The organism is Chloroflexota bacterium (assembly GCA_016235055.1).
Lineage (GTDB): Bacteria > Chloroflexota > Anaerolineae > JACRMK01 > JACRMK01 > JACRMK01.
Genome location: JACRMK010000052.1, coordinates 1 through 47785, shown reverse-complemented (window position 1 = coordinate 47785; position 47785 = coordinate 1). Strand labels below are relative to the sequence as shown.

General features: G+C 64.7%; 41 protein-coding genes. 22 read left to right on the top strand and 19 right to left on the bottom strand.

Annotated features, from left to right (window positions below; all coding sequences use genetic code 11):
• Positions 1-531: 531 nt before the first annotated feature.
• The 19 genes from HZB53_13800 (at position 532) to HZB53_13710 (ending at position 25272) form a co-directional block, all read left to right on the top strand.
• Entirely contained in the window at positions 532-1926 is a 1395-nt protein-coding gene (locus HZB53_13800) for a sugar transferase (protein MBI5878719.1), read from the top strand.
• A gap of 1 nt (position 1927) precedes the next feature.
• The gene (locus HZB53_13795) at positions 1928-3061 is read left to right on the top strand and encodes a nucleotidyltransferase family protein (protein ID MBI5878718.1); all 1134 of its coding nucleotides are present in this window, start codon (positions 1928-1930) and stop codon (positions 3059-3061) included.
• A gap of 104 nt (positions 3062-3165) precedes the next feature.
• Complete coding sequence (locus HZB53_13790; GenBank protein MBI5878717.1) at positions 3166-4827, top strand: polysaccharide biosynthesis tyrosine autokinase; 1662 nt, start codon at positions 3166-3168, stop codon at positions 4825-4827.
• Between the two features lie 174 nt (positions 4828-5001).
• The gene (locus HZB53_13785) at positions 5002-6939 is read left to right on the top strand and encodes a PD40 domain-containing protein (GenBank protein ID MBI5878716.1); all 1938 of its coding nucleotides are present in this window, start codon (positions 5002-5004) and stop codon (positions 6937-6939) included.
• A 9-nt stretch (positions 6940-6948) separates the two neighbouring features.
• On the top strand, positions 6949-7776 hold the full coding sequence (locus tag HZB53_13780) for a hypothetical protein (GenBank protein MBI5878715.1): 828 nt from the start codon (positions 6949-6951) through the stop codon (positions 7774-7776).
• A complete protein-coding gene (locus HZB53_13775; GenBank protein ID MBI5878714.1) occupies positions 7742-8032 on the top strand; it encodes a PqqD family protein in 291 nt (96 codons plus the stop codon). Before HZB53_13780 ends, HZB53_13775 begins: the two co-directional genes overlap by 35 nt.
• A 181-nt stretch (positions 8033-8213) precedes the next feature.
• The gene (locus HZB53_13770) at positions 8214-9470 is read left to right on the top strand and encodes a radical SAM protein (GenBank protein ID MBI5878713.1); all 1257 of its coding nucleotides are present in this window, start codon (positions 8214-8216) and stop codon (positions 9468-9470) included.
• 62 nt (positions 9471-9532) lie between these two features.
• On the top strand, positions 9533-9703 hold the full coding sequence (locus HZB53_13765; protein ID MBI5878712.1) for a hypothetical protein: 171 nt from the start codon (positions 9533-9535) through the stop codon (positions 9701-9703).
• A 149-nt stretch (positions 9704-9852) separates the two neighbouring features.
• Positions 9853-11634 carry a HAMP domain-containing histidine kinase gene (locus HZB53_13760; GenBank protein MBI5878711.1) on the top strand — a complete coding sequence of 594 codons (1782 nt, stop codon included), beginning with the start codon at positions 9853-9855 and terminating at the stop codon, positions 11632-11634.
• Positions 11635-11662: 28 nt separating this feature from the next.
• Positions 11663-12346 carry a response regulator transcription factor gene (locus tag HZB53_13755; protein MBI5878710.1) on the top strand — a complete coding sequence of 228 codons (684 nt, stop codon included), beginning with the start codon at positions 11663-11665 and terminating at the stop codon, positions 12344-12346.
• Between the two features lie 10 nt (positions 12347-12356).
• On the top strand, positions 12357-12878 hold the full coding sequence (locus tag HZB53_13750) for a hypothetical protein (protein MBI5878709.1): 522 nt from the start codon (positions 12357-12359) through the stop codon (positions 12876-12878).
• A complete protein-coding gene (locus tag HZB53_13745) occupies positions 12857-16675 on the top strand; it encodes a DUF11 domain-containing protein (GenBank protein ID MBI5878708.1) in 3819 nt (1272 codons plus the stop codon). The genes HZB53_13750 and HZB53_13745 overlap by 22 nt, the downstream gene beginning before the upstream one ends.
• A 439-nt stretch (positions 16676-17114) precedes the next feature.
• The gene (locus HZB53_13740; GenBank protein MBI5878707.1) at positions 17115-18065 is read left to right on the top strand and encodes a hypothetical protein; all 951 of its coding nucleotides are present in this window, start codon (positions 17115-17117) and stop codon (positions 18063-18065) included.
• Positions 18065-20176 carry a hypothetical protein gene (locus HZB53_13735; protein MBI5878706.1) on the top strand — a complete coding sequence of 704 codons (2112 nt, stop codon included), beginning with the start codon at positions 18065-18067 and terminating at the stop codon, positions 20174-20176. Before HZB53_13740 ends, HZB53_13735 begins: the two co-directional genes overlap by 1 nt.
• Positions 20177-20316: 140 nt before the next feature.
• Positions 20317-20961: a TetR/AcrR family transcriptional regulator gene (locus HZB53_13730; GenBank protein MBI5878705.1), complete on the top strand. Its 645-nt coding sequence runs from the start codon at positions 20317-20319 to the stop codon at positions 20959-20961.
• Positions 20958-22079 (top strand): ABC transporter permease, encoded by a 1122-nt coding sequence (locus HZB53_13725; protein ID MBI5878704.1) that lies wholly within the window; start codon positions 20958-20960, stop codon positions 22077-22079. The genes HZB53_13730 and HZB53_13725 overlap by 4 nt, the downstream gene beginning before the upstream one ends.
• Before the next feature lie 10 nt (positions 22080-22089).
• Entirely contained in the window at positions 22090-23016 is a 927-nt protein-coding gene (locus tag HZB53_13720; GenBank protein ID MBI5878703.1) for an ABC transporter ATP-binding protein, read from the top strand.
• The gene (locus tag HZB53_13715) at positions 23016-23969 is read left to right on the top strand and encodes an ABC transporter ATP-binding protein (GenBank protein MBI5878702.1); all 954 of its coding nucleotides are present in this window, start codon (positions 23016-23018) and stop codon (positions 23967-23969) included. Before HZB53_13720 ends, HZB53_13715 begins: the two co-directional genes overlap by 1 nt.
• A gap of 1 nt (position 23970) precedes the next feature.
• Positions 23971-25272 carry an efflux RND transporter periplasmic adaptor subunit gene (locus HZB53_13710; GenBank protein MBI5878701.1) on the top strand — a complete coding sequence of 434 codons (1302 nt, stop codon included), beginning with the start codon at positions 23971-23973 and terminating at the stop codon, positions 25270-25272.
• 41 nt (positions 25273-25313) lie between these two features.
• Here the strand turns inward: HZB53_13710 and HZB53_13705 are convergent, their stop codons facing one another.
• The 10 genes from HZB53_13705 to HZB53_13660 form a co-directional block, all read right to left on the bottom strand.
• The gene (locus HZB53_13705; protein ID MBI5878700.1) at positions 25314-26027 is read right to left on the bottom strand and encodes a glycosyltransferase family 2 protein; all 714 of its coding nucleotides are present in this window, start codon (positions 26025-26027) and stop codon (positions 25314-25316) included.
• 12 nt (positions 26028-26039) lie between these two features.
• Positions 26040-27038 carry a Gfo/Idh/MocA family oxidoreductase gene (locus HZB53_13700; protein ID MBI5878699.1) on the bottom strand — a complete coding sequence of 333 codons (999 nt, stop codon included), beginning with the start codon at positions 27036-27038 and terminating at the stop codon, positions 26040-26042.
• Entirely contained in the window at positions 27035-28108 is a 1074-nt protein-coding gene (locus HZB53_13695; GenBank protein MBI5878698.1) for a DegT/DnrJ/EryC1/StrS aminotransferase family protein, read from the bottom strand. Before HZB53_13695 ends, HZB53_13700 begins: the two co-directional genes overlap by 4 nt.
• Positions 28105-28737 carry an N-acetyltransferase gene (locus HZB53_13690; GenBank protein ID MBI5878697.1) on the bottom strand — a complete coding sequence of 211 codons (633 nt, stop codon included), beginning with the start codon at positions 28735-28737 and terminating at the stop codon, positions 28105-28107. Before HZB53_13690 ends, HZB53_13695 begins: the two co-directional genes overlap by 4 nt.
• 392 nt (positions 28738-29129) lie before the next feature.
• Positions 29130-29498: a hypothetical protein gene (locus tag HZB53_13685; protein MBI5878696.1), complete on the bottom strand. Its 369-nt coding sequence runs from the start codon at positions 29496-29498 to the stop codon at positions 29130-29132.
• Between the two features lie 59 nt (positions 29499-29557).
• Complete coding sequence (locus HZB53_13680; protein MBI5878695.1) at positions 29558-30016, bottom strand: RidA family protein; 459 nt, start codon at positions 30014-30016, stop codon at positions 29558-29560.
• Positions 30017-30049: 33 nt separating this feature from the next.
• Positions 30050-31549, bottom strand: coding sequence for a peptidase S10 (locus HZB53_13675; GenBank protein MBI5878694.1), 1500 nt, complete (start codon positions 31547-31549; stop codon positions 30050-30052).
• Between the two features lie 29 nt (positions 31550-31578).
• Entirely contained in the window at positions 31579-32556 is a 978-nt protein-coding gene (locus tag HZB53_13670) for a threonine/serine dehydratase (protein ID MBI5878693.1), read from the bottom strand.
• A complete protein-coding gene (locus tag HZB53_13665) occupies positions 32553-33512 on the bottom strand; it encodes an ornithine cyclodeaminase family protein (protein MBI5878692.1) in 960 nt (319 codons plus the stop codon). The genes HZB53_13670 and HZB53_13665 overlap by 4 nt, the downstream gene beginning before the upstream one ends.
• Positions 33509-34168, bottom strand: a complete 660-nt coding sequence (locus HZB53_13660; GenBank protein ID MBI5878691.1) for a hypothetical protein — start codon at positions 34166-34168, stop codon at positions 33509-33511. Before HZB53_13660 ends, HZB53_13665 begins: the two co-directional genes overlap by 4 nt.
• Positions 34169-34554: 386 nt before the next feature.
• On the opposite strand from HZB53_13660, the gene HZB53_13655 reads away from it, so the two are divergent.
• A complete protein-coding gene (locus HZB53_13655; GenBank protein ID MBI5878690.1) occupies positions 34555-35790 on the top strand; it encodes a metallophosphoesterase in 1236 nt (411 codons plus the stop codon).
• A 10-nt stretch (positions 35791-35800) separates the two neighbouring features.
• Here HZB53_13655 and HZB53_13650 read toward each other — a convergent pair whose 3' ends face one another.
• The 9 genes from HZB53_13650 to HZB53_13610 form a co-directional block, all read right to left on the bottom strand.
• A complete protein-coding gene (locus tag HZB53_13650; GenBank protein MBI5878689.1) occupies positions 35801-36559 on the bottom strand; it encodes a hypothetical protein in 759 nt (252 codons plus the stop codon).
• 33 nt (positions 36560-36592) lie between these two features.
• Complete coding sequence (locus HZB53_13645) at positions 36593-37351, bottom strand: triose-phosphate isomerase (protein MBI5878688.1); 759 nt, start codon at positions 37349-37351, stop codon at positions 36593-36595.
• A 57-nt stretch (positions 37352-37408) separates the two neighbouring features.
• Complete coding sequence (locus tag HZB53_13640; protein MBI5878687.1) at positions 37409-39040, bottom strand: hypothetical protein; 1632 nt, start codon at positions 39038-39040, stop codon at positions 37409-37411.
• 39 nt (positions 39041-39079) lie between these two features.
• Entirely contained in the window at positions 39080-40249 is a 1170-nt protein-coding gene (locus tag HZB53_13635) for a phosphoglycerate kinase (GenBank protein ID MBI5878686.1), read from the bottom strand.
• A gap of 25 nt (positions 40250-40274) precedes the next feature.
• Positions 40275-41291, bottom strand: a complete 1017-nt coding sequence (gap, locus tag HZB53_13630) for a type I glyceraldehyde-3-phosphate dehydrogenase (protein MBI5878685.1) — start codon at positions 41289-41291, stop codon at positions 40275-40277.
• 12 nt (positions 41292-41303) lie between these two features.
• The gene (locus HZB53_13625; protein MBI5878684.1) at positions 41304-42353 is read right to left on the bottom strand and encodes a type I glyceraldehyde-3-phosphate dehydrogenase; all 1050 of its coding nucleotides are present in this window, start codon (positions 42351-42353) and stop codon (positions 41304-41306) included.
• 68 nt (positions 42354-42421) lie between these two features.
• Positions 42422-43435 (bottom strand): type I glyceraldehyde-3-phosphate dehydrogenase, encoded by a 1014-nt coding sequence (gene gap / locus HZB53_13620; GenBank protein MBI5878683.1) that lies wholly within the window; start codon positions 43433-43435, stop codon positions 42422-42424.
• Between the two features lie 77 nt (positions 43436-43512).
• Positions 43513-43887, bottom strand: a complete 375-nt coding sequence (locus HZB53_13615) for a CBS domain-containing protein (protein MBI5878682.1) — start codon at positions 43885-43887, stop codon at positions 43513-43515.
• Positions 43884-45137 carry a YvcK family protein gene (locus HZB53_13610; GenBank protein MBI5878681.1) on the bottom strand — a complete coding sequence of 418 codons (1254 nt, stop codon included), beginning with the start codon at positions 45135-45137 and terminating at the stop codon, positions 43884-43886. The genes HZB53_13615 and HZB53_13610 overlap by 4 nt, the downstream gene beginning before the upstream one ends.
• 644 nt (positions 45138-45781) lie before the next feature.
• Here HZB53_13610 and rseP point away from each other — a divergent pair.
• Together rseP and HZB53_13600 are read left to right on the top strand one after the other, a co-directional pair.
• Positions 45782-46852, top strand: coding sequence for an RIP metalloprotease RseP (rseP, locus tag HZB53_13605; GenBank protein MBI5878680.1), 1071 nt, complete (start codon positions 45782-45784; stop codon positions 46850-46852).
• 4 nt (positions 46853-46856) lie between these two features.
• Positions 46857-47582, top strand: a complete 726-nt coding sequence (locus HZB53_13600; GenBank protein MBI5878679.1) for a hypothetical protein — start codon at positions 46857-46859, stop codon at positions 47580-47582.
• Positions 47583-47785: the final 203 nt, after the last annotated feature.

The window sequence follows — 47785 nt, the reverse complement described above, 5'->3', positions numbered from 1 at the left end:
AAAGCTAACGGGGAGGTGCGCGGCGGCGCAGCCGCCGCGCACCTCCCCTTAGAATCTCGCCCCCTCCCAACTTTGTTGGGAGGGGGTCGGGGGGAGGGCAACGCCGCTTTCTTGTCGAGCCAGCTTGCGTGATAAGCACCAAGGGGCCAGTTCATAGCAAGCCGGCATTGGAAAGTACCCGTCCAAAGCCAAAATGGGAAGTGCTGGTCCGCGTGCCTTGAATTGGCGTCACAAAGGCCTTGGGTTATACTTCACAAAGGTCATGGTCGTTGTCATGACCCAATCGGATTGACTGGACACGCGCTCGTGTGCGACGAGGTGAACACCTCGCCACCGCGCGCGCCCGTGTTTTGACGCCCATGCGGCGCGCCGTGTCGCAGCGCATCGAGGGGCCTGCGGCGCGCGAACCACCATACCATGGAACTGACACCACAGGACATTGCTCACAGTCGGACAGGCGCTCGCGACACTTCGCGTCTGAAAATACGGTCTGGTCCTCGCGGCCACAAACTGCTGCTGTGGGGCTTGCTGGTGGCGACTGACTGCCTCGCGCTGTTGTGCGCCTTTTCCGCGTCATATCTGCTGCGCTTCGAAAATCCCCAGCTTCCATACTTCTCCGAGTACTCGAGCTACTTCTATTCGTGGCTGGCCTTCTGGTCGATTCCGATCTGGATCGGTGTGTTTGCCTTGTACCGGCTCTACGACCTTGAACAGTTGTTCGGCGGCGTTGACGAGTATTCCCGCGTGACCCATGCGTGCAGTATTGGCGTTATCGTCCTGATCTTCTACAGCTTTCTGGATCGCGATTCTGGAACCGGCGGCGTGTCGCGCCTGTGGCTGGTCTTTGTCTGGCTGCTCAGTATCGCTCTGGTAGGCAGCGGGCGTTTTGCCGCGCGCCGTCTGGTCTATGCGTTGCGCAGGCAAGGCCACCTGCGCCGGCGCGCGCTGGTGGTGGGCGCCAACTCCGAGGCTGTCGCGATTGGCGAGCAACTCCTGCAGGCCGAGAGCGCCGGCATCGAGGTCGTCGGGTACGTCGACAACGCCGTGCCCGATTTGACCAGTGCGACCATTCCCGTGCTTGGCTCGCTGTCGGAGTTGACGGAGATCGTCGCCCGGCGTGATGTCGATGAATTGATCATCGCGGCCACAGCCGTCACGCGCGAGCAACTGCTGGAGATCTACAACACGTTTGGATTCTCGCCGCACGTCGAAATCCGCGTCTCGCCGGGCCTGTACGAAATATTGACCACGGGCGCGCGCATCCGCGAAACGGGTTACATGCCGTTGGTGAGCCTCAATCGCATGCGCATTACCGGCGTAGATGCGGCGCTCAAGCGCACCATGGATATCGGCCTGATCATGCTGGCATCCCCGCTGCTGGCGGTCGTGCTGCCGCTGCTGGCGCTGCTTGTGCGGCTGGATTCGCCCGGGCCGATCATCCATCGCCGGCGGGTGATGGGCGTCGGCGGCCGCGCGTTTAATGCCCTCAAGTTCCGTACGATGGTAACGGATGCCGAAGAGCGGCTGGCGGCGCTGCTGGCAGCGGATCCGGCCGCGCGTGCGGAATTTGAGCGCGAACGAAAGTTGAAGGTCGACCCGCGCATTACGAGCCTGGGCCGTATTCTGCGCCGCACGTCGCTGGACGAACTGCCGCAACTGGCGAATGTCCTGCGCGGGCAGATGAGCCTCGTCGGCCCGCGCATGATCGCGCCCGACGAAATCAAGTTGTACGGCCACTGGTGGATGAACCTGCTGACGGTCAAGCCCGGCATCACCGGCCCGTGGCAAGTGATGGGTCGCAACGAACTGCCGTATGCCGAGCGCGTGCGATTGAGCATGAAATACATCCGCAATCACACGGCATGGCTGGATGTGCAGATCCTGGTCCAGACGATCTTCGTCGTCTTGCGCGGAACGGGCATGTAGCATGGACGCCGCGGCGCTCGCGCGCTGGCTGCTATTCCCGGAACGCAACGGCGCGCCCGAATCGGTTCGCGCATCGCCTGCCGATGCGTTGACGGCGGCCGACGAACATGGGCTGCTGCCGCTCTGGCACTACCGCGCCAGGCAGGGCGTCGCGTCCATGCCCTCGGAAGGGGCGCAAGCGGCATCGGATGCCTATTATGTGAGCCTTGCGCGCGCCGGCCACTACTATCGCGAGCTGGCCCTGGTGCAGGCGTCGGCGCGCGCCATCGGCGTGCCGCTTCTCGCGCTCAAAGGCGCGCATGTGGCGGCGGCGCTCTACCCGCAGATTGCGACGCGACCGATGGTTGACCTCGATCTGCTCACGCCGCGCGCCGCTGTGGAGCCCTTGATTGCGGCGCTGGCGCCGCACGGCCTCCGCGAATTGGAGCGTGATGCGCGTGTCGGCCACGCGCGGGAGTACGAGATACAGACGCTGCTGGTGCGCTCCGGCGAGCGACCCTACAGCCGTGTGGCGTTGCACTGGGATCTCTTTGACTATCCCTTCTATGAAAGTAAGTTTCCGATTGGCGCGGCCTGCGCGCGCGCGCCGAGCCGCAATTTGGCCGGCGTTGAGTCGCTCGTGATGGCCGACGAGGACTTGCTCGTCTATCTTTCGGCGCACGCGGCCCTGCATCACCAGTTTTCGCGTGTGTTGTGGCTGTGCGATATCGCGTTGCTGCTTGACGCGTATGCTGAACGCTTAGACTGGGACCGGTCGCTGGCGTTGATGACCGCCGCCGATCTGTTGCTGCCGTGCCGCGCGACCCTGGAGCGCGTGTGCGCGGACTTTGGCATCGAACTGCCGCGAGGTGTAGACAAGATGCTCGCGGCGCAGACCGCGACCCCCGCCGCGCGCGCGGCGTGGCGCGAGTTGTCGAACCCGGGGCGTGGCGCCGGGCGGCGCTTTATCGGCGATTGGGGCGCGATGCGCGGCCTGCGCCGGCGGCTCGCCTTTGCCGCCGCGCAGTTGCTCCCATCCGTATCATATATGCGCCATCGCTACGGCGTGCGCTCTGCGCGCGGCCTGCCGCTGGCTTATCTGCGGCGCTGGCTGCGCGGTATCGCAACCCTGCGCCGAGTTGCCGGACCTAAATAGTTCAGCGCGCAAGAACTGTGCTAATATAGTTCATTGCCCAATCAACGGCAGTCGATGCGACAGCGCGACTGCCTTTCTCAAATGCGACTAAGGATGTCTCCGTCATGGAGTTAAAGCGATACGTTGCCGTTCTCCTCAAATGGTGGTGGCTGATCGTACTGGCGCCCGCTGTGGCCGCCGGCTTCAGCTATTTTGCCAGCCGCCAAAGCCTGCCGATCTACCAGGCCACGACCACGCTCATGGTGGGCCAGTCGTTGCAGAATCCGAACCCGGAGACGATGCAGGTCTACACGGCCCAGCAACTGGCGCAAACGTACGTGCAGATCGTGCGACGGCAGCCGGTCATGCAGGCGGTCGTCGATGCGCTGGGTTTGCCGGGCTCGTGGCAGGCAGTGGCCGGGCAGACGAGCGCGACGGTCGTTGCCGGCACACAGTTGATTGAAATCAAGGTGATCGACACAAATCCGAAGCGGGCGCAGGCGGTCGCCAACGAAGTCGCACGCCAGGTGATTGCGCAAAGCCCGACGCCGAACGAAAAACAGCAGGAAGAGCGCCGCCTCTTTGTGGAAGGCCAGTTGAAAGACTACGAGGCGCGCATCGCCCAGGGCAAGCAGGATATCGCCGAACTGGAAAAATCGGTGGTGAACGAGGTGAGCGCGCGCCGCATTCAGGATGTGCAGACCCAGATCGCGGCCAAGCAGTCTCAGTTGAATACCTGGCAAGCCAATTATGCCAGCCTGCTCACGTTCTACCGCGGCGGCACGAACTATCTGAGCGTGATTGAGCCGGCGACCGAGCCCGGCGGCCCGATCGGCCCCAACACCACGCTGAACGTGATGCTGGCGGCGCTGATCGGCGCCGCCCTAGCGCTGGGCGCTGCGGTACTCCTGGAGTATCTGGACGACACGGTCAAGTCGCCAGACGATATCGAACGCGTGACCGGCCTGAGCGCGCTGGGCGTCATTGCGCGGATCGGCAACGTGCGCAAGGCAACCGATCAACTGATATCCACTCGCGATTCATCGGATCCGATCAATGAGGCGTACCGCGTCTTGCGCACGAATCTGCAATTCTCAGGCCTCAAAAGCCCGGGCGGCAGCCTGCTGATCACGAGTTCAAGCCCCGGCGAGGGCAAGACGACGACGGCGGCAAACCTGGCCGTCATGCTGGCGCAGACGCAGAAGCGCATCATTCTGGTGGATGCCGACTTGCGGCGTCCCAGCCAGCACAAAGTATTCGGCGTGAGTAACCGGGTTGGGTTGACAAGCCTGGTGCTCGACGAGACCCTGCCGCTCGATGCGGTGGTTCAGCCGACCGGAGTGCCCGGCTTGCAGTTGATGACCAGCGGGCCGCTCCCGCCCAATCCGGCGGAAGTGCTAAACTCGGTCGAAATGACTCGCATTGTGGATCGCTTGCGGCAAAGCGCCGACCTCGTAATATTCGACAGCCCGCCCGTGTTGGCCGTGGCTGATGCCGTCATTCTCGCGGGCAAGGTGCACGCGTCGCTTCTGGTGGTCGATGCCGGGCGCACGCGCACCGACGCTCTGCGGCGCAGCGCGACCGCGCTGGGCAAGGTGGCCGAGGCCCGACTGCTTGGCGCGGTGGTCAACAAGATCAGCACGCGCCGCGCCGAGGGCTACTACTACTACTACTATTACTACTCAACCGGCAACTCCACCCCCAGACGGTGGTGGGAGTTCTGGCGCAGCGGCGGCCGTCGCCGCACCCGCTCGTCCACGAACAAGAAAGCCGAGATTGTCAACTAGATGTCGTCGTCGCCACAACCGGTATGCCCCCACCTGGGTTTGCGCGCCGACCGGCACAGCGTGCTGTCAAGCCCGTCGGGTGAGCATCGCTGCCACGTATCCGGTCGCGCCGCTTCAATAGCCGAGGAGCATCAGCGGCAGTTCTGCCTCGCGCGCGTCCACAATCTCTGCCCGTTGTACAGGCCTGTCGCGGTTGTGCCGCCGCCGGTCGTGGTGAACCAGCCGCCCCCGCCCGTCGAGGTGGAAGACGAGACCGGTGACGCGCAAGCCGACCCGGCGCGGGCGGTCGGTTGGCTCGACCGGCTTGTGCTGGCTGCGGCCGTTGCAGCGGTATTGTTTGCGCTTGTCTACTTTGGCGCGCTCTGGCTGGATCGCCCAATGTTGCCGCCCCTGCCAACGTCGGCGCCGGTGGCCAGCGCGCCAACCGCTACGCGTACCGCCACGGTGACGAGCACGCCACGCCCGGCATCCCCGACGGCCACTCCGGTCCCGCGCCCGTCACAGAGCGCGACGGTGGCCGCCGGCGGCCGCATACGCACGCTCAATCCCCTGATCAGCGATGTCGGCTGGATCACAAATGGCGATCGCCAGGGCGTGCATGTCAGCGACCGCAGCATACAGGCAGGCGTTTTTGATGGCGCGGTCTACATGGGACTCGTGCAGTTTGACCTCAGCGAGTTGCCGGCAGACGCAACGGTCCAGGCGGCTGCCCTCGAATTGACTGGCGCTCGCGACGTCCAGGCTGGCTCGGCTGGAGCATGGACGATCAAGCTGATCACCTTGCCGGCTGGCGCGCGCTTGGATACGTTCTCCTTCGATGAAGTGCGCGCACTCAAATGGGACTTTGTATTGCAGCCGGCGTTGAACGCCGGTCAGCTCGGCGCCGGAAAGGTCAATCGATTTGAATTGACCGGTCCCGTGCTTGAAACGCTGCAGCGCGCGGCGGGACAGGGCCGGGTGCTCTTTCGCATTGACGGCCCAACCAGCGGGCCGGACGATATCTTCGCCTGGGAGAGCGGTACCGGCGCTGGCGCCGCGAAACCTTCGCTGATCGTATCAAGCAGCGCCGGCGCGGACGTGGCGTCCAAGGTCGTGGTGATCGCATGCGTGCCGACGCCGGACGACCCGGCTGCGCGCGCCGCGCTTGAAGCCACGGCCACCTATGCCGCACAGAGTTTTGGCACGCCCACGCCGTATCCGCCCTACTATGTTACGCCCATTGTGGTCACGGCGACGCCGACACCTGCGACGGTTTTTGCAGCCGCGACCGCGGTGGCGCAGGCCACCCTGCAGGCCGCGGAGGTTGGCACGGCCACACCAACGCCGGTCAATTGGGTCGTGCCGCCGATTATCACCGCGACGCCGGCGCCCGCCAATCAGGCGACGGCGGTTTATCAGACCGCCCTGGCGACCGCGATCGCCGCGACAACCGGCACACCAACGCCGCTGCCGTGCTACGTGTCGATCGTGCCATATGGCACGCCGACGCCGCCCCTCGTCGTATACAATCTGCCGACGCCGACGCCCACGCCCGCGCCGACGCGTACGCCGGCCAGCATTCCCGCGGCGGTGCGCGGTACGATTGCATTTATGTCGGATCGCGATGGCGCGCCCGCAGTGTTCGTGATGGATCCGGATGGCAGTCGCGTCGGGCGGCTCAGCGATCGCTGGGCATACGACGTCACGGGCGCGCGCCAGGCGCAGGCCGGCCTGAACCGCCTGGCCGTAATTGGACAGCCAACGACGCTGACGCGCATTGAACTCGTCGATCTGGGCAGCCAGCGAACGCGCGTTCTCGTCCAGAACGACGGCATCAACTACGATCCGGCTTTTGCGCCGAATGGGTATGACTTCGTGTACGTATCCACGGTGACCGGCCATGACGAGATCTACCGTCTGAACCTCGATCTGGGTGGATCACAACAACTGACCCACTCCGACTGGGAATGGAACAAACGGCCAAGCTGGTCGAGCGATGGCAAGCAGATCGTGTTCTGGAGCAATCGTGTGACGGGCCGCAAGCAGCTCTGGCGGATGAACGCGGACGGCGGCGATCTGACCAACATCAGCCGGAACGCGTACAACGACTGGGATCCGGTGTGGATTCACTAGACGGCTCACATGATTGGCATTGAGATCGCCGGTATTCGCGTAGCCTTGCAGATCGAGGACGAGCTGCTATCGGCGCGCGTGCTGTCGCGCTACGTCGCTTTTGCGGCGCCGGCGGCCGGCGCGGCCTATGTGGTGCGCGCCGTAGTGCGCCCGGATGCCGGCATGCCGCCGCGCGCCGACCGTGTCTGGCGGGTCGACACGGAATCGTCGGGCGACCGCCTGACCTACCGCTCGTTGCACGACGAGGGCTGGATGGACTGGCGGCGGGCCGCGGGGCAAATCGAACTGCGGCCGGGCGCAGACATTGAAAACTACCTGCGCGTGCTCTGCGCGTACCATAGCGCGCGGTCCGGTGGCGTCATGCTGCATGCGTCCGGCGTCGCACTCGGCGAACGCGCCAGCGTGTTCTTCGGCCAGTCCGGCAGCGGCAAGTCCACGGTCGCGCACCTGTCGCTGGATGCCGGGTTGACGGTGCTGGGCGACGATATAGTGATCATCGGCCGGCGTGACGGCCGCTTCGTGGCGCACGGCGTGCCGTTTCGCGGCTCAAATCCGCGCTCGCCGCAAGCCGCCGTGTCGGCGCCACTGGCCGGCCTGTTCAAGCTTGTCAAAGCGCGCAATCATTCCGTCGTGCCGATGACCCATCCGGCGACCGTCGCTCGCCTGGTGCAGTGTGTGCCGTTTGTGATGAACGACCCGCTCGTGAGCACGCAGGTCATCTCGACATGTCGTGATCTGGTGCTGCAAATTCCCGCCGGCGAATTGCGTTTTCGCATGGACGCCGGCTTTTGGAGCGTGATCAATGCTTTCACTGCAACAATATCCCATCCCGCATAGGCAGGTCTCCGGCCGCGTCATCGACGATGAAGCCGTGATTGTGCTTTCGGAAAGCGGCGATGTGGAGGTATTGAATCGTGTGGGCGCCCGCATCTGGGAACTGGCCGACGGCACGCGCACCATAGGCGAGATCGCACAACTGATCGAACGCGAGTACGATGTCGCCCTGCCGCAGGCGCAGGCGGATGTGCAGGCGTTTGTCGAACGGCTGATCGATGAGAATATTGTAACCTTGGCCGACCGGCCGCAGGCGTAGGCTTTCGACCATAGTTTTCAGTAGTTTCCAACCACACGTACCGGCTGACCGGGACGGCCGGTACACGGAATTTGACACTGCGCCCGGATTGCCGTCTCTTTTCCATCCGTTTTTATGAAATCATTGACAGTTGACAAATGCGGTGTTATTATTGTCACTAGGGAATGGGGGAGGGGGACACATGTCTGATAGACCCGCCGAAGGGCCGGACGAATGCGCGCCCGTGCCTGCCCGGGCGATGGCCGGACTCGATCCTTACCAGCAAATCGTTTTGAAGATGGCGAGGCAGCATCGCCTGCTCACGGTACACTGGGAGCTCACGTACCGGTGCAACGAGGAATGCACGCATTGCTACCTCGATGTGTTTGCGCCGGGGGAGCATGTCGCCGGGGAGTTGAACACCGAACAGGCCCTGCGCTGCGTCGATGAATTTGCAGTGATGGGCGCGTTGAACATCACGTTCTCCGGCGGCGAGATTCTGGCTCGGCGCGATTTCTTCACCATCGCAGAGTATGCGCGGCGCAAGCGGTTTGCGATCCGCCTGTTGACCAACGGCATTCTGGTCACGCCGGATATGGCCGACCGCATCGCGGCGCTGCGGCCGACCGGCGTGGAGATTTCGCTGTATGCGGCCGATGCCGAAACGCACGACGGCATCACGCGCCGCCGGCGGTCGTGGGAGCTGACGACACGCGCGGCGCAATTGTTGCGCGAACGCGGTCTTCATATTACAATTAAGACGCCGTTGATGCGGGAAAACGTGCATCAGTATCATGCGCTGCGCGCGTTGGCATCCGAGCTGGGTTGTGTCTCGCGAACCGACACGGTGATTACGGCCAAGGACAACGGCGGACTGGCGCCGCTGCGGCACCGGCTGACGTACAACGATATGGTCTGGCTGTTCCGGGAGCAGATCAGCGAAACGGACGAGATACCGGCGCCGGTGGCCGAAGGCCAGCGCTCGTGCTCGATCGGGTTGCACAGCCTGGTGCTTGACCCGTACGGCAACGTGTTCCCGTGCGTGCAGACGCGCATTTCGGCCGGCAACCTGTTGGCCGAACCGATCGCGGAGATCTGGCAGTCGGCTGTATTTAAGGAAACGTCGAAGTTGACGTTTGATGTGCTGCCAATCTGCCGGACGTGCGAATTGAACAACATATGTCACCGCTGCCACGCCAACGCGTTGGTCGAGAACGGCAGCCTGTATTTGCCGGCGGCCTCGAGTTGCCGCGAAGCGCTCGCGCGACGGCAGGTGCTGGTTGAGAAAGGAGTGCTGCCCGCAAACTACCCGATTCCGGCGCACTTGGCCAACGGCGTGCCGGACGACCTGGAGTATATGCCCGTCTTGCCGGTGCGGGCGGCAGCTACCCAGCTGGCGCACTTGATACCGGCGGATGCGCTGGCGCTCGTGCGGCGACCGGCCGGTATGGTGGTGTAGCACGACGCTATCCGCAGGAGCAGTTATTTATGTCATCTTTCGGGAGGAGAACAGGAGACCCCATGAACACGAACGAAATGCCGGCCAACGATACCGCCAAGAAGCCGTACATCGCCCCGCAGATTGTCTTCAAGCAGCGCCTGGAGGCAATGGCGATCGTGTGCACAAACGTGACCCCGCCGAGCAAGGCGAGCGTCGGCGCGGGCTGCGACGGCACCCAGTTGTTCAGCTAGCTTCTGCCGGGCGCGAGGCCAAACCAATAGCAACCGTGCAGGGCGCGCCTATCGCGGCGCGCTGCCGCCGGCTATGCGTTATGATATTGCACGGAATAAGATGACGACATGATCCGAATGTCGTCATCTTTTTTAGGCAGCCACGGTCCATGAGCGATGCCTCCGGCGCGCGCGCGGTGCCGTACCTGGCCTCGCTGGCCCTGCGGCTCATGCTCGTCATGGGCGGCCTGATCATCGGCACCGGCCTGGTCTTGAGCGCGCTCGCCATCTATCTGCTCGGCGCCGAGCAGGAGCGTGCCACACAGGCGCGGCTGTCTACCGCGCGACAGCTGGCGGACACGATTATCGAGGAGCACGTCACGTCGGTTGCTCGGGTGGCTCGTGGCGTGGCGCTGGATGTGGCCGTGCAGGATGCCGCGCGACTGCGCGACCCGCAGGCGGCGACGACCGCCATGGCACGCTATCTCGCGATGGCACCCGACACGTCGATCACGCTGATCGGCGCCGACCAGCGCGTGCTGGCCGGCGGGATGCCGGATAGCACCCGCATTCGCGATATGCTGGCGGCGGCCGACGGCGGCGCGATATTTGCCGGCGCGGCAACCAGTGATCGCTGCGACGTGCTCGCGCTCGCGGCGATGCCGGTCGTCGCGCGCGGCGACATTGCCGGGCGGGTGATTGCCACGACGCCGCTGAACCCGGACTTCGTCGACCGCCTGCGCAATGCCACCGGGCTCAGCGCGTGGACTTACTGTCGCAGCGAGTCAGGCGTCGTAACAGTGGGCGCCCGTAGCATCCAGCTCAGCGCGGCGCTGCGCGCGGTGGTGCTGGGCGGCGCGCAGGTGGCGCTGGGCGCCAGCACGGCTGACGGCGTCGACGGGTACGGCTACTACGTTCCGTTGATCGACGTGCAGCAGCAGTCAATGGGCTTCTACGGCGTGTCGCAGCCGGTGGCCGATATCGCGGCGGCGCGCGACAGCGCGGTGCGCTGGTTTTCGGCGGCCGCGCTGGCGCTGGCGAGCCTGGTGCTGCTCGAAGCGTACGTGCTCGCGCGCGTCATCACGCGGCCGTTGCAGGTGTTGACGTGGGCGACGCAGGCGATCACGTCCGGCGATCTCTCCCAGCCGGTCGCGGTGGCCGGGCGCGATGAGATCGGCGTGCTGGCGCGCAGCTTCGAAACGATGCGCCTGCAGCTCGCGCGCATGTATGCCGACCTGGCGCTCGAGCGCAACCGCTATCGCGATTTCCTGGCGATGGTGCCGCACGAGTTCAAAACGCCGCTGGCCGCGATGGGCGCGTCGCTGGAGTTGCTGGAAGCGAGCGAAGGCGCGTTGCCGCCCGGCGAGCGTGGCCTGCTGGCCTCCGTGCGCCGCTCCGTCATCCGCCTGCAGCAACTGATCGAGAATCTTCTGGACTCGGCCAGCTTGCAGGCCGGGCAGTTTCAAGTGCAGGCGGTGCCGTCGGATCTGCGCGCGATTGTCGGCGAGGCACAGGCATCGGTCCAGCCGCTGTTCGACCAGCGCCGGCAGCCGCTGCGGCTCGCACTGGCCGATGATTTGCCCGCGGTGATGGCCGACCCGCGCCGGGTGACGCAGGTGTTGGTCAACCTGCTGTCGAACGCCAACAAATATGCGCCGACCGGCGAACCGGTCGACGTGAGCGCGTCGGTGGCCGGCGAGTACGTGCGCGTGGCCGTGGCCGATCGCGGCCCGGGCATTGCGCCCGAGCAGCGCGCGCAACTCTTCCAGCGCTTTGCACGGCTGGGCGCCGGCGGCCCGGATCAACCGCCCGGCATTGGCCTGGGGCTGGCGATGGTCAGCGAAATTATCCGCCTGCATGGCGGGCAAGTGGGAATTACGGAAACCGACGGGTCCGGCACGGCGTTCTGGTTTACCCTGCCGGTGGCCCGCATGGACGGCGAAGGCGCGTAGGCGCTTCTGCCTATGTACGACCAAAGCGATGAAAATACTCGTTGCCGATGATGATCGCGAACTGGGTGAAATCTTGACGTTTGCCTTGCAGCGCGCCGGTTTCGACGTCGTCAAGGCGGAGGACGGCGAGCAGGCGCTCCGTCTGTTTGGCGAGTCTGACCCCGCGCTCGTCATTCTCGACTACAATATGCCGAAGCTCGACGGGCTGCAGGTGTGCCGGAACCTGCGCACGCATTCGGCGGTGCCGATCATCATGCTGACGGTGCGCAATGCGGAAGAGGACATCCTCAGCGCCTTCGAAGCGGGCGCCGACGACTACGTGTCCAAGCCGTTCAGCCCCAAGCAGTTGATCGCGCGCATCAAAGCGGAATTGCGGCGCGCCGGCCTGCCGCAGCGCGGCATCCTAACGAGTGGTTCTCTGACGCTGGACCCAGTGCGCCATGAAGTGCGCCAGTCCGGCGCCGGCGCCATCAGCCTGACGCCGCTCGAGTTCCGCCTGCTGCACGTTCTGATCGAGAATCGCGGCCAGGTGCTTACGGTTGACGACCTGGTGCATCAGGTGTGGGGCCACGATGAAACGACCGGCGACCGCACACTGCTCAAGGGCCTGGTGCGCCGCCTGCGCCAGAAGATCGACCTGGATGGCGTAACCCAGTCCCGCATCAAGACCGTTGTCGGCGTCGGCTACACGTACACGGACCCGGGGGCCTGAAGGCGAACTCATGCTTGCGACGCAGCGGATATTGATCGCACTGCTTTGCATGCTGTTTGTGCTGGCGGCGGCCGCGCACGGTCTCGCGGCGGCGGGCGCGCCGCCCGCGCCGGTGATGGCGGGTATTCCGGCGCAGTCCACGCCGGCGCCATCTCGTCCGCTGGCGCCGGTCGTGCTCAAGTGGACGACGAAGAGCGAGATCAATACGGCGGGCTTCAATGTCTTCCGGGCGGAAGACCGCGCGGGACCGTTCACGCAGGTCAACCCCGATCTGATTCCCGCATCGAACGATGCGATCGCGGGCGGGCAGTATGTGTATACCGACACGGCGTCGATCGCCGGGGTGACCTACTACTACGTCCTTGAAGATGTCGAGATGAACGGCCGTCGCACGCAGCATGACCCGTTCATGATTACGGCCGGCTCGTCGACGACGGGCGGGTCTGGAACTCAACTGATCGTCGCTGCGGCCATGGCCGCTGGCGCCGTGGTGTTGCTGGGGGCATTGGTATGGCGGATGCGCAGAAGGTAGCGCGCACGACCTTGACGCGCGTGGCGCGGCTTGCTTTGGCGGGCGGGACCGCGCTCGCACTGGCGGTCGTGTTGCTCATCTGGCTTGGCGCGCCGGCCAGTGCGCAGGCGCCTGCGTCCGGCGTAAACGTGTTGCGCTCCGATGCCAACGGTCTCCTGATTGAGCTGCTGGTGCCCAGCTACACGCTGCAAACGCGCGCCGGTGACGCGGAGTCGTTTGTCGAGTTGAATGCGCCCGACCTGACGCTCTGGAGCCCGCGGCCCGGCTACCCCCAACTGCTCATCCAGAGCCTGCTGATCGGCGCGCCGCAGGACGCCGACGTAGTCGTGCAGGTGCTCTCGGAAGACGCGGCGGAGTTCTACCTGCCGCACAAGCTGGCGCCGCTGCCGAGTCTGGCCAATGGCGGCCTGCCGGGAGCGGATCCGCCTGCCGCGTCCAGCTATCGCTATGCCCCTGACCCGGCAGCGTACGCGCAGCGCGGCTACACGCCCACCGAATCGGCGCGCATCAACGCATTGCGTTCCATGCGCAGCCAGCGCATTGCGCAGATCGTGCTGTCCCCGTTCCGCTACGACGCGGCGCAGGGGCGCGTGCGCTGGGCGCGGCGGATGCGTGTCGAGGTGCGCTTCACACGCCCGGCGGGCAGGGCGCCGCAAAGCGGCGTCTATCGCGACGAGGGCGTTTTTGAGCCGATCTTGAGCAGCCAACTGCTTAACTACAGTCAGGCGCTCGCCTGGCGGCAGGCGGCGAGTACACCGGCGAGCACGCCAAGCCGTCCCGCCTCGGCGCCCACGCCATCGTATCGCGTCAGCATTCGCGACGAAGGCATCTATCGGTTGACATACAGTGACTTGGTCAGTGCCGGCATTCCCGCAACGGTGACGCCATCCACCCTCCAGATATTCAAGAACGGCGTCGAGGTGCCGACCTACTTGGCCGGTGACCCCGGCGTCTTTACGAGCTCATCGTTCATCGAGTTTTACGCGCAGGCGATCAACACGCTTTACTCGGACATCAACATCTACTGGCTGACCTACGGCGGGGCCAACGGCGCGCGCATGGCGACGCGATCCGGTGTGCCGACCGCCGGGACGACGCCGGCCACGTTCACGGCAACGGTGCATGCCGAAACCAATCTGATGTACGACAACACCCATCCATGGGGGGATGGCGATCACTGGTTCTGGAACAACATCCATACGCCGCTCTATTTCGTGCCGCTTGGCTGGGTGGCGTCGCCCGCCACGTACACGGTGGCGCTATCCGAAGTAAATGCCAGTGCGCCGACTGCGACTGTGCACGTCCAGGTCATGGGATACAGCGGCAGTGGCGGGGACGCCTATCCGCATCACGGCATGTACTACCTGAACGGCGTGTATCTTGGCGAGGATCGCTGGGTGGGGGATGTTCAGCGCGATTTTACCGTCAGTTTTACGCAGTCCATCTTAATCTCTGGTACCAACGTCTTGTCGGTGGTTGTGCCCAACGACAATGTCGATTTCACGCTCTACGATGGCATCGCGATGAACTGGTTTGAAGTTGAATACCAGCGTGATTACCAGGCGCGCGATGACCGGCTCGCGTTTCAGACCAATGTTGCGGGGCCGCTGGCGCTCACCGTGACGGCGTTCAGCACGAACAGCGTGAGACTGTATGATGTTTCGATTCCAACCCAGGCGGTGCGGCTGACGAGCCCGACGTTCGTCGGCAGCGGCCCGTACGCGTTGGTGTTCGGCGACTCGCCGGCGGGCGCTGCGCGCTATGAGGCGGTGGCGGTGGGCAAGACGCCGCCAGCGATTGTGCGCGACGACTCATCGTCGAGCTTGAAGAGCACGGCGAATGGCGCGGACTACATCGTAATCGCGTACGACGATTTCTACACGGCGACGGCGCCGCTGGAGACACTGCGTGCGTCGCAGGGGTTGCGGGTGGCGCGCGCGCGCATCTCGGATGTGTACGACGAGTTCAGCGACGGCGTGGTCGACGCCACCGCCATCCGCAGCTTCCTGATGTATGCCTACACCAACTGGCAGACGCCCGCGCCGCAATTTGTGCTGCTGGTCGGTGACGGCACCGTCAACTACCATAATTACTTCCCGCACAACATCTACCCGTATGTGCAGGAAACGCAGTTCATTCCGCCGTACATGAAGGCCAACTTCGTGCAGCTCAACGAAACCGCGGTGGACAACTGGTATGTCAACCTGACCGGCAACGGCGTGATCCCGGACATGGCGATCGGGCGCCTGCCGTCGCGCAGCGTCACAGAGACTGTTGCGATGGTCAACAAGATCGTCGCGTACGAGCAGGCTCCGCCGCCCGGCGCATGGCAGTCGACCGTTGGGTATTTTGCCGACAACTACTACGATGCCTATGGCAATCCGGGGACCGGCGGCGACTTCCCCGGCACGGCCGATCGTATTAGCAGTCACATCCCGGCTTACTACACGGCGACGCGCGTTTACTACGATCCGTATACGCCGACGATCACCGGCGACTGGTTCTACACAACCGACGTGGCGACCCGCAGGGCGATCACGACGGCCCTCAACACGGGGATGCTGTTTGCCACCTATATTGGACATGCGTCCAAACAGCAGTGGGCGGACGAGCGGCTCATGGGAAACTACCTGTCCTCCATCAACGTATTCTCCACGGTGGCCAATGGGGCGCGCCAGCCGATCTTGCTCGAGTTGGCGTGTCAGACCGGCGAATTTCAGTTGCCGGGCTATACCACACTGGCCGAGTCGTTTATTCGGGCCGACGGCTACGGAGCTATCGCGGACTGGGCATCATCGGGCAACGGCTACAACACAGCCCACGAAGATCTGGCAACTCAACTGTATGACGGCGTCTTCCAGCACAATCTTAGCCGCCTTGGTTTGGCGATTAATTTCAGCAAGCTGGCGAACAGCGCGCACGGTGACGAGGTCGATCAGTTTACGTTGTTCGGTGACCCCGCCTTGCGGATCAATCTGGTGCCGAACACAGATCTCGTCTTGTCGCATGTCGCCGCCGTCTCAGGCACGCTGGCTGCCGGCACGCCGCTGACGTTCACGCTGCGGCTCACCAACGCAGGTCAGGTGACCGCAGCGGGCGTCGTTATCAGTGATGTGCTGCCCGCCGGGCTGGTCAGCGTGACCTACGTTGCGAGCGGCGCCGTGGTAACACCAATGGGCGGCAGTTCCTACGTCTGGAATGCTTCGAGTCTGGCGCCTGGCGCCAGCATGACTATCAACGTTTACGCGCGCACGAGCAGCTACCTGTTTGACCACGGAACATACGTTCTCGCGGTCGCTGCGCAGGCCAGCACGACAGCGCCGGAGACGATTCTCAGCAACAATTCAGCGGTTGCGGTGGCTGCGCCGCCGGTCGATCTGGTAGTGACGCAGCGTGCGCCGAGTATTGTATGGGTGGAGGGCGGCAACCCCATCATCACGTACACGCTGCAGTACACCAATGTGGGCGGCACGCTGGCGACGAATATAGTGATCTCAGATATTTTGCCGGCGGGATTGTTGACGCCAACTTACAGTTACTCTGGCGCCAGCCTGTCGGAAGATGCCGGGCCCCAATACGCCTGGATTGTGTCGGATCTGTCGCCCGGCGGCGGCGGTACGATCATGATCGTGGCGCAGGTGGATGCAAGCTACTGGTTATCGGCCAGTATACCGATTTCGGTGTCCGCGAGCATTATGGGTGCATTGGGCGAAGTTACTTTGGCAAATAATGTGACGTCTTTGAGCACGAAGGTCGCAATCCCCCTAAAGTCCTATTTGCCGATGGTATCCAAGTAGTGTATCTTAGTATTAGTAGGTGAAGGTGGAAGCCGACGCGAGCATAGCAGACCATGTCACGCAGAGTTTGCTTAAGGCCGCGCTGGCCGCAGGCAGGCCAGTCCGGCTACGGGTTTCGACCGGCAGCATGTTGCCGGAGATCCGTCCAAATGATGACATCGTGCTTAAGTCGTGCGTGTGGCGCGATCTGAGGGTTGGGGATGTCATCGTGGTTGAACGCGACGGCATCTTGCAGGTGCATCGGCTCTTGCGCTTGAGGCTTATCGGCGCCGAGCCGTATCTCCAGACAAAAGGGGATGCCGCCTGGGACTTCGATTCACCGGTGCATGCGGTACGGCTGGTCGGCCGGGTGAACAGCATTGAGCGCAACGGGCAGGTACGCAGTTTGACTGGGGGGTGGCCCCGTCTTCGGGCACGTTGGAAGGCGGTGACTTCGACAATGAAAGCAACCATCGGGCAGGCCTATCGCAAATTGATGAAGCGCGCCATTCCGGCACTGTTGCTGGGCGTGGCGCTGGCGACGCTATGGGCAGCGACGGCATCGGCTGCCGTATCGGTATCCGCTTTTGATGCAACCGGGGCGCCGGGCCAGATCACGCTGTCTTGGAGCACCGTCACCGAACTGAAGAACTTCGGCTTCAACGTCGAGCGCTCGACCACGCCTTCCAACGCCAACTCCTGGGCCAAGATCGCGTTTGTGCCGAGCCAGTCGCCCTGTGTGCAGAGCATGAGCCCGCTGACGTATGAATACTCGGACAGCAACTTGCCGCTCGGCACGACATACTACTACCGCCTGCAGCTATACGGGTCGCCGTGCGGTGATCCGAACGTGATTCATGATGTCGTGGTGTCGGCGGTGTCCGGGGATCTGACCGCGCCGACCGCCACGGCCACCGCGGTCCCGCCGACGGCGACGCGCACCGTTGCGCCCACGTCCACAGCGACGGCAGTTTCAACGGCGACGAGCACGCCGTTGCCGCCAACGGCATCGCCGACCACGGTGCCACCGACCAGCACAGCACTTCCGCCGACGGCCGTCCCGCCCGCGAACGTGAAGACGGTCACGCCGCTGCCAGCGGTGGCAACCCCGACGTCTGCGCCCGCTGCACCGAGCGCGACGCCCGAGCCTGTGGATGTTGACAGCACGGCTACCCCAGAGCCGACGATTACGATTGTCGCCATGGTCGTGCCAACGACGGAGGCGTCCGCGCCGCGCGCCAACCCGCCGGCCCAGCGCAAACCGACGCCGACCGAGGCGCCGGCTGCCAGTTCGCCAAGCCCGGCGTTGGTTGGTGTGGGTCTGGCCGCGGTGCTGGGCATGGGTGCGTTCGGCTTCTTGATGCTCGGTGTGGCGGGCGTCGTCCTCTGGCAGTACTACCTGCGCCGTTAATGCGCAGGCTGTTCGCCGCGGCCGTCCTGGCGCTGGCGCTGGCCGCCTGCGCGTCCGATGCTGCGACGCCGGCGCCTGCGGCCGTCCGCGCGCTGCAAGTCTATGTGGGCGAGCCGGGCATCTATCGTGTAACCGCCGCCGACTTGCGCGCGGCCGGCCTGCCCGTTTCCGGCGGCGCACTCCCTCGTCTTCAACTCCGCCATCGTGATGCGTTCGTGCCGCTGGATGTCGTGGAGTCCGGCGACGATTTCAGCCTCTATTTCTACGCGCGCCCCGAAATCAGCATCTACAGTAGCACCGATGCCTACCGGCTATCCCTCGGCGATGCGCCCGGCTTGCGCATGAGCACGCGCACGGTCGAGCGCGCCGGCAGCCCGCCGGCGCCCTCGTTTGCCGATACACTGACCGTGGCCGAGCGGCGCATCTACAACGCCAGCCCGATCGATGGCGCGCGCTGGTTCTGGTTATCGCTGGCCTCGCCGCTGTCGACAACCATCAGCGTGAATGTGCCCGGTGTCGCGGCGGGGGAGGCTCGCGTGCGCGTGACGCTGGCCGGTGCGACCGAAGGCGCGCACCATGTCGAAGTGCGCGTCAACGGCGCGCTCGCCGGTGACGCACAGTGGGAGGGCCGCACACGCTTTGTGTTCGAAGCGCCGGTCGCCGCGTTCAAGACCGGCAGCAATGGCGTCAATCTGCGGGCGGTCGGCGCGGTCGATCAACCGGAAGTTGACCTGCTCGAATCGATCGGCGTATCGTATGCGCGCGCGTACAGCGCCGCTGACGACATGCTGTCATTTGCCGCTCAAGCAGGCAGCATGCAGGTTGGCGGGTTTCGCAACGGCGCGCTGGCGCTGTACGATGTGACCAACCCGTCCGCGCCGTCGCGCGTGTCCGGGTTTGTGGTGGCGCAGCTCAATGGCGAGACCGTGCTGAGCTACACCGATACGCGCGGCGGCCGCTTTATGGCGCTGGCGACCGGCGCCGCTCGCAAGCCGGTTTCGCTTCGTCCGGTGAGCGACGGCGACCTGCGCGCCGCCGGGCTGGGCGCGGACTACCTTGTCATTGCGCCCGGCGCGTTTGCCGATGCGCTCAAGCCGCTGCTGGCGTACCGTACGGCGCGCGGCCTGAAAGCGCAGCGGGTGGACATCGAGCAGGTGTACGACACATTTTCAGATGGCGTACCCACCCCATACGCCATCCGTGAACTGGTGCGCTATGCGCGTGCACACTGGTCGCCTGCGCCGCGCTTCGTGCTGCTGGTCGGCAAGGCGAGCTACGACTACCAGAACTATCTCAAGGGGCCGAACCAGAATCTCGTGCCGACTTTCCTGCTGCCGGCCATCAATCTGGGCGAGGCGGCCAGCGACAACTGGTTTGTGGCCGAGAGCGACGAAGACGACCGTCCGGTGCTGTCGATCGGGCGCATCCCGGCCAAGACGCCCGAGCAGGTGCGCGTGGCGGTCGACAAGCTTTTGGCGTTTGAGCAGGCGGCCCCGGCCGAATGGCGCCGGCGCGCGCTGATCGTCGCCGACAACAAGGACGCTTCATTCAACGCAAGCGCCGATATGCTGGCGGGTCTTCTGCCGCCCGGCATGACAACCCAGAAGTTGTACCTGTCCGACGCCGGCGGCAACGTCAACACGGTGCGGCCGGCGCTGGTGCGCGCGTGGAACGACGGCGCAGGCCTCATTGCCTATGTCGGGCACGGTTCGATCGACACCTGGGCGGCCGGTCCGCTGTTCGGCGTGGAACACGCCGGCGATATCAAGAACGGCGGACGCCTGCCGATCCTGCTCACGCCCACCTGCCTGGATGGCTTCTTCTACCATCCGCAAAAAGACTCGCTTGCTGAAGTCATGCTGTTTAAGCCAGACGGCGGTATGATTGGCGGCCTCGTGCCAACCGGCTTGTCGTTTCCGGCCCCGCAGGACGAGTTGATGAAGGGCCTGTTCGACGAGTTGGTGGTCAAAGCGGCGCCGACGATTGGCGAGGCGGTCATGCGCGCCAAGCGGCGCATGGCGGCCGATCAGGAACAGAACCGCGAGGTGATCGACACGTTCGTGTGGCTCGGCGATCCGGCGCTGGGCAATCCGTTTGCGGCCGGGAGATAGGCGGCAGTGGCAGGCATGACGGGGGGCGACCCACACGGGACGCCCTTTTTGTTGCCGGAATTTCGCGCCAGTCATTGACAAACCGGGCGCGCTGTGTATAATGATAAATGAATGAACGTTCATTCATTATCAGATTCGCCATGCCCCGCCTGACACCCACCGCGCGCCGCGCGCTGCTCAGCGAGCGCCGCGCCCAGATTCTGACCGCCGCTGCGCGCGTCTTCGCGCGCAAGGGCTACGAACGCGCCACGATTGCCGACATCGCGCGCGAGGCAGGCGTTGCCTCGGGCTCGATCTACAGATACTACAAGAACAAGGGCGATCTGCTGGTGCACATCCCGCGCCAGTTCGTCAGCCCGGCGGTCGAATTGTTTCAGGCCGAGGCCATGAGCCCCGGGGTGCCGCCCGAACAGGCGCTGCTGCACCTGGCGCGCAGCCTGATCGGCGCGGTGCGGCAAAACGCGGACCTGCTGCGCTCGCTGGTCTCTTCGGTGCCGTCGCTGCGTCCCGCGGTGAAGGCCCGCTATGTGGAGCAAGTACCGCTCTATATGTTCGGCCAACTGGAAGCGTACTTCAGCCGCCAGATTGCCGCGGGCGTTTTCCGCCGCGATCTGAACCCGAAGATCGCGGCGCGCATGTTCCCCGGACAGTTCCTGCCGTACATCATCCTCAACGACTTGCTGCAAATGCCGTCCGACGAGGCGCTCGATTATGACGCCGTCATCGAGCACGGCGTGCGCCTGTTTCTGGGGGGCGCGCTGGCCGCCCCGAAAGGCAAACCATGACGAGCCGCCTCTGGCCCATCCTGCGCAAGGAGTTCATCCATATCCTGCGCGACCCGCGCGCGCTGGCGGTCATGATTCTCATCCCGGTCGTGCAGCTCATCCTGTTGGGCTACGCGGCGACGACCGATGTGCGGCATCTGGTGACCGGCGTGTACGATGCCGACCACAGCGAGCAGAGCCGCGCACTCATCGAGGCGTACCGCGCCTCGGAATACTTCTCGATGGACTACCTGGTGGGCAGCGAGCGCGAGTTGGCCGGGTTGCTCGACAACGGGCGGGTGCGCGCGGGACTGGTGGTGCGCAGCGGCTATGGCAATGATCTGCTGAAGGGCCGGCCCGCGCAGGTGCTGGTCCTGATCGACGGCTCCGACCCGGCTGTCGCGAACACGGTATTCGCGGCCTCGCAGTCGGTAGGGCAGGCGCACGGCGCGCAGGTCATTCAGCAGCGGCTCGGTATTGACGTGGCGTCGCTCGGCGGCGTGGATGTGCGCCCGCGCGTGCTGTACAATCCGGAGTTGCGCTCGTCGAACTACATGATTCCAGGCTTGATCGGCCTGATTCTGCAATTCCTGACCGTGCTATTCACGGCGCAGAGCATCGTGCGCGAGCGCGAAACGGGCACGATCGAGCAGTTGGTGGTGACCCCGATTCGCCCGCTGGAACTGGTCGTGGGCAAGGTGCTGCCGTACACACTGGTCGCCATGATCGCGCTGATCGAGATTCTCCTGTTCGGCGTCTTCTGGTTCCAGGTGCCGGTGCGCGGTAGCCTGCTCCTGCTGATCGGTTGTTCGGTCCTGTTCCTGCTGACCACGCTGGGGCAGGGGATTCTGATTTCGACCGTGGCGCGCAGCCAGCAGGAAGCGATCTTGCTGACGTTCCTGATCTCACTGCCCGGCATATTCCTGGCGGGCTTTTTCTTCCCGTTAGAAGCGATGCCGGTCCCGTTGCAGATCGTCAGCTATGTGGTGCCGCTGCGCTACATGCTGATTATCATCCGCGCTATCATGCTGAAGGGCGTCGGCGTGGAGGCCTTTAGCGAACAGTTGACCGCGCTGGCTATTCTGGGGCCACTGCTGATGTTCATGGCGGCCAGGCGCTTCCGGAAGAGTCTGGAGTGACGCCGTGGCGATGATTGAGCTGGAGTCGTTTGGCAAGCGCTTCGGCGCCGTGGCGGCGGTCGACGGCCTGTCGCTGTCGGTGGAGGCCGGCGAGGTCTTCGGGCTGATCGGCCCGGACGGCGCCGGCAAAACGACGACGATGCGCGTGATCGCGACCGCGATGCGGCCGACGAGCGGACGGGTTACGGTTGGCGGGCTCGATGTCACGGTTGATCCGGAAGGCGTCAAGAAACTGATCGGCTACATGCCGCAGCGCTTTGCGCTCTATCCGGACCTGACCGTGCTGGAGAACCTGAACTTCTTTGCCGATGTGTTCGGCTCGCCGCGTGCGCAGCGCGCCGATCTGATCGAGCGGCTGCTGGGCTTTGCGCGGTTGAGCGAGTACCGCGGGCGGCGCGCGCACAACCTGTCGGGCGGCATGCAGAAGAAGCTGGCGCTGGCCGCAACGCTTATGCACCAACCGCCCATCCTCCTGCTCGACGAGCCGACGACCGGCGTTGACCCGGTCAGCCGCCGCGAGTTCTGGGACCTGCTGACGCGCGTGCGTCTCGATGGGGTCACGATTGTGATCAGCACGCCGTACCTGGACGAGGCCGAGCGCTGCACGCATGTGGCGCTGATGCACCAGGGACAACTGGTCGCCCGCGATTCGCCGGCGGGCCTGCGCGCCGGGCTGGGCGCGATCGTGCTGGAAGGTCAGGCCACCGACGCCGTGGGCGCGCGCAAGGCGGTCGAGCATCGTTCCGGCGTGCTGAGTGCGTCGGCGCATGGCGATGTGCTGCGGCTGCTCATCGACCGCGCCGAGCGCATGCCGGAATTGCGTGCGGCGTGGGATGCCGCTGCGATTCAGGTCGGCGATATGCATCCGACGCGCGCCCGGCTGGAGGATGCATTTGTCCTACTCCTGCAGGGACGCATGGCGCAGGCGGGCGTATGATGGCGAATGGCGCGCGCCCGCTGGAGGCGCAGGAATTGGTCAAGCGCTTTGGCGAATTTGTGGCCGTCGACCACGTTTCGTTCAGCATGGAGACCGGCGAGATCTTCGGGTTGCTCGGCCCGAATGGCGCGGGCAAGACGACGACGATACGCATCCTGCTCGGCCTGCTGGCGCCGAACTCCGGTAGCGCGCGCGTGCTGGGATACGATGTGGTGCGCGATGCCGAGGAAATCCGGCGGCGCGTCGGGTACGTGTCGCAGAAGTTTGCGCTGTATCCCGACCTGACGGTGGGCGAGAATTTCGATTTCTATGCCGGCGTGTACGGCGTGCCCCGCCAACAACGGCGAGCGCGGCGCGCCGAGACGCTGCGGCTGGTCGGCTTGGAGGGCGTGGACGACCGGCGTGTTGGTGTGCTGCCCGGCGGCGCGCGGCAGCGGCTGGCATTGGCCTGCGCGCTTGGGCACCAGCCGGCCTTCTTGTTTCTGGATGAGCCAACGGCGGGCGTGGACCCCATCTCGCGGCGCGTGCTGTGGGATTTGCTCTATGATCTGGCGCGCAGCGGAACGAGTATTCTGGTGACGACCCACTACATGGACGAGGCGGAGAACTGCCACCGCATGGCCTTCATCTACCAGGGCCGCATTGTAGCGGAGGACACGACGCACGGCATGAAGACGCGCCAGATGGTGGGCGAGGTGGTCGAGGTTGTCTGTGATCGCCTGGATGATGCCATCGCGGCCATGCGTGCCTCGCCGTTTGGGTTTGGCGAAGTGGCCCTGTACGGTTCCACGATCCACGCTATCGGCGACGGTGCGGGCGCGCGCCTGGCCGATCTGCGCGATTGGCTGGCAGGGCGCGGCATTCGCGTCGAAAGCGTCGCGCTCATCCCGCCATCACTCGAGGACGTATTCATTACACGCCTGCGGCGTGCAGACCGCAGCACAGAGGCTTGACATGCACCGACCGAACCCCCGACGCATTGTGCCCGTTTTCGTGTTGCTGCTCGTGCTGGCCGGCGGCTACTACCTGTACAGCACAGGGCAGTTGCCGGCGTTTACCGCCGACGCGGCGGCCAATGGCGTCTCCGGCTATATCGAAGGCGACGAAGTGCGAATCGCCGCCGAAGTCGGCGGACGGATCGAACTGCTGTCTGCCAAGGAAGGCGACCCCGTCACGGCCGGCCAGGAACTGGTGCGCATTGATCATACACTGCTCGACGCGCAACTGGTGCAAGCGCAGTCCGCGGTTGAGGTCGCGCGGGCGCAACTGGCGCAGATACGCGCCGGCGCGCGCCCGGAGGACGTGAAGCAGGCCGAGACGGCGCTGGCGCAGGCGATCGCCGTGCGCGAGGGCGCGCGGCGGGCATGGGAGAACGCGCAGGCCGTGCGCGACAACCCGCAGGAACTGGACGTGCGCATCGCGGCGGCGCAGGCGCAGGTCGAATCGCTCAAGAAGCAACTGGAAGCGACCGCGCGCAATGTCGAGGTCGCCCAGGCCAACGCCAAGGCGGCCGCCGTGCGCCGCGACGCATTCCAGGGGCCGGCCAAGACGCTGCCGGATGCGCGGGCCGCGACGGAGCAATGGGCGGCTGCCGAGGCGGCGGCCGAATCGGCGCGGGCCGGGCTGCTGGCCGCCGCCGCCACGCTCGACGGCGCGCAGAAGAACGCCGATATGCTGGTGGCGATGCGCAGCCAGCCGCTGACGGCCAATGCACAGGTGGATGCGGCGAAAGCGCAGTTCGACGCGGCGGCCGCTGCGGTGGATAGCGCGCAGGCGCGGCTGGAGTCAGTCAAGGCTGGTGCGACGAAGGAGCAAGTGGCGGTCGCGGAGGCCGTCGTCAAGCAGGCCGAGTCAGCGCTAGGCGTGCTGCAAGCGCAGATGGCTAAGACGACCGTGAAGAGCCCGACGACAGGCATGGTGACCCGCCGCGCCGCGCAAACGGGCGAGATCGCCGTGCCCGGCGGCGTGCTGCTGACCGTGGCGAGCTTCAACCCGGTCAAGCTCACGATCTACGTTCCCGAAACGCAGATCGGTGCCGTGAAAGCTGGCGACGCGTACGATGTATATGTGGATTCGTTCCCGAAGCGCGCGTTTGCAGGCCGGGTGACCTACGTGTCGCCGCAGGCCGAGTTCACGCCGCGCAACGTGCAGTCCAAGAGCGAGCGTGTCAATACCGTGTTTGCGGTTAGGCTCGAGATTCCCAACGCCGGCGGCGAACTGAAGCCGGGCATGCCGGCCGATGCGGTGCACAAATAGCAAAAGGCCCCGGGCAGCGTCCCGGGGCTTTTGCTTGCCGGCTACTTTCGGAGGCCGAGTGATAAATACACGAGCGGCTTCATGATGCGCCACCAATCGCGAAACGGCTTCATCTTGGTCGTTCCGCGATCATGATAGATCACTTTGACGGGCGCCTCGACGATTCGGACGTGGGTCTTAATCGCCTTAAACAGCAGATAGGTCTCTAACTCGTAGGTGTCAAGCCAGTCCTGCCACAGATTGATGCGGCGATCGTCGAAAATGCGGAGCCGAAAGGCGCGCCCGCCGTTTGTGGCATCGGTGCACGGGAAGCCGCTGACCAGGCGGAAGACGATCGTATAACCCCAGGTCGACATGCGGCGAAACCAGCCGATATTGGGCGCATCCAATCCGCCGGCGAACCGGCGTGACCCCTGCACGAAATCATAGCCTTGCTCCAGCAGTGCCAGCATTCCGTACAGATCGTTCGGATCGTGCTGGTCGTCGCCGGATAGGATAGCGACCGCGTCAAAGCCGTTCGCCAGCGCATAGTCGATGCCGCTGCGGATGGCGGCCCCGACGCCGCGGTTGCGCTCATGACGGATCACAACGGCGCCTGCTGCCGCCGCTTCTGCCGAGGTGGCATCGGTCGAGCAATCGTCGACGACCACAATCGCGCTGATAATGTCCCTGGGAACCTTGTTGACGACGCGGCCGATCTTGCCTTGTTCGTTGTAGGCGGGCGCGACGACGGCGGTGCGGAGGGTAACATTCATGCGCAGCGCATTTCAAATAACGATGGGACGATGCTCAAGCCCGGATGTGACCAGCATCTGCGCCAGCGCGAGCGCCTGCAGGCCGTCGGCTCCGCTGACTGGCGGAGGCAAATGCTCTCGCACAGCGGCGCAAAACGCCTCGAGTTCAACGCGGAGCGGCTCTTTTTTCACGATGGGATAGCGGATCATGCGCCCTTCGCTCACGCCGCGCAGCACCTGCATTGTCTCCCATTCGGGATCCATAGCCAGCGCATTTTCGTAGAAGTAGAGGTCCTGGGTGATATAGTCCAGCCGGAACATGCCGCGCTCGCCCGTGACCAGCAGTTCGCGGATCTTGGTCGGCGTAAGCCAACTGATGGTCAGCGTGCCGACCGCCCCGTTGCTGAGCCGCAACAAGCCTGTGAGTAGCTCCTCGTGCGCGCCATGCACATGACCCTGGGTCTCGGCGTACAGCCGCACGATCTCGGCGCCGCTAATGTGTCGCATCACGTCCAGATCGTGCACGGCGAGGTCAACCACCACGCCGACATCGCGCACGCGCTCCGGGAAGGGGCCCTGGCGGCGCGCGTCCATCTGGAAGACACGACCGAGCTCACCGGCAGCCAGGCGCGCCTTCAGCGCCGTCACCGACGGATTGAAGCGCTCAATGTGTCCGACCGTGAGCAATATACCCTGGCGCGCGGCCGCGTCAATCAGCGCCTGTCCCTGCTCGACCGTGAGTGCGATCGGCTTTTCGATCAACAGGTGTACGCCGCGTGCGATCAGTTTTAGCCCGACGTCGTGGTGCAGGTACGTCGGCACCGCCAGGCTGACGATGTCCGGCCGCCGCTCTTCCATCAGTTGCTCGAAATCGGCATAGGCGACTGTGCCGTAGCGGCGCGCAATCGCCTGTGCGGTTGGCCGGTGCGTGTCGGCCACGCCGACGAGCGACACATCCGGCAGGTCGGCGTACACGCGCGCGTGATTGGCCCCAATCGCACCAACACCGACGACGGCGGCTTTCAGCGTCATAGGCGGTTGACCGCCTCGGCAATCGTCTCGAGGTCTGCAGCGCTGACCAGCGGGTGTACCGGCAATGAGAGCACCTCGCGCGCGGCGCGATCGGATTCCACCGTTTCCGCGCCGGCGAGCCCCATCTCCACGATGTGCTTTTGCTGGTTGGCGGGAATCGGGTAGAAGATGCCGGTGCCGACGCCCGCGTCCGTCAGCAGGCGCACGGCGGCGTCGCGGTCGCGCCTGCGGTCGATCCGCACGGTATACTGGTGCCAGACGTGCGCGTAGCCGTCCGGCGTGGTCGGTGTCGCAACGCTTTCGATGTGTGCGTTCAGGTAGTCGGCATTGGCACGGCGTTTGGCGGTGAAGTCGTCGAGCCGGTCGAGTTGCGCCAGTCCGAGCGCGGCCTGCATGTCGGTCATGCGCAGGTTAAAACCGAGCGTCTCGTGATGGTAGCGCTGTGCCATGCCGTGATTGCGCAACAGGCGGCACTGCCGGGCAAACGCATCATCGGCGGTCGTGATCATGCCGCCTTCGCCGGTCATGACGTTCTTCGTCGCGTACAGGCTGAAGCATCCGGTGCCAAACGACCCGGCGCGCCGCCCGTGATACGCGGCGCCGATGGCCTGGCACGCGTCTTCAATCATCGCAAGCCCGTGGCGTCGTGCAATCGCCATCAGCGGGTCCATGTCGCACATCAGCCCGAACAGGTGGACCGGCATGATTGCGCGCGTTCGCGGCGTGATCGCGGCTTCAACCTGGGCCGGATCCATGTTGAACGTGCGCGGGTCGATGTCCACGAAGACCGGCTTCGCGCCGACGTACAGGATGCTGTTGGCCGATGCAGCGAACGTGAACGGCGTCGTAATGACCTCGTCGCCGGCGCCGATGCCGTGCGCCAGCAGGGCGAGATGCAGTGCGGCCGTGCCGCTCGACACGGCGATCGCGTGTTTGACGCCGCAGACGCGCGCCCAGCGCTGCTCAAACTCAGCCACGCGTGGCCCTTGCGCCAGCATGCCCGAGTCGAGCACGGCGAGCACGGCTTGTTTCTCGGCGTCGCCGATGTACGGTTTGGATATCGGTATCATTGTGTCCGTTCGTTCAACATGCGTTCGTAATTGGTGCGCGACACCGGCACGGTACGGCCACAGGCCGGGCAACGCAACTCCAGTGATTCGCCGTTGCTGTCGCCACCGTTGGCCGTCGCCGTTTGCCCGCAGGCGCACACGAACGCCCGCAGACGGGCCGGCACACCGGCGACCAGTCCGTGATCGGGCACATCGCGCGTAACTACGGCCCCTGCGGCGACCATCGCCCAGCGCCCGATGGTCACGCCGCATACGATCGTCGCGTGCGCGCCGATCGAGGCACCGGTGCATACGCGAGTCGGCGTCAGAGTCCAATCGTCGGCGCTTTTCAGCGAGCCGTCGGGGTTAATGGCGCGGGGACGCAGGTCATTGGTGAACACGCAGTGCGGCCCGCAGAATACGCCGTCTTCCAGCGTTACACCGTGATAGACCGACACGCCGTTCTGGATCTTGACCCGGTCGCCGATCTGCACACCGGCGTCGACGTACACGCCTTTGCTCAGAATGCACTCGCGCCCGATGACGGCGTCCTCGCGTACCTGGCAGTGCTGCCAGATGCGCGTGCCGGCGCCAATCCGCGCGCGCAGCGAGACATCCGCGGTGGCATGGACGAAGTAATCGGAAGTCATGGCAGATTGTGACCGTGCAACTAATCAATTATAGCGAAGCGCTCCGGCCACACAAATTGAGCCTGCACCGGGCCAGGGCTATCCATTTTCGGATAGTGTGTCCGGAACGGCGCACCGCAGGCTGAGCTTGCCGCACCGCCCACCCCCGCTAACGGCGCGGGGCGGGTCGCAGACGGAGTAGAAGCCTGCTTGCATTTCTACGCCCTTCGACCGGTTCGACAGGCTCACCGACCGGCTGTTCAGGAACTTGGCTGGCAACCAGACTGGCAATTCATTCTAGCCCGTCATGCCGGCATGTCGTTGGCCGCTGGCCTCACGCCAGCGGCCGGTTAACGCTCAGCGGCGGGAAGCCGCTGACCACCGCCGGCATCCACGCCGGCAGCTGGCCCGTGTTACGCCCGCCTGCGATTCTCCCGCCGCGTGTCGTCGGTGCCGGTCAATCCCTGCGCGGGAACGCCGTCAACCCAGACGCACGCCTCCGACGACGAATCCCACAAGAGGTGGACCTCTTCACCGCGCCAGTCAGTGGGAATGGCAAGGTCGACGCGGAACCAGTGCGTAGACCAGAGCGGACCAAACTGCTCGCCCACGACGGCCGGCCGGTATATGCCGTGCAGCGCCTCAGTGTAGCTGATGCGGCCGGGTGCGGAGTAGACAGCGAGTGCGACCGGCCGGCGGCGGGAATACACGCACCCACGCAACTGCGCTTCGGAGGCGAACGCGGCGAGACGTCGACGCGTGATATCGGGATGACCTTGCATGGGGGGCTTACGGACGGCCGGGCGCGCTTGCGAGTGCCCCCGGCCGCCCATCGGGGCAGTTACTCGACTTCGACGATCACTTCGATTTCGACGGGGATTCCCATCGGCAGCGAACCCATACCGACAGCCGAGCGCGCATGGCGGCCCGGCTCGCCCCACAGGTCGACGAACAGGTCGGACGCACCGTTGATGACCTTGGGCTGATCCTCAAATTCCGGGATGGCGTTGACCATGCCGAGCACCTTGATGATTCGCTTGACCTTCGACAGCTCGCCGAGCGTCTGCTTCATCGACGAGAGCAGGTTCAGCGCGACCGCCTGCGCACAGGCATAGCCTTCCTCGACACTCAGGTCGCGGCCGAGCTTGCCCTTCCATACTTTGCCGCCCGCCACGTTGGGGCCGTGCCCGGACAGGTACAACAGATTGCCGTAGCGCACGGCGCGCACGTAATTCGCGACGGGCGGCGGCGGCGGCGGGATCACGAGGCCGCGTGCGGTCAATTGCTCTTCGGGGGTCATGGCACTCTCCTTGAGTTATGTATAACCTGGCTGTTAGACGTTGCTCGCGCCGCGTACAAACGACACCAGGTCGTCCTTCATCTGCGCCAGCGACGGGCGATGGACGTACATCATATGCCCGGCTTCGTAGTAGGCCATGCGGATATGGCCCTGTAGCGTCGGATCGACGCCGATGTGGTTGAACACGTATTGCGTCGCAAAGTACGGGGTCGCGAGATCGTAGAAACCGTTGCCGACAAAGACCTTAAGGTACGGATTGATCGTCATGGCGTGCCGGAGTGTCTCGGCCACGTTGACGTACTGGTTCTCGTTCTCCGCGAACGACCACGGCTGCACGCGCGGCGTCAGCACCTCGTAGGGCAGGTCGGTCTCGAACTTCAACTCGCGGCGCACGTAGTCGTTGAAGGCTGCCGTATACGGCCCCGTGATATTCGTCATGCTCGGATCGTACTCGTGCCGCTCGCCGATCGCGTCGCGGTCGATGCCCTTAAAGCGCGTATCCAGCCGGCCGATCGTGCGCTTTTGATCGCGCAGCAACTCCTTCGTGAAACGGTGGATTTCGATGCGCAAGTTTGCGCGGTCCACATAGTCCGCGGACAGGCCGGTATAGCGTGCCGTCTGCGCCACGATCTGCGCGCGCGCTTCGGCGGACAGCGCCGCCCCGCGCATGAGCGCGTCCGCGTACGGGCCCAGCGCAAACTGCTCGGCTTCGGTCAGCGCGCGCCGCAGATCGGCCTGCAAATCGGGCGCCAATCGCTTGTGGTACCAGGCACTGGCTGTGTAAGTCGGCAGGAACAGGATATATGGCAGGTCGTTGCCCGCGTTGAACCGCGCCGTGTTAAAGTTCAAGATCGTCGAGATTAGCATGATGCCGTTCAAGAACAGCCCATGCCGTTCTTGCAGATAACCGGACAGGCCGGCGGCGCGTGTCGTACCGTATGACTCGCCGATCAGGAACTTCGGCGAGAGCCAGCGCTGATAGCGCGTCGTGTAGAGCCGGATGAAGTCGCCGACGGACTCGATGTCCTTCTTGAAACCGTGGAACTCTTTGGCCTTCTCGCCGACGACCGCGCGGCTGAAGCCGGTGCTGACCGGGTCGATGAAGACCATGTCGGTGTCGGCGAGCAGCGAGAACTCGTTATCGGCGACGCGGTAAGGCGGGGGCGGCAAATCGCCGTCGTCCGTCATCAGCACGCGGCGCGGACCGAGCACGCCGAGATGCAGCCAGACCGACGACGAGCCCGGTCCGCCGTTGAATGAGAATGTCAGCGGCCGGCGCGTACGATCGGCAACACCATCGCGCGTGTAGGCCACGAAAAAGATCGACGCCTTGGCGCGCTCGCCATCGGACACACCGGCCGGCTCGCCGCGCTTCTCGGCTTCCTCGCGCAGGACAATGGTGCCGGTGGTAACGGTGTAGGCGATCTCCTCGCCGCCGATCTGAATTGTGTGGTGGGTGACAACCAGGTTATCGGCCAAGGTGGACTGTTTTTCGTCCGGCGTGCCGTTTGGTTTGTTTTCGCTTTCAGGCATACATGACTCCGGTAACTGAATCGCGCCGCCTAGGCATGATTGCCGAAGCGGGCGCTGATACTTTGCAGTATACACATGTCGATGTTGCCGCCGGATAATACCAGCACCACGGTCTGCCCGCGCAACTCGGGTACCTGGCCGCTCATGAGCGCCGCTAGTCCGACCGCGCCCGAGCCCTCGATGACCAACTGTTCCTGCGACAGAAACGTATAGACGGCTTCATGCACCTGATCTTCGCTCACATTGATAACGCGGTCTATCGCACCGGAACGCGCCAGTTCATACGCCAGCGTGCCGACGCCGCCGGCCAGCCCGTCGCAGATGGTCGGGCCGGCAGAATACTCTTCGTGGCAGATCCCGTCGCGCAGCGAAGCAGTCAGTGCGGGCGATGCGTCAGGCTGGACGCCGACGATCTGAATACGCGGGTTAATCGACCGGGCGGCAACCGTGATGCCGGAAATCATGCCGCCTCCGCCGACCGGCACGACGATGGCAGCGGTCTCCGGCAGCGCTTCGAGCAGCTCAAGCGCGATCGTGCCCTGCCCAGCGGCGACTTCGGGGTCGGCATATGCGCCGATGTAGAGCGCGCCCGTCTCGGCGGCGTGCGCGTCGGCGGCGTGGTGCGCGTCGTCATACGTCTCGCCGGCGAAGCGCACGTTGACGGCAAACTCGCCGAACTTGCTGACCTTGGCCTGCGGAGCGCTGTGCGGCAGGAAGATCGTCGCGGGCACGCCGCCCAGTCGAGATGCCGCCCATGCCGTGCCGAGGCCGTGATTGCCTGCCGAAGCCGTCACAATGCCGCGCCGGCGCGCTTCCGCGAGATTCGCGCCGATCATGTTGTATGCGCCGCGCACTTTGAACGAGCCGGTCGGATTGAAGTTTTCGAGCTTAAGAAACAGGCGCGTACTCGTCAGTTGGCTCAGCAGGTGCGAATAGCGCAGTGGGGTCGCCGGCAACTGCTTTCGCAGGCGTAGTCGCGCCGCGTATATATCGCGCAATTCAATCATGCGGCCTTCTTCGCGACGAGCGCAGCCACGGCGGCATCCTGCACGCCGACGCCGGTCAGGTCGCAGATGATCAGTTCGTGCGAATTTGTGCGGCCAGGCGCGCACCCGGAAACCACGGCGCCAAGTTCAACGACACGCTCGGCGAGCAGTTCGCCGCTGTCCAACGCATGGTGGATTTCGCCGAGCCGGGCGCACTGCGCCAGTACGTCGGCGATCACCCGGTCCGCGCAGCCGACGGCGCCCGCGTCGAGCTCCCGTTTGTCGGGGCCGTCGCTGCCGACGGCAATGACGGTCTGTCCTGGGCGCAGCCAATCGGCTTTGACGAGCGGCGCGTGCGCCGGTGTCACCGTCACAATCACGTCGCTGTTGCGCGCGACGGCCTCGACGCTGGCGGCGACTTGCACGGGCAGATTGTAGCGTGCCTGCATTTCATAAGCATAGGCGCGGGCATGGGCGTCGCTGCGGCTCCAGACCGTGACGGCGGACACCGTTCGCACATGGCGGATCGCATCGAGTTGGAAGCGTGCCTGCGAGCCGGCGCCGACCATGCCGACGCGTACCGTACCAGCCGGCGCGCAGTGCCGCACGCAGACGGCGCCGGCGGCGCCGGTGCGCAACTCGGTTAGCCAGCCTTCGTCGAGCAACTGGGCGGCCAGACGGCCGGTGCGCGCCTCGAAGACGAGCATCATACCGTTGCCGACCGGCAGCCCGAGCGCATCGTTGTCATAGAAGCCGGACGCAATCTTGATCGTATAGTAATCGGTGCCGGACAGGTAGGCGCTCTTGACGTGTACCTCGCCGCGATACTGCGGAATGTCGAGATTGATAACGCCGGGCAGCACGGCCCGTCCTGCATCGAGTGCGACGAAGGCCGCTTCAACGGCCTCGATCGCCTCGGGCATCGTGATCAGCTCGCGGATACGTGCCAGCGGCAGGGTCGGAGGGGCGGCGGTCATAGCCGGACTGCCGCGCTTCCCGGCGCGCTGGCCGGACTGCCGGACGTATTGTGGCGCGCCAGGTCGTTCAGCATGGTCAGCGCAAACACCAGCGCGGCGAGCACGATGCCGCCGTAGAAGAGCTTGATCGCGACCGACTCGGATGTTAGGATTGGCGAGAGCGGGTGCAGTATGTTGACCGCACCGTTAAGCACAATGATCAGCGTCGCGGCGCTGGCGATGCCGCTGATGGCCCACCAGTGCGGCTTGGCGATCCACAACGCGATGACGTAGATCACGCCGCTGATGCCGGTGATCCAGATCGCATCCATGACGCGCGGCTCGCGCCAGTTGATACCGCCCCAGGCCATGATCTGCGCCGGAATGCTGACCACGAAATGCGCAAGCCAGAACGCCATCGCCGTTTCGCACAGCGCCTGCACCCACGGCGCGAGCGCCGTTCGCTTGGCCAGCAGTTGCGCTGCGCCCGCCAGCCCGGCCGCGACGAACGCCCACGCCGCAACCCGTTCGAGCGCGCCATGCAGGTACACGATCTTGACCACGCTGCCGAGCGTCGCCTCCGAGGGCGATAGCGCCAGCAGTGCCGCGAGCGCCAGCAGGCTGCCCGCGTATAGCCAGAGGCGGTAACGCCCGATGGTCTGTGCAAACAACGTCATTGCCGAAGCTCCCGATAGTGGCACCTCCCTTAAGAATCTCGTCCCCTCCCAACGAAGTTGGGAGGGGGTCGGGGGGAGGGCAGCGCCATTTTTTCGGCGGGCCAGCTTGCGTGACAAGCGCCTGAGAGCCAGCGCATCGCAAGCGGCATTGGAAAGTACCCGTACAAAGCCAAATTGAGAATTGCTGGGCGATTCAAAAGTCCATTGACAAAGCGTGAGATCGTGCCCTGAGCGGCGCACAACGCTGTCGAAAGGCAGGGATATGCGCGCGCTTCGACGGCGTCTTGTGCCGCTCAGCGCCCGTTTCGTCGGATAATCATCATGCACTATGACAATTGAATGACCCTGGATTGCCGCAGTGCAGGCTATCGACTACAATACCGATAATGATTAGACGACTACTGATTACGCTCGGTGCTGCGGCGCTTGTGGCTACTCTACTGGCGACGTATCTTGGTAACAATGGCGTAAGGGCCGCCGGTGGCAACCCAACGCTTATGCGCGGCCCATATCTGGGCAACCCGACGACAACGACCGTCCAGTTCATCTGGGTCACCGATGTGCCGACCGACGCCACAGTGTTCTACGGCATCGACTTGCCGTACACGAGCCAGTCGTCTTCGGGCACCGTGAGCACCACGCACGCCGTCGCCCTGAGCGGCCTGTTGCCCGGCACGCACTACGGGTACACGATACACAGCGGCGCGGTCGTGACCCCGCTGGCCGGCGCGTCGTTCCGCACGCTGCGCGCGGCGTATGATTCTTACTTCACTTTCGCTGCGCTCGGCGATAGCGGCAGCGGCGACAGCCACCAGTACGCGGTGGCTGGAACGCTGCAGCGAATGCAACCGGCGTTTGTCCTGCACACCGGCGATGTGATCTACCCGGCGGGCGAGGCCGCCAATTACGGCCCGCGCTTCTTCGCACCGTACAGCCTGACGCTCGCCACCGCGCCGTTCTTCATGTCGCCGGGCAATCACGACTATATGCAGGCGGGCGCCGCGCCGTACTACGACGTATTCTATCTGCCGTCGAACGACGCGACCGGCACGGAGAGCTACTACTCGTTCGACTACGGCAACGCACATGTGGTCGCGCTGGACACGAATCTAACCGGCGCGGCGGCGGCGGCCATGACAGCCTGGTTGGCGCAAGACCTGGCGGCCACAACGCGCTTTTGGAAATTTGTGTTCTTCCACCACGCCATCTACTCGTCAGGCCCGCACGGCAGCGAAGCATACGTTCAGCCGCTGCGCGACACATTGGGGCCGATCTTCGAGCAGTACAACGTCGACATCGTGTTCAACGGCCACGACCATACGTATGAGCGCACGTTCCTTCGCCGCGACTACGTGCCCGCCGGCCGCGGTGTAACCTACATCGTCACGGGCGGCGGCGGCGCGGGGCTCTACTCCAAAGCAGCTACCAACGCATGGTCGGCGGCGTTCTTCAGCACCCCGGATTACTGGCATGCCGTGCGCGTGGATGTGGCGAATTGCCGCCTGACGCTGAGCGCAGTCAAAGCACCGTCCGACAGCGTGTTCGACACGCACGTACTCGATCGCTGTAACTACCTGTTCGTGCCCTTCATCTTCAACGGGACAACCGGACTGCTGCCGTAGCGCCAGCGCCCTAATACTCCACCCGCTTGCCGGTCAGGACCTGAAGCAGTTGCTCCAGGACGAATAGGATCGGCATAACCAGCACATCCACGGTCACCGCAAACGCGAACGCGCGCACGATCAACCGCACCGCACTGCCCAGATCGCGATCGAACGTGTCCGGGACGGCGGAGAACGCGCCCGCCAGGTACATCACCAGCCCAATGGCGGCCAGCCACAGGGCAATCGGCGCCCAGGCCCGTCGGTCCGACTCGCTCGGCAGCATACCGTTCGAAATGGTGAAGATCAGATAGAGCCACAGATACAGGTCGCGCGATGAAAGCAGGCGCGGGATGCTGCCCATCAGTTCGCCTAGTTCGGCCGTCTGGGTGGCTGCGCCGGCGACCGGGGCGAGATTGTTTGAGGCGATTAGTAGCGTCAGCGCCGTGCCGGTTATGAGCGGCGCCAGCCCGATCAGCGCCTCGCGCAGCGCGTCCGTGCGGTCGACGTCCACAAAGCCAAGGCTCATAACGCCGTTGCGCTGTTTCGACGGCAGCAGCGAGATGCGGTGAACGCGCACGTCCAGAAAGCGCGCGGCGATCAGGTGCGACAGTTCATGCGCCACCGTGCCGGGGAAGAAGAGCGCCGAAAACAGAACGAATGAACCGGCATTGCTGCCGGTTAGCAGGAGTCCGACCCCGCGCACGTGCCGGTGAATCCACCGCTTGAGCATCAGCATCACGAGCGTGATGCCGACCAGCCAGGCGAGCGATTCCAGGGCGGCGGACATGGCCACGGGTCAGTTCGCGCGGGTGCTGCCTGATCAGCCGGCGGCCCGCACGATGGCCGCGAACTCCGCGGCCTTGAGCGATGCGCCGCCGACCAGTGCGCCGTCGATGTCGGGCTGCTGCATATACTCGGCGATATTCGCGGGGGTGACGCTACCGCCATACTGCACCCGGATCGCCTGCGCGCTCGCCTCGCCGATCAGCTCGGAGAGCGTTCCGCGAATGGCCAGCCCGCAGACGGCGTTGGCGCCCGCGCCGCTCGCCGCCCGTCCCGTGCCGATCGCCCAGACCGGCTCGTATGCGACGATGACCGCCGCCGCGTCGTGCGCCGATACCCCGCGCAGGCCTTCGCGCAACTGGTGCGAAACGACGCCGTTAGTTTGCCCGGCGTCGTACTGTGCCAGGTTCTCTCCGACGCATAAGATCGGGTGCAGGCCGTGAGTGAGCGCGGCGCGCACCTTCTTGTTCACGGACTCGTCGGTCTCGCCGAAATACTGCCGGCGCTCGGAATGACCAATGATGACGTACTGAGCCAGTTCCTTGAGCATCAGAGGCGAAACTTCGCCCGTGTATGCGCCTTTGTCGAGCCAGTGCATGTTCTGCGCGCCGACGCGCAGCGCCGTGCCCTTCACGCGCGCGGCGACGGCTGCCAGCGCGACGAACGGCGGGCAGAGTACCACCTCCACGGCACCCGGGTTCGCGAGCACCGCGCACAACGCATCGGCCAGCGCACAGCTATCGGCGACGCCGTTGTTCATCTTCCAGTTGCCTGCAATAATCGGAGTACGCTTCATCGACATGCCCCTGCGCCGCCCCCGTGCAGCGGGCGGCGCCCGCTTTGCCCGGCGGTGCTACTTGCTAATCTTGACGGCGTAGTCGCCGCTGCCGCCCTGGATCTCCAGGTAGTAGTCTGTGGTGGCGCCGGAATCTTCACTCAGGTCGAGCGCCTGCCCGGACGCGACTTCGACATCCTTGATGTAGCCGCCGCCCTTGTCGTACAGGGTGACTTTCAATGTGCCCTCGCCCTTCACGAACTTGACATTGACTTTGCGGCCGATCGTCGCCGGGATCTTGTAGTAGTCGCTTTCGTCGGCGTCGCCGATTGTGCCAGTGAACTCGGCGCTCTTCGGTGTGACGGCGGTATCGGTACTGTCGCCGGCATCCTTGCCGCTGCCGCCGTCGTTCTGCACTACGAAGGCCACGCTAAAGGCGTACGCGCCCTCGCCATTGACTTCGAGGTACCACTTGCCACCTTTGTTGACGGAAATGATATAGCGGATTGCCGCCCCGTCCGCATGATCTTTGTCCGCCTTGACCTCGGCGATCCAACCTTGGTTGTCATCGTAGACGGTCGCCTTGACCGGACCATCGGTCGTCTTGATTGTAACATTCAGCACGCCGCCGGCTTTGCCCAGATCAAATGCGTAGATGTCATCGGAATCGGGGCCGCCCACGAAGCCGGTGTACGCGCCGGGCTTGATCAGCAAGGCCTGGCCGAACTCGCCGGGCGCATCTTTGCCGCTGCCGGCGTCGTTCTGCGCGCCGAATGACGTCACGACGGTGTAGGTCCCGGCGCCGCGCAGCGAGACGAACCAGCGGCCGCCCTGCCCCGTCGCCAGCACGAACGGCAGGCTGCCGGCATTTGGGCGGTTCTTGTCCGTACTCGCTTCGTTTATCCAGTTCTGCTTATCATCGTACGCAGCTACTTTGATGGCCCCGTCGGCGGTCTTGACGGAGATGTTGAAGATGCCGCCCGTCTTCGGCAGGTCGATAGCGAAGATGTCGTCGGTGTCCGCGTCGCCCAGCATCCCGGTGAACGTGCCGAGGGCGACGGTCGTCGGCTTGTCGAACGTATCGCCCGCATCGCCCTTCGAGCCGCCGTCGTTCTGCGCCAATGCCTGCGCGCTCAGAGTAACATTCGACTCGCCGCGCACCGAGAGAAAGACGTCGCCGCCACCCTTGCCGTTAAAGATGTACCGTAAGGCCGTGCTCTTCCCGACCGGTACGGCCACGTCCGTCACGAACTCCTGCAACTCGCTGAAGAGCGTGAGCTTCGCCGGTCCCGGCGAACCGGCTTCGACGGTCAACGTGACGCTGACGATGCCGCCGCGCGCAATCTCGATCTTGTAATACAGTTCGGATTCCTTCACACCGAACTTGAGCGGGTCTTTGCCCAGCACGCGCGCTGTTTGAAAGCTGGTATTGGCCGTGCCGGGCGCAGCGGTCGGCACCAGGTTGTTCGCCGTTGCGGCCGGCGCTGCGGTGGCGCTCCTCGTCGGCGCTTTGTCGCCGGTAGCGGCCGTTGGGCCGGCCTGTGCCGCGGCCGGCGTGAGGGCCGGCTGCGCGGTTGCGGTGGAACCGCTTTGCGCTGCGGCCGGTGTGCTGGACGCTTCCGGCGCCTTGGTGGCGCTGCCGCTATCGCAAGCCGCCAGCGCCGCCGCGACGATCATGACGAATGCCATGAGGTATGTTTTCCTGTTCACGATTCTCTCCCTTTTGTTGTGCCGGCGCATTTTCTGGCGCTACTTGTCGAGCAGCGCGGCTACGCCCGGCAAGGTCTTGCCTTCGAGAAACTCCAGCGACGCGCCGCCGCCGGTACTCATGTGAGTGATCCGGTCCGCGACGCCGGCCTGCTCCACGGCAGCCACGCTTTCGCCGCCGCCGATGATGGTCGTCGCACCCGACGCGGCCAGTGCCTGCGCGATCGCCACCGTGCCCCGCGCAAACTTCGGGAACTCGAACACGCCGAGCGGCCCGTTCCAGACAATCGTCCGGGCGCCGGCCAGGCGCTCGCGAAACAGGGCGATGGTGCGCGGGCCGACGTCGAGAATGCGCCAGCCAGATGGCACCTTGTCGATGTCCACGATTTGCGCAGTTGCGTCTTTGTCGAACTTGTCGGCGATGATCGCGTCCACCGGCAGGACGAGCTTCGCGCCGCCCGCCGCCATAAGCGCGCGCGCCGTCTCGACCTTGTCGGCTTCCACCAGCGAGTCGCCGGTCTCGTGGCCTTGCGCCCGGATGAATGTGTTGGCCATGCCGCCGCCGATCAGCACATAATCGGCTTTTTGCATCAGGTTCTCGATCACCGCGATCTTGTCGGACACCTTCGCGCCGCCGAGAATGGCGATGAACGGCCTCTCCGGCGCGGTAACCGCCTTGCCGAGGAAATTGAGCTCCTTCTCCATCAGGAAACCGGCCACGGCGGGCAAGCGGTGCGCCACGCCTTCGGTGCTGGCATGCGCGCGGTGCGCGGTGCCGAACGCGTCATTGACGTACACCTCGCCCAGCGCGGCCAGTTGGCGCGCGAACGCCGGGTCATTCTTCTCCTCCTCCTTGTGGAACCGCAGGTTCTCGAGCAGGATGATGTCTCCCGACTTGAGCGCCAGGACAGCGACCGTCACGTCGTCACCGACGCAGTCGGACGCCGTTTGCACCGTCCGTCCGAGCAGTTCGGCCAGGCGCGCCGCGCACGGGGCGAGGCGCAGCGTGTCGTCGACGCCCTTCGGGCGGCCCAGGTGCGACATGAGCACCACCCGAGCGCCGGCGTCCACCAGATAGCGAATGGTCGGAATGGCGGCGCGGATGCGCGTGTCGTCGCTGATGACGCCGCCGTCGAGCGGTACATTGAAATCAACGCGCACGAGCACGCGTTTCTGCTTGACGTCTATATCACGCACAGTCTGCTTATTGATCATAACGTTCGCTTTCCGGTCCGGGTTACAAGCCCTTGTTCGCGACAAAGTCGGCCAGGTCGGCGACGCGGCAGGAGTAGCCCCACTCGTTGTCGTACCAGGCCGAGACCTTGATCATCTGGCCGAGGCTTTGCGTCAGCGGCCCGTCGATGATGGACGAGCGCGGGTCGCCCTTGAAGTCCATTGATACCAACGGCTTGTCGCTCACGCCGAGGATGCCTTTCATGCGCGTGCGCGAGGCCTGCCGGAACGCCTCGTTGATGCCGTCGGCGGTCGCGGGATGGTTCAGCAGGGCGACGAAGTCCACGATCGACACCGTCGGCGTCGGCACGCGCATGGCGAGGCCGTTGAACTTGCCGGCCAACTGCGGCAGGACGCGCCCAAGCTCCTTGGCGGCGCCGGTCGTGCTCGGCACGATGTTGGTCGGCGCCGAGCGTGCGCGTCGCGCGTCCTTGTCCGTCTTGTCCAGCAGTTGCTGCGTGGACGTGTACGAGTGCACGGTCGTCATCAGGCCGGCTTCGATGCCGAACGCGTCATGCAGCACCTTGGCGGTCGTGGCGAGGCAGTTCGTCGTGCATGACGAGTTCGAGATGATGTGGTGGCGCTCGTGGATGTAGTCTTCCTCGTTGACGCCGAGCACAATGGTCACGTCCTCATTCTTGGCCGGCGCCGTTATGATGACCTTGCGCGCGCCCGCCTCGAGGTGTCCGGCCGCTTCGGAACCTTTCGTGAAGACGCCGGTGCATTCGATGACGATATCCACGCCGAGCTCGCGCCAGGGCAGCCGCGAGAGCACCGGCGCGGCGCACAGCGCCACCGGCCTGCCGTTGACGATCAGGCTGCGCCCGTCGGTCTTGACCGTGCCGTTGAACGCGCCGTAGTTGGAGTCGTGCGCCAGCAGGGCGGCCATGACGCCGACCTGCGACATGTCGCGGATCGCGACCGCCACCACCTCAAGCTCCGGGTGTGACTCGCAAATGGCCTTGAACGCCTGGCGGCCGGTGCGGCCAAAGCCGTTGAATGCAATGCGGGTTTTGGTCATGGTCGGCGCTCCCTATGCGCCCCGGGCCGGCGCCGCCGGCTCCATCTTCATGGCGATCAATGCGGCCAGATCGCAGACACGATTGGAATAGCCCCATTCATTGTCGTACCACGCGTTGACCTTGACGAGCGGGCCGGCCACCATGGTGGCCCTGGCGTCCACCACAGCCGAGTACGGGTTGCCGATGAAGTCGCTCGATACCAACTCTTCCTCGGTCACATCCATGATGCCTTTCATCTCACCGGCAGCGGCCACGCGGAAGCATCCGTTGACCGCCTCGATCGTCAGCGGCTCGGCCAGGTGCGCCGTCAGGTCGAGCAGCGAGACTGTCGGCACCGGCACGGCCAGCGCCGAGCCCAGAAAGTGGTTGCGCAGCGAGGGCACGATGTGCGCCGCCTCCTCCACCGCCGTGGTCCGTGTCGGCACGATGTTCAGCCCGGCGGCGCGCGAGGCGCGCGGGTCGTCGCGGACCTTGTCGAGCAGTGACTGCCCGTTGGTGATCGCATGCACCGAGGTAATCATGCCTTCGAGCAGCCCGACGCGCTGCTGGAGCGCGTGCGCGACGGGCGCGAGACAAATCGTCGAGGCTGTCGATGACGACACGATATGATGCCGGGCCGGGTCATACTGGCCGTGATTGACGCCCATGATCAGCGTCACGTCCTCGCCTTCCATCGGCTGCGTGACGATGACCTTCTTCGCGCCCTGCGACAGGTGCTGCCGGGCCCGGTCCGCCGTTCGGCAGTAGCCGGTGGCGTCGATCACGATATCGGCCCCGTACGACGTCCAGCGTGTGGGGCCGTAGCGTTCCTGGCGCGCGACCACCGGAACGCTGCGCCCGTTGACGACCAGTGCGGACTTCTTGCCGTCGACACGCGCCTCGACCTCCGGCGCGAACTGGCCGTACACCGAGTCGTATTTCAGCAGGATGGCGCGGGTTTCTGTTTTGGTCGGGTCCGTCACGCCGATGGCGACGATCTCCAACTGCGGGAAGCGGGCCCAGAGGATCTTGAAGATCTGGCGGCCGATTCGCCCGAAGCCGTTCAAGGCCACACGGGTCATGGTCTCTCCTCGGTGTGCGGTTCGAGTGGGTGCGCGCGGGGCGGTTGCGCGCCGCCCCGCGCGGTGGCTTAGAGTTTCGCCGCAACCAGCCTGGTCAGGTCGGCCACGCGGCAGGAGTAGCCCCATTCATTGTCGTACCAGGCGAAGACCTTGACCATCGTCTTGTCCATCACCATGGTCATGCCGCCGTCAACGATAGTCGAGTGCTCGTCGCCCTTCAGGTCTATGCTGACAAGTGGATCTTCGCTGTACTGCAGGATGCCTTTGCCGCGTCCGGCCTCGTAGGCCTGGAACGCCGCCTTCAGCGACTCCGGCGTCGCCTCGCGTTCGGTGTTGACCACCAAGTCGATGATCGACACGGTCGGGGTCGGCACGCGGATGGCCACGCCGTCGAACTTGCCCTTGAGCGCCGGGATGACTTTGGCAACGGCGCGCGCGGCGCCGGTCGTGGTCGGAATGATATTCAGCGCGGCGGCGCGGGCGCGGCGCATGTCGTCCGGGTGCGGCAGGTCGAGGATGCGCTGGTCGTTGGTGTATGAGTGAACCGTCGTCATCATGGCGCGCTGAATGCCGAACTGCTCGTGGATGACCTTGGCCACGGGCGCGAGGCCGTTCGTAGTGCACGACGCGTTGCTTATGATGTGGTGCTTCGCGGGGTCGTACTGGTCGTCGTTGACGCCGATGACGACCGTGAAGTCCTCGTTCTTGGCCGGCGCGGAGATGATGACTTTCTGCGCACCCGCATCCATGTGCAGCCTGGCTTTTTTGGCGTCCGTAAAGACGCCGGTCGATTCGATGACGATCTGCGCGCCCAAATCACCCCACGGGATCTTGCTCGGATCAAACTGCGCGTACGTGCGCACCGGCCGCCCGCCAACGACGAGCGCGCCTTCCTCAACCTTGATTTCGCCCGGATAGCGGCCGTAGTTCGAGTCGTATTTGAGCAGATAGGCCAGCATGTCGTTGCTGGTCAGGTCGTTCACGGCGACGACTTCGAGATCGCCGGCATAGTGTTGCTCGATCGCCTTGAATACCTGCCGCCCGATGCGGCCAAAGCCGTTGATGCCCACTTTGACGGTCATGTGCGTTACCTCGTAGAAGCGGCCGGCGACGTGCGCCGCCGCGGATTGTGCCCCCAGCGTGCGCGGCCGGGGCCGGGCTACTTGACGTTGAATATGTCGGTGCTACTGACGATTCCGACCAGTTGCTTGCCGTCGAAGACAGGCAGGTGGTTGATATGGTTGCGCGCCATCAACTGGGCCATGTCGAAGAGCGAGCAGTCCGGCGGCACCGTAATGATCGGCTTGCTCATCACGTCGCGCACGCGGGTGGCGCCCGGGTCGCGGCCCTGGGCCATCACTTTGCCGACAATGTCGGTGTCGGTCACGATGCCGTACGCGTCGAGGTCGCCGTCGCGCTCGACCAGCAGGCTATGGATATGGTGCTGCTGCATGCGGGCGCTTGCCTCACCCGCGCTCGCCGTTGAGGCGATCAGGTACACGTTGCGCGTCATCACGTCTTTGGCTGTCTTCATTCGGTAATCCTCCGGGAGGGATACGGAATCGCGCCGGCAGCGTCCTCGGCGGGCCGCGTGCCGCGGCGCGATTCGACTATGCCCATGATTGCGCGCGCCAGTTTGCGCGCGTCGTGCCGCCACGGTTTGCGCGCGTCGATGACATCGGCGCGCACCATCCCGTAGCCGCGTCCCTCCCCCTCGGGAGACAGGATGCTGATCGTGTAGCCGTCCGGCAGGCGCGGCGACAGGTTATCGTTGACCAGCATGTGACTGAAAACACCGCGGCCGACATGCCGCTCGATGGCATTCATGTGATCGTGAACCGAGTAGCCGGTCGTCTCGCTCAACTGGGTGGCGACATTGGCGACGTAAATCTTGGGCGCGCGGCTGGTGGCCAACGCGCGCGCGATCGCGGGCACCAGCAGGTTGGGCATCACGCTGGTGTACAAACTGCCGGGACCGGCGACGATCAAGTCCGCTTCCAGAATGGCGCGCACGGCGTCCGGGAAGGCCGGCGGGTTCTCCGGCTCCAGAAATACGCGCTCGATTGGCAGGACGCTGTGTCCGATTTCAGACTCGCCCACCGTGCGCTGGATCTCGTGCTCGCCGCGCAGGTCGGCGACGAGCTTGACATCATCCAGTGTGGACGGCATGATCCGCCCGCGAATCTTGAGCACCTTGCCCGACTCGGACAGGGCGGTCTCGAAATTGCCGGTGACGCCGGCCATGGCCGCGATGAACAGATTGCCAAAGGCGTGCCCTTTGAGCGAATCGCCCTCGGCAAAGCGGTACTGGAACAGCGCGGTTGTCAGCGCTTCGTCCTCGGCCAGCGCGGCGATGCACTGTCGGAAGTCGCCGGGCGGCAGCACACCCAGTTCCTGGCGCAGCCGGCCGGAGCTGCCGCCGTCGTCGGCAACGGTGACGATGGCTACGATATTGTTCGTGTGCTCCTTGAGGCCGCGCAGTAGCGTCGACAGGCCCGTTCCGCCGCCCATGGCGACAATCTTGGGTCCGCTCTGGCGCGCCTGGAACGTTTCGAGTTCGCCGACGAGGCTGGCGCCGGAGCCGGACATGAACGGCGCCAGCAACGTCTGGTTGATGCGCACGATCGAGAGGATAATCAGGAGCGGGCCGGCGACGGCGCCGACCACCAGAACCTGACGGAAGACGCCGAGCGCTGCAGAGGGCGCCGCCACCGGCGCGCCGAAAAAGTCCAGCAGCAGTATTTCCACACCGCCGATCAACAGCAAGTTGCCGAGAATAAGCATCGCGATCCAGCGTTTGATATGCAAGCCGGGTCGGAGCCATCTGCGCAGACTGTTGATGCGGGGTTGCACCATGAACGCAAGGTATCGGGTCGGATGATTTCTGGCGCTCGACGCGCCGGTAAAATTATAGCCCATCTTATGGTGAGGTGCAACCAGCCGTGACACGTTTCAGCAATTCTCATTTTGGCTTTGTACGGGTACTTTCCATTGCCAGCTTGCTATGAACTGGCCCCCTGGTGCTTGTCACGCGTGCTGGCTCGCCAAGAAAGCGGCGTTGCCCTCCCCCCGACCCCCTCCCAACGAAGTTGGGAGGGGGCGAGATTCTAAGGGGAGGTGCGCAGCGGCTGCGCCGCTGCGCACCTCCCCGTTAGCTTTTCCCCTGCCCCCCCGCGCGCGCGGGGGAGCAGGGGCCAGGGGATGAGGAGGCAACCTGGCGGCCGACTCCAAAATGAGAATTGCTGGACAAGTTTCCGCGCTTGAGTTGCTGGCACAGCCCAGGCTGCGGGTCAGGCTTCTGGTTATCGCCGCGATGCGACTGAGTCATTCGGTCGAAAAATGTATCGCCCTTATAATGGCCGTATGGTCTATAACACCGGCTAAACGAGGCGCCGGTGCATTGGTGAGCGGCCGGGAAGGGATGGCACATGGATATTGCGAATATCACAAATATTGCGACGACGATCCTGTATTTCATGATCGTCCTGTCGGTGCTGGTGCTGGTGCACGAGATCGGGCACTTTATCGCTGCCCGCCGCGCCGGCGTGCGCGTCGAGGAGTTCGGGCTGGGTTATCCGCCGCGCGCCGTACGGTTGTTCAAGCGCGGCGATACGGACTATACGTTGAACTGGTTGCCGCTCGGCGGTTTTGTGCGTATGACCGGCGAAGAGAACCCGAGCGATCCAAAGTCATTTGCGGCGGCCAAAGCATGGAAGCGCGCCGTCATTCTCTCGGCGGGCGCGGGTATGAACGTCGTGCTGGCCATCGTGTTGTTCATGGTCATTGCGCTGATGGGCGTGCCGCGCACGGTGGAGTTCGTCAACGTCGCCTCGGTCGCTCCCGGATCGCCGGCCGAAATGGCCGGGCTGCAGGCGGGCGATCGCATCATGAGCATTGACGGCCAACCGGTGGTCAACCGGATGGACGTCAGCCGCGCCGCGATTGAGCGCGCCGGGCAGCCGGTCAGCATCGACGTGAAGCGCGCGAAGGACAATCTGACGGTCTATTTGACGCCGCGAGTACACCCGCCCAAGAACGAGGGGCGGATGGGCATCACGATGACGCTCCAGTTTGTTCGCGAAGAGACCGTATCCTATTCGCCACTCGACGCGCTCGTATATGGGTTCAACGAAACGATCAGCACCGGCACGCAGATCTTCACCGGGTTCCGGCGCATGGCCGATGGCACGGCGCCGGCCGAGGTCGGCGGGCCGGTTCAGATCGCCGGGTTCGCGGGGCTGTTCTGCGGGCGCAACCTGCAATCGTGCATGCAGTTCACGGCGCTGCTGAGCGTCAACCTTGCGATCATCAACATGCTGCCGTTCCCGGCGCTGGACGGCGGGCGTCTGGTGTTCGTTGTGCTGGAAGTGCTGCGGCGCGGCAAGCGCGTTAAGCCGGAGTTGGAGGGCGTGGTGCACTTCGTCGGCATGGCGATCCTGTTGCTGTTGATGCTGGTCATCACCGTGTTCGACGTGCAGCGCCTGCTGCCGGGCGGCTAAGCCAGTGGTCGCATCGCGCAAGCGCGTGCAGTGTCGCGCCTGCGGCCGGCGCGTACTGGGCGGCCTGACCGTCTGTCCGCATTGCGGGCATCACCCTGGATACCTGCACTCGCGCGGACGGCCAACCATCGCGAGCGTGCTGCTCGGCGTGGCGGCGGGCATTGTGCTATTTGTGCTGGTTCCGGGTGTGGCCGCCACCATGACCGGATTTGTGCCAACCCTGGAACCGACGCCCGTCGTAGTGGTTTGGGCGCGCCCGACGTTCACCCCGTCGCCGACCGCCACTCCGCGACCGACAGCCACGTCGACGACAACGCCGACACCGGAGCCGACCAGCACGACCACGCCGACATTGCCGCCCGCACCAACCACGGCGCAGACCAGCACGCCGACGCCCACGCCGCGCCCGACCGTGCCGCCGCCGCGCCTGGTCTTACCGCCTGACGGCGTAGACTACGGCGGCGGTCCGGATGCAGAGATTGTTCTCGTCTGGGAAGGGCGCTTGCAGGAGGGCCAGCAGTTTGCCGTGATACTCCGCTTCGTCAACCGCAGCGACGGCACCGAAACACGGGGAACCTATACACGAGACAGCCGCTGGAAGGTGGATCCGGCTATTTTCAAAGACATCAACCTGAACCTGCGCGCGCTCAAGTGGGACGTTACGGTAATCGATATGGCGGGCAATGCACTCGGCCCGCCGAGCGAATCGCGCATCTTCACATGGCATTGACACGCGCCATTCGAGTTTCAAGCCCCGGAAGGCTATTCAGCAAACCGCCATTGCGAGAATTTGTATTTGTTTACCGCGTCTGCCGACGCATATTCGCTGGTGTTGCCGCGTGTCCGGCCTGGTCGGCCGCTCGATGGCCGCATGCGCGATGCTGCTGGCACGACTCGTATTGAATTCTCACTTGAAGCATGCCGAGCGCGCCT

Excerpts from the sequence above, each read along its gene's own strand:
- HZB53_13675 (MBI5878694.1), bottom strand. The coding sequence starts at position 31,549 with ATGCCTGAAAGCGAAAACAAACCAAACGGCACGCCGGACGAAAAACAG.
- HZB53_13760 (MBI5878711.1), top strand. The coding sequence starts at position 9,853 with ATGAGCGATGCCTCCGGCGCGCGCGCGGTGCCGTACCTGGCCTCGCTG.
- HZB53_13690 (MBI5878697.1), bottom strand. The coding sequence starts at position 28,737 with ATGACTTCCGATTACTTCGTCCATGCCACCGCGGATGTCTCGCTGCGC.
- HZB53_13730 (MBI5878705.1), top strand. The coding sequence starts at position 20,317 with ATGCCCCGCCTGACACCCACCGCGCGCCGCGCGCTGCTCAGCGAGCGC.
- HZB53_13610 (MBI5878681.1), bottom strand. The coding sequence starts at position 45,137 with ATGCTTATTCTCGGCAACTTGCTGTTGATCGGCGGTGTGGAAATACTG.
- HZB53_13765 (MBI5878712.1), top strand. The coding sequence starts at position 9,533 with ATGAACACGAACGAAATGCCGGCCAACGATACCGCCAAGAAGCCGTAC.
- HZB53_13645 (MBI5878688.1), bottom strand. The coding sequence starts at position 37,351 with ATGAAGCGTACTCCGATTATTGCAGGCAACTGGAAGATGAACAACGGC.
- HZB53_13755 (MBI5878710.1), top strand. The coding sequence starts at position 11,663 with ATGAAAATACTCGTTGCCGATGATGATCGCGAACTGGGTGAAATCTTG.
- HZB53_13740 (MBI5878707.1), top strand. The coding sequence starts at position 17,115 with ATGAAAGCAACCATCGGGCAGGCCTATCGCAAATTGATGAAGCGCGCC.
- HZB53_13615 (MBI5878682.1), bottom strand. The coding sequence starts at position 43,887 with ATGAAGACAGCCAAAGACGTGATGACGCGCAACGTGTACCTGATCGCC.
- gap (MBI5878683.1), bottom strand. The coding sequence starts at position 43,435 with ATGACCGTCAAAGTGGGCATCAACGGCTTTGGCCGCATCGGGCGGCAG.
- HZB53_13665 (MBI5878692.1), bottom strand. The coding sequence starts at position 33,512 with ATGACCGCCGCCCCTCCGACCCTGCCGCTGGCACGTATCCGCGAGCTG.
- HZB53_13745 (MBI5878708.1), top strand. The coding sequence starts at position 12,857 with ATGGCGGATGCGCAGAAGGTAGCGCGCACGACCTTGACGCGCGTGGCG.
- HZB53_13695 (MBI5878698.1), bottom strand. The coding sequence starts at position 28,108 with ATGATACCGATATCCAAACCGTACATCGGCGACGCCGAGAAACAAGCC.
- HZB53_13715 (MBI5878702.1), top strand. The coding sequence starts at position 23,016 with ATGGCGAATGGCGCGCGCCCGCTGGAGGCGCAGGAATTGGTCAAGCGC.
- HZB53_13625 (MBI5878684.1), bottom strand. The coding sequence starts at position 42,353 with ATGACCCGTGTGGCCTTGAACGGCTTCGGGCGAATCGGCCGCCAGATC.
- gap (MBI5878685.1), bottom strand. The coding sequence starts at position 41,291 with ATGACCAAAACCCGCATTGCATTCAACGGCTTTGGCCGCACCGGCCGC.
- HZB53_13790 (MBI5878717.1), top strand. The coding sequence starts at position 3,166 with ATGGAGTTAAAGCGATACGTTGCCGTTCTCCTCAAATGGTGGTGGCTG.
- HZB53_13660 (MBI5878691.1), bottom strand. The coding sequence starts at position 34,168 with ATGACGTTGTTTGCACAGACCATCGGGCGTTACCGCCTCTGGCTATAC.
- HZB53_13780 (MBI5878715.1), top strand. The coding sequence starts at position 6,949 with ATGATTGGCATTGAGATCGCCGGTATTCGCGTAGCCTTGCAGATCGAG.
- HZB53_13720 (MBI5878703.1), top strand. The coding sequence starts at position 22,090 with ATGATTGAGCTGGAGTCGTTTGGCAAGCGCTTCGGCGCCGTGGCGGCG.
- HZB53_13700 (MBI5878699.1), bottom strand. The coding sequence starts at position 27,038 with ATGACGCTGAAAGCCGCCGTCGTCGGTGTTGGTGCGATTGGGGCCAAT.
- rseP (MBI5878680.1), top strand. The coding sequence starts at position 45,782 with ATGGATATTGCGAATATCACAAATATTGCGACGACGATCCTGTATTTC.
- HZB53_13770 (MBI5878713.1), top strand. The coding sequence starts at position 8,214 with ATGTCTGATAGACCCGCCGAAGGGCCGGACGAATGCGCGCCCGTGCCT.
- HZB53_13680 (MBI5878695.1), bottom strand. The coding sequence starts at position 30,016 with ATGACCCCCGAAGAGCAATTGACCGCACGCGGCCTCGTGATCCCGCCG.
- HZB53_13725 (MBI5878704.1), top strand. The coding sequence starts at position 20,958 with ATGACGAGCCGCCTCTGGCCCATCCTGCGCAAGGAGTTCATCCATATC.
- HZB53_13670 (MBI5878693.1), bottom strand. The coding sequence starts at position 32,556 with ATGATTGAATTGCGCGATATATACGCGGCGCGACTACGCCTGCGAAAG.
- HZB53_13685 (MBI5878696.1), bottom strand. The coding sequence starts at position 29,498 with ATGCAAGGTCATCCCGATATCACGCGTCGACGTCTCGCCGCGTTCGCC.
- HZB53_13705 (MBI5878700.1), bottom strand. The coding sequence starts at position 26,027 with ATGAATGTTACCCTCCGCACCGCCGTCGTCGCGCCCGCCTACAACGAA.
- HZB53_13775 (MBI5878714.1), top strand. The coding sequence starts at position 7,742 with ATGCTTTCACTGCAACAATATCCCATCCCGCATAGGCAGGTCTCCGGC.
- HZB53_13710 (MBI5878701.1), top strand. The coding sequence starts at position 23,971 with ATGCACCGACCGAACCCCCGACGCATTGTGCCCGTTTTCGTGTTGCTG.
- HZB53_13750 (MBI5878709.1), top strand. The coding sequence starts at position 12,357 with ATGCTTGCGACGCAGCGGATATTGATCGCACTGCTTTGCATGCTGTTT.
- HZB53_13655 (MBI5878690.1), top strand. The coding sequence starts at position 34,555 with ATGATTAGACGACTACTGATTACGCTCGGTGCTGCGGCGCTTGTGGCT.
- HZB53_13795 (MBI5878718.1), top strand. The coding sequence starts at position 1,928 with ATGGACGCCGCGGCGCTCGCGCGCTGGCTGCTATTCCCGGAACGCAAC.
- HZB53_13650 (MBI5878689.1), bottom strand. The coding sequence starts at position 36,559 with ATGTCCGCCGCCCTGGAATCGCTCGCCTGGCTGGTCGGCATCACGCTC.
- HZB53_13735 (MBI5878706.1), top strand. The coding sequence starts at position 18,065 with ATGCGCAGGCTGTTCGCCGCGGCCGTCCTGGCGCTGGCGCTGGCCGCC.